The sequence below is a fragment of the Legionella gratiana genome, from assembly GCF_001467695.1.
Taxonomy (GTDB): Bacteria; Pseudomonadota; Gammaproteobacteria; order Legionellales; family Legionellaceae; genus Legionella; species Legionella gratiana.
The window spans coordinates 1-57,671 of record NZ_LNYE01000009.1; the positions used below are offsets into that span (position 1 = coordinate 1).

Here is a 57,671-nt window from a genome sequence, read left to right on the forward strand (position 1 = left end):
GTTTTATTTGCGATAGACAAGATGTGTAGACGATTCAGCTCAAACGTCACCTTCCGCAAAAGCGGAAGGTCTAAAAGTAACAAAGCTTTGCTCTAAACTTCACTTTGCAATCATACGCTTACGAGACTCCCTGCTTACGCAGAGGGTGACGATGCTCTCAATACCGTCTCCTTCTGCAAAAGGAATAATTGGATCCTGTTTTATTTGCGATAGACAAGATGTGTAGAAGATTCAGGTAAGCGGGAGGGTTTCAATCAAAGTCTTGGTATAAAGCACACAACATTCTACAGATTCAAAGAACTTGAAACAAAGCGCTTACTGTTTGGCACGTTATTTAGACCCTCCGCTTTCGCGAAGGGTGATGTTCTTTCGAAAACTTAGAGTTGATCCGAACCTCATCCTTTCCATTCAAGTTGTGCTTAGTAATCAGCATGTCCTGGGGTGCGTGGGAAAGCAATGACATCACGTACGTTTGCTAATCCTGTAACATAGCTTACTAAACGCTCAAGGCCTAAGCCAAAACCTGCGTGTGGCACGGTACCATAGCGACGCAAATCTCTGTACCATTGATAACTTTCTTTATTTAGATTACATTCCTCGATGCGTCTGTCTAAAATGTCTAAACGTTCCTCACGTTGACTTCCACCAATGATTTCACCAATTCCGGGTGCTAGGACATCCAAGGCAGCAACTGTTTTTCCATCGTCATTAAGACGCATATAGAAACCTTTGATTTCTTGTGGATAATTAGTCAATATGACTGGTTTTTTGCAATGTGTCTCTGACAGATAACGCTCATGTTCCGATTGTAAATCGAGCCCCCAGCTGACTGGAAAATCAAAAGGTTGTTCGCTTTTTTCCAAAATTTTAATGGCATCAGTATAAGTCATAATTTCAAAATCAGATTCAACAAGATGCTCCATACGCTCAATACATCCAGGCGCAACAAATTGATTGAAAAAGTCCATATCATCCGCACGCTCTTCGAGAACCGCTTTGCATAAATAACGCAACATGGATTGACTTAATTCGCAAATATCGGGTAATGCCGCAAACGCAATCTCAGGTTCCACCATCCAAAATTCGGCTAAATGACGACTGGTGTTTGAATTTTCTGCGCGGAAAGTTGGGCCAAAGGTGTAAACCTTGGACATGGCCAGACAATAGGCTTCTACATTTAATTGCCCAGAAACGGTAAGGAATGTTTCTTTACCAAAGAAATCCTTGCTAAAGTCAATTTGACCGTGTTCGGTTTTAGGCACATTAAGCAGGTCTAAAGTAGATACCCGAAACATCTCTCCGGCACCTTCGCAATCGCTTGAGGTAATAATGGGTGTATGTATCCAAAAAAAGCCTTGTTCGTGGAAAAAACGATGTATGGCTTGGGATAAACAATGGCGAATTCGTGTAACCGCGCTAATTGTATTAGTGCGCGGGCGTAAATGGGCTACTTCACGTAGAAATTCAAGTGTATGGCGTTTTGCTTGGATAGGGTAAGTATCAGGATTTTCTACCCAGCCAACAACCGTGATATGTGCTGCTTGAATTTCAAAAGTTTGCCCTTTTCCTTGGGAGGCGACTAACTTACCTGAGACAATTAATGAGCATCCGGCAGTAAGTTTAGTCACTTCATTTTGATAGTTCGTTAAACTATCGGTGGCTACGACTTGAATGGGAGAAAAACAGGAGCCATCATGTACACTGATAAAAGATAGGCCTGCTTTTGAATCACGCCGGGTTTTTACCCAGCCTCTAACTGTAACGTGTTCATCAACGCTGATTTCACCATCCAAACATTGTCTTATGGTAAAAACTTCGGTCATTTTTTAACTCCTAATTATAGATATACTTCGCTCACTCATAAACTACGACTTTAGCCTGTATGTTTTGATTTAGAAAAAGCACAAGTGTATTTGCATTACTTAATAGAAAAATTTGCAAGCACAGCGTGGTTAGATGGTGCCAAAATCGCGATTTATGACCCTGCGAAGTATAGATACCTTTTACTAAAAATGAGATGATACACTGGGCCTATTGGCATTTCTACTATCTTGATAAAAACGAATGTATTTTCTGGTTTTTATGAGCTATAAAAGCAAGGGTTAAGCGTAAATATCAAGGTTTATTTTACAATTCGTTAAGTCAAAATGCTTTTTCTAAGTTAAATAGTAAAAGTATTAACAGAAGACCCTATTGAGGACGTATTATGTTGCAAAAGATATTATACCTATTTTTGTTTTTTTATTCTTTTGGGGTTGCCGCGAATGATACGATTTTAAAATTATACAGACCTTATGGTGATGCGGAGAATCAAGCTGTTCCGAAAATAAAAAGTTCGCTTAGAGGAGAATGTTATTCTCAATCGCAATTAATTGTACGTGAAGACGCATGGCGTTGCATGGCTGAGGGTAAAACTTATGATCCATGCTTTGTTAAAGCAGGTCCCAATAGAACTACAGCTTTATGCCCTCAATCTCCTTGGGTAGGAGACAGTGTGCAAATCATGGTAAAGCTACCTTTGAATAATGAGCAGAATAAGACCTTGGATATGTCGCATACTTATCCTTGGGCAATAGAATTAACGAATGGCGAATATTGTCAAGCAATCAATCCAGGTAAAATTTATGACAAGATGCCGGTGCGTTATAAGTGCGGTAAAAAGAATTACTTAGTCGGGCATTTACAACGATGTAGAGCTACTTGGAGCATTCTTGAAAAAACTCCTTCAGGGGTTGTTACTGTAGAACTAAGTAAAGCTTGGTTCTAAATATTGATAGTATTTTATGAAGTCTCAGGGCTCGCTTTTTGAAATGCTTCGAGTGTTAAGCAATGCGTGTTAATTTCATTTATAAGAGGATAATCATCCATTGCGAAGTGAAACCGATGTGCATTATATACTTGAGGGATAAGACAAAGATCTGCTAGAGAAACTGTACTGCCAAAGCAAAAGGGCTCTTGGCGAGGGAGACTTTGTAATGTAGTTTCGAAGGCATCGAATCCAACTTTAAGCCAATGGTGGTACCATTCTGTTATTTGAGTGTCACTAGGTTTAAACTGATGCTTTAATTGATTTAATACTCTTAAATTATTTAGAGGATGCATATCACAGGCAACAATTAAAGCTAAAGATCGAATCATAGCTCTATCTCTAGCGTTCTGGGGTAATAAAGGGGGGGTAGGATAAGCTTCATTGAGATAATCGATAATCGCTAATGATTGGCTTAGAACATGCCCATCGATTTCTAAACTGGGAACCAAACCTTGAGGGTTTATTTTTCGATATTCAAGACTATGTTGCTCTCCTCCATTATTGACTAAATGAACATTCATTTTTTCGTAGTCAATATTTTTCACATTGAGTGCAATTCGTACACGATAGCACGCAGTTGAACGATAATAGTCATAAAGTTTCATGGTTTATATTTTTCCACAATTTGATCTATTGCACCAAAAAGATTATTTCTTTGTTGGTTCAACATTTCAATTCGAATCCTATCTCCAAAGCTCATAAAAGGAGTTTTTGCTTTCCCTTGCTCTATGATTTCCAGCATCCTTCGTTCTGCAATGCATGAGGATCCTTTACTGCGATCTAAATTTGATACAGTACCTGAACCAATTATGGTGCCCGCACTTAACTTCCTCGTTTTTGCAGCGTGTTGAATCAACTCTGGAAAGGAAAACGTCATATCCACACCGGCATTGGGTTGACCAAATAGCTGTCCATTTAAATGACTTAGTAAAGGGAGATGCACGCGCTGCCCATCCCAATCAGAACCTAATTCATCAGGAGTAATCGCAACGGGAGAAAAACTACTGGAAGGTTTAGATTGAAAAAAGCCAAAGCCTTTCGCAAGCTCATTGGGGATTAAATTGCGTAATGATACGTCATTGACTAACATCAATAATTTAATATGCTGTCCTGCTTCTTTATGGTTGATACCCATCGGTACGTCATCAGTAATAACTGCAACTTCCGCTTCGAAATCAATACCAAATGCTTCGTCTGCTACCAAAATAGGATCTCTTGGACCTAGAAAGGAATCAGCACCACCCTGATACATGAGTGGATCAGTCCAAAAATCAGCGGGAAGCTCCGCACCGCGGGCTTTGCGAACCAGTTCGACATGATTAACATAAGCACTGCCATCTGCCCACTGATAGGCACGAGGCAGGGGGGATGTACATTCTTGCGGATTAAAATCAAAAGTATTTTCTATTTGCCCTTCATTAAGTTGCTGATATAGTTCTCGCAACTTTGCTTCTACTGTGTGCCAATGATCGAGTGCATATTGTAAGTTAGGTGCAATTTGCGGAACAGTGATTGCTGCAGTTAATGACTGATTGACTACACATAGTTGCCCATCTCGAGATGATGTCGATTTTAAACTCGCAAGTTTCATAAGATCCTCATTATCAGCCTAGTGACTACGGTCATTAGGAATAGCTAGTGCTCGTTATAGTCCATTTTACAGGCATCAAATGCCTAGATTTGGTAGGCCCCCACCCAGGCTACATTTGATATTTCTAAGTAGATGTTTCTTTCAATGTACCGCGTTTGATTTGGTCTCTTTCAATCGCTTCAAATAACGCTTGGAAGTTACCTTCTCCAAAACCTTGATTTCCTTTACGTTGGATAATTTCAAAAAATACAGGGCCAAAGATATTTTCAGTGAAGATTTGCAGTAGTAAACCATGTTTCGGATCATGCTCTCCATCAATCAGTATTTTTTCTTCATTCAGCTGATCGACGGACTCTTGATGCCAAGGAAGACGATCATGCAACATTTCATAATAAGTATCAGGGACATCGAGGAATTTCACGCCTTGTTTTCTTAAAGTATGAACAGTATGATAAATATTGTTGGTAGTTAACGCGATATGTTGGATACCTTCACCTTTATATTCATGCAAAAACTCTTCAATTTGTGACAAATCATCTTTGGATTCATTTAATGGAATTTTAATTTTTCCACAAGGACTGCCTAAAGCGCGGCTCAACAATCCAGTCATCTTGCCTTTAATGTTAAAATAGCGAATTTCTTGGAAGTTGAAAATCGATTCGTAGAAATGAGCCCATTTATCCATATTGCCACGAAATACATTATGGGTTAGATGATCGATCTTCACTAAACCATTACCTGCTACTTTTTGATTGGATTGATGCTCCCATTGAGTAGAGAAGGGCTGATGTTGTTCATCAACAAAATAAATTACACTTCCACCGATCGCTTGAATGGCTGGTAAGCCATGATGAGCATGCTCACAATCCTCAAATGCTGCAGCTCCATTTTTGAGGGCGTGCTCCAATGCTGCTTTGGCATTTTTAACTCTAAATCCCATTGCACAAGCTCCAGGGCCATGAGTCTTAGCATGGGTTTCTGCTTGGCAATTAGATGCTGCATTGACTATGAATTGAATTTCACCCTGTTGAAACAAAGTAATATCTTGGCTTTTGTGGTTGGCAGTAGCTTTAAAACCCATGTCAATAAATTGTTGGTGTAGACGTGTTTTATCAGGGCCTGAAAATTCTAAGAAAGCAAAACCATCTAATCCGCAAGGGTTATTGTTTATTTGCATTATCTATTACTCCTTTAAAATTATTCGTAAGCGCTCACCTAATGGCGTCAACTTAAGGACAATCTTCGCCTTTAGGCAAATCGTCACCCTCCGCGAAAGCGGGGGCTCAATCAAAAGCCTTACTATAAAAGCACCATTGTTCTAGAAACAAAGCGCTTACTGTTTAGCAAGTTATTTAGACCCTCCGCTTTCGCGGAGGGCGACGCTCTTTCGAAACCGTGAGTTCCTCGAAACCTCATCTTTCCCTTAAGTTGACGTCATTAAGTATTCACCTAATGCCGTCAACTTAAGGACGAATCTTCGCCTCTAGGCAATCGCCACCCTCCGCTTTCGCGGAGGGCGACGCTCTTTCGAAACTGAGAGTCCGTCGAAATCTCATCTTTTCCTTAAGTCATTACCTGAACAGATGCAATTCTATTCTACTGCATCAAACGTAGTGCTTACGTATGGTTTGGTTGTATTAATAATAATCCGTCAGCTATAGGCAACAGACTAATAAACACTCGTTGATCATTTTTAATTAATTCATTGAGTTTTCTTATTTCTCTAGTTTGCCCACCAGTTTCGTTTTCATCAATTACTTTACCATCCCAGAATATATTATCTATAGCGATTAATCCCTGTGGTTGAATCAGTTTTAATGCCATCTCATAGTAATTTACGTAATTGGTTTTATCAGCATCAATAAAAATAAAATCAAATTTTTGCTGCCAGCCTTCGTGAATTAATTCATGCAAAGTATCAAGAGCACGACCAAGTCGTAATTCAATTTTATGGTCCTGTTGTGCTTCTTTCCAGAAAGGATGTGCTTTGCTCGTCCATGTAGTATTGATGTCGCAGGTAATGAGTTTTCCATCGTCAGGTAACATCAATGACATGGCTAAGGCACTATAGCCTGTAAATGTCCCTAATTCTAAGATATTTTTTGCATGAATTAAACGTAAAAGCAATTGAAAAAATTGAGCTTGCTCTGGGGGAATTTGCATATTAGCCAACTCCATTGTGGATGTTTCTTTGCGTAATGCCGTTAAAGACGGATGCTCACGCAAAGATTTATCCAGCATGTAAGTGTATAATTCGGGAGTCAGGCTAATATGCTTCATGTGATCCTTTTACTTTTAAGAGAGTTTCTCTTGAGCCAAATGATCTGCTATTTCGTTAGTGGGTAAATTTTCTTTGGCAGATCGAGCAAAAATTTCCATTAAATGATTATATATTGCATCAATTTGTTCATTAATTTTTTCTTCTGGGTTATGAAGATATTTAGATGCAGCAAAAATTAATCCTCCTGCATTGATTACATAGTCTACCGCAAATAAAATGTTTTTATCATGTAACTTTTTACCATGGTAAGTATGTGCTAATTGATTATTTGCTGCACCTGCAATAATTGTAGTTTGCAGTTGAGGAATTGTAAGGTCATTAATAACTGCACCCAATGCACAAGGGGCAAAAACGTCACAGGGAACTTTGTGAATTTGATCAGTGCTTACAGGTTTTGCTCCAAATTGAGTCACTGCACGTTCAACTGCAGCCGGGGAAACATCTGCAACAGTTAGTTTGGCACCTAGCTCATGTAAATGTTTACACAGCAAAAATCCAACATGGCCTAAACCTTGAACAGTTACATGAATTCCGTTTAGATTGTCTTTCCCTAATTTAAAAGCAACAGCTGCTTGAATACCACGTAGAATTCCTCGGGCAGTGGACGGAGACGGATCACCATCGTATTTGGATAAACTAGCAACATAAGGAGTATGTTCTGCAATGATGTCCATGTCTTTTAATTCAGTTCCACTATCGAGGGCGGTAATGTAACGACCGTTTAATTCTTGAACGAATTTACCGAATTGATGCATGTATTGGATACGATCGAAGGGCTCTCTGGGTTTTATGATAACCGACTTACCACCTCCTAAAGGCAGATTCACAGATGCGGCTTTGAAACTCATTCCACGAGCAAGACGCATGGCATCTTTAAGGGCTGCCTGTGTATTGGGATACTCAATAAAGCGACATCCTCCCAACGCAGGACCTAATTTGGTGTTGTGTATGGCTATTATGGCTTTCATCCCAGTTTCAGGATCTACTTTAAAATGTAAATCGCCAAATCCATGAGAGAGCGCATAATCAAGAAAATCATCATCGGCTATTGTTTGGTTACTATTAGATATATTGTCCACAGACATCATGTTTCGCTCCGATTGAAATACTTGCAGAAGTTATATTCCTATTTTTTAATTAAATCAATGGTACCGTTTAATAATTTGGTATCTTAGGGTTTGCTGATATACACTTATTCGATTATTTATCAATTTGGAGCGTGTCATGCGTCAGATAATTCGAGTGCTGGCTTTTATGGTAGTTACGCCGTTTGCTGTTGCGGGAAATGTTTTGCCACCGCCACCGCCACAACCACAATTAGTTCTTGATAAAATTGATTTCCAACTTTCCGCAAAACAATGGGTGACAACGCAAACTGCATTGCTTGGAGTAACTATTAATGTAACGTTATCCAGTGCGGATCTAGTAAAAGCTCGTGCTGATATTATGGAGCGATTAAATAAAATTGCTAAAGGAGATTGGCATCTCATTCAATTTGATCGTTCACAGGACAGTTCTGGGCTTGAAAAGCTTTATGTACAAGCACAAGCACGAGTAAGCCAAGAAGTGTTGACAGATATTTATCAAAACGCCAAAACGGTAAGCTCGCCTGGTGCTCAGTATGAAATCTCCAGTGTTGATTTCAAACCAAGTTTTGATGAAACACAGGTTGTTTTAACTCAAATTAGGCAGCGCTTGTATCAACAAGTAAATGATGAGCTTGATCGCATTAATAAGGCCTATCCAAACCAAAATTATAGCGTAAGTAATTTGGTTTTTGTTGATGGAAATAATCCTCCTCCTCAGCCAAGACCTTACCAAGCTAAAGAGATGAATACGATGATAGCTGCAGCTGTACCTGCTGCACCAGCGTTGACGGTAAGCAATGAATTAATTTTAACCGTCATTGTTGAAGTTGCATCAAATCGGAAATAATGAGGGAGAATTAATTTGTTTGCTGTAGAAAAAATTATTGGGCATAGGGGCGCTTCTGCTTATGCCCCTGAAAATACCATCGCAGCATTTGATAAAGCATTAGCTTTAGGATGTCATTTCATTGAATTTGATGTGATGTGCAGTTCTGATGGTGAACCTTTTGTCATTCACGACGACAATTTAAAAAGAACGACAAATGGACGAGGGGATGTAGGTATCGTTGATTCAAATTATTTACGCTCCTTGGATGCTGGCTCTTGGTTTTCACGGCGATTTAAAGGAGAACGTATTCCTCATTTTAAAGAGGTTTTAGATTGGTTATCTGTTGCAAATGTGCAAGCCAATATTGAGATTAAACCCTATCCTGGTGCAGAAGAGCAAACAGCAGTAGCGGTAATGAGTCATATTAATCGCTACTGGCCACATGAAAAAAATTTACCTTTAGTTTCCAGTTTTTCTTGGGATGCTTTGGTATTATGTCGAAGTATTGCACCAGAGATGCCCTTAGGTTTACTTCTCCATGTTTGGGATGAACAATGGTCACAAAAAGCAAAACAATTAGCATGTTTTTCCATTCATTTTAATCGCAGAGTTTTAACTAAAGAGCGAGTTAAGGAAATTAAAGCAGAAGGTTATGTGCTTTGTGCCTATACAGTAAATCGCAAACGTTTAGCGCATAAATTATTTGATTGGGGGGTGGATGCGGTTTTTAGTGATTATCCTGACTTATTAGTATGAAAAAAATAATTCATCATTACTGTAGATACCTCATTATTTTTAATTGCTTAGTCGCTTTACTGTGCACTTTTCCAGCGCAAGCAGAACGAGTCGAGCTGGTATTTTGGCATGGAATGGCAGGACATTTAGGCGAAGAAGTCCAAGCACTTGCTCAAGAGTTTAATCAAAGTCAAAGCAAATACTTGATTAAAACCGTATATAAAGGAAATTATGTTGAAACTTTAACCAGTTTTGCCGCAGCATTCAGAGCACATCATCCTCCTGCAATAGTACAAATATTTGAAGTGGGCACTGAACTTATGCTTTCACCTAAGGGTGTCATTAAGCCCGTGGATGAACTCATGCGAGAACAAGGAGTCCGTTTACCTAAAGAAGATTTTATACCCTCTGTTCGTGAGTTTTATAGCAAAAATGGACAGTTGATGGCTTTGCCTTTTAATCTTTCCGTTGCGACTTTGTATTACAACTTGGATATTCTTGCTAAGGTAGGTTATACGCAAGCGAATTTTCCACGTACTTGGCATGAAATGGAGGTATTGGCTAAAAAGTTAAAAAAAGCGGGTTATGAGTGTACCTATACAACGGCTTATCCGGGCTGGGTACTTTTTGAGTCTTTCTTAGCGATTCATGGATTACCCTTAACTCAAAATAACCCTGTTCGTGCTGTTTTTGCTACACCACAATTAGTACGTCATTTTGAACGCTTAAAACGTTGGCATTCTCGTCACTATTTTCGCTACGCAGGGAGAGTCGATGATGCTACTATTTTATTCACCAGTGGAGTTTGTCCTTTGTTTAGTCAGTCTTCCGGTGCTTACAATAGCTTATCTGCTTTAGTTCCTTTCCATCTTGGTATTGCAAGTATGCCTTTGGATACTCAAGTGAGTAAAACAAGGTATGCAAATGTTGCAGGAGGAGCTGCACTATGGGCGGTATCAGGGCAAACAAAGGAACAATATCAAGGAATTGCGCAATTCTTTGCTTTTATAGTAAAACCAGAAACACAAAGACGATGGCATGAGCATACAGGATATCTTCCTATTGGTTTGCAAGGTCTCTATGCGAGTATTCTACAAAGCAGTCATCATCCTACTTTGCTTATGGCAAAGACTGATTTAGAAGGAGAAATACACAACAAATCACTATGCCGCTTCGGTCCACAAAACCAAATTCGTAGTATTAACGATGAACTACTCGAGGCAATGTTTGCTGGATTTATAAGTCCGAGTGATGCATTGCGGGAGTCTTCTATACGCACAAATCATGTGTTATTGCGTTTCATGCAAAATACTGAGCGATAACAAAAGTAAGTAATTTTTTATCGAACTGTTTTTATTTAGAGCGTTATTTAGATAGGGTAATTTATAAAAGGATCGCTCCTATGAAACATTATTTTACAAGTTTGCTGATTTCAGCATACTTGCTTCTATCTTGCCATAGTGACAATATCCCCAATAGAGGTGTGGTAGAGGCGCAGAACTTTATTGACAGCTACACCAAGCAGTATGTACTGCGTTATACGAATGCTCAAAAGGCACGATGGAAAGCGAATATTGAGATAAAACCGGATGATGTTACAAATGCTATGATCGCGCGGAAAGCTGATGAAGCTCTAGCTGTATATATCGGTAGTAAAGATAATATTAAAAGCGCCCGTAAATACCTCGCCCCTCCATATAAGCTAACAAAGATACAAGTAAAGCAATTGGAGCTTATCCTCTATTCTGCTGCTAATAGCTCTCAAGAGGTAGCTGATCTTGTGAAAAAAAGAATAAAAGCTGAGGTTGAACAAATATATAAGTTATATGGATATCAATATATACTGGATGGCAAGAAGATAGGCATTCATGACATAGATTATATTCTTAAAAAAGAAATCATCCTTAATAAGCGTTTGTCCGCATGGGATGCAAGCAAACAAGTTGGACCTACTCTTAAAGCAGGACTTATCAATTTACGCAATTTAAGAAATCAAATAGTACAATCGTTAGGCTACCCTGATTTTTTCACTTATCAGGTAAACAGCTACCATATGAGCACTGATGAAATGATGCAAACTATGGAGCGTTTCATGAAGGAACTTTATCCTCTATACCGTGAGCTGCATACCTGGGTGCGTTATGAACTAGCTAAGCGATATGGTGTAAGCAGCGTTCCTGAGTATCTGCCCGCACATTGGTTGCCAAACCGCTGGGGGCAGGACTGGAGTTCTATATTGAAGGTAAAAGGCATTAATCTTGATGATATCCTTAAAAACAAATCCCCAGCTTGGATTATGAAGTCAGCAGAGAGCCTGTATGTAAGCCTTGGATATCCTAAACTACCGGAAACGTTTTGGAAAAAGTCAAATCCTTATCCCTATCCTTCCAATTCATCGATTAAGAAGAATAATCACGCATCTGCTTGGCACATGGATCTTGATCAAGATATACGTGTCTTGATGAGCTTAGAGTCTAATGTTAAATCGTTCAGGACAGCTCACCATGAATTAGGTCATATCTATTACTACCTTACCTATACTAACAAAAATGTTCCGCCACTGTTACGAAAAGGAGCAAATCGTGCCTATCATGAAGCTATTGGTACCATGATGGGACATGCTGCTCTGCAGAGGCCTTATTTAGTAGAGCGCGGATTGATCGATGCTTCTGTAGGAATAGATAATATGCATACGCTTCTTAAAGAAGCGCTCAATTCTGTCGTGTTTATTTTTTTCTCTGCGGGCACGATGAGCCATTTTGAAAAAGCCATGTATGTTGATAACTTAGCTCCTGATCAGTTCAATGCGAAGTGGTGGGAGCTTGCTAAGAAATACCAAGGAATTGAACCGCCATTTACCAGAGGTGAAGAATATTGCGATGCAGCTACTAAAACACATATCAACAATGATCCCGCCCAATACTATGATTATGCATTGTCTTATGCTCTCTTATATCAGCTGCATAACCATATAGCTAAGAATATCCTGCACCAAGACATTCATGCGACCAATTATTTTGGCCAGAAAGCTATAGGAGACTTTCTAATACATATTATGCGCCATGGTGCTTCTAAAGACTGGAGACAAGTGCTTAAAGAATCAACCAGTGATGAGCTGAGTGCCAAAGCTATGTCAGAGTACTTTCAACCGCTAGTCCACTGGCTGCATGAACAGAATAAAGGAAGGAAATATAGTCTGCCGGAAATTATGGAATAAGTTTATAAATATTACTTATGAATAATAACAACTGATTTGTAAGTGTCTATATCAGTAGGGACGTCTGGATACAAAACTTGAGGCGGATTATATCCCGGGGCATAAGTGTAATGAATGGGAACATATGATGTGCCGACTACAGTAGCTGTAGACACGCAGCTTGTTAGAGGCGGTATTATCACAAATAGGCTACAAGAGATAATCATCTTTATCATAAAATTTTCCTTAAGGCATACAAAAATCAGTATTCCTTTAAGTTCTATTGTATAATTATAGAACATTTTGAGCCGTAAAACTTTAGAGACGTTGCTAAAATATATATGAACTCCCTCGCGCTCAAGGAATTTGAATTCACCTAAGGAGCTAGTGCTGCATCATCAGATGCCTGTTATTTTGGGTGAAGAAGCTCAATACTTTTGGCTGGATAACCCTCAATAACCTAAAGAACATATTCCTAAAATGAATATAGCCTCACACTAATACTCATTTTTGCTTAAGTATTTGTTAAGGTTTGATATTTAATCTAACTCTTGGTAATCATTTGTAAAAAAAAATTACTGGGCGGACAGGGACGTCTTTTTAAGCCAATGGGGATGGAGCTTAATTTACAAAAAATAAGGTATTTATTATGGAAATATCTATAGCAATAAAAAATAATTTAATTGCTGTTTTCAAAACATTAAAACGGGGAGAATTAAACGAGGATGAAAAAAAATATTATCTAGAAAACTTGGGTGAACTGAAAGAGTTTCTGCCTATTTTTGCTGCCGCATTTAAGCGAACAAAAACGCTGGCATCACTTAAAATAGAGCATGGATTGTCATTGCATAAATTTGAGCAATGGATGCAAGGTGAAAAAATTGAGCATGAAGATACGGTTAAAAACGTGATTACTAAAGAGGGGATTGTTGAAAAATACACTCCAGTTATTCCCACGTTCGATGATTTGATTTGCAATGCAAGAAATGATGTAGAGTATTTGTCTTGTCTGTCCCAATGTACAAAAAAATCTCGTGACCTTGTCATAGATAAGCTAGCTAACTTAGTGAATCTAAATGATTTAACTCAAAAGTATTTTCCTGAAATTAGTCAACTCAAAATTAAAAAATTTGACCAAATACACGGTCGTGATGCGTATGCTTTGATAGAGGCAATTAAGTCAAATAATGTGTCATTTGTCCAACAGTATAGTAGTCAATGTTCTTTGGCTTTAAAAGAGTATGGTTTGATTTTGGCGGCCAGTCTTCAGCATACGGATATAATGCAGGTACTGATTGATCGGCTACACACTCCAACCGAGAAATTATCTCTTTGGATGTTCGGAAAAAAAACTTCGATGTTGCAAGATCCCCTGCTTCCCGATGTGGCTAATATAAAATCGATCTTGACTAAAGATGGATTGAAATTAAATGAGCCTTATATAGCTTACCTGGAACGATTTTTAGTAGCCGAGGGTAAGAGTAAATTATCTACAGAGCAACAATTAGACTTAGTGCATGCAGCTGTTCAAAAAGACAATCTTGAGTTACTAGCAATGCTAGTAGAACGATTGAAATGTATCTGGGAACCTAAAAATTATAATTGGGAGTCGGAGCATAATTATATAACAACTTATGAAAAAGAAGTGGACGACTATAATTCAAATATGGAAATTGTAGGAACTACTACAGAGTATAAAAATGTAACGATCTTTCATCCAGCTAAAGAGCACTTAGAGTATAAAAGTGCCTTATTCATGGCAGCAGACCGTGAAAAAGAAAGAACATTGACCTGGCTCTTGGCGCATACCGCTGATTGGAAAGTAAAATCAATAGAACGACTTGAAGATATGGCTCGTACTCGTCCTATACTTCGAAGCTGTCTTGATGACGTCACTAAGCAGAGTGAATACCTTACAGTAATGAAGTGTGCATCTAGTTTGGGAAATAGTAAGGATGTGCTAGCAGGTGCAATCGAGGTCTTGAAGCATGTAGATAGAGTCCCTGATGCCATTGATTATTTGAAAAAAGCATTACAAAATCATTTTTATGGATATTATCATCATCAATGGGATTGGACGAAGCTAAGAGAATTGTCTGCGTTATATTCAGAAAAAAGAGCTTACATCAACCATGCAAGTAAAAAAGATTTTGTAACGTTTATGGATGAGCTTAACCTTATTGCACATGCAGCTGATAATTCACTAAATGAGGAGCAAAAAAAACAACTGAAACAGCTTGCAACAAACTCATCGGAGTGTATTAATGCTTTATTAAATATCATCCTGAAACGCGATGATCTTGAAATGTTTAAGTATTTTTCGTCTTGTTATGACCGCAAAGTGAAATATATGGCGCCCGAAGCAGCTGAAGCCGATGCGGGAAGTATTGTAGAATATATTTTTTCACAATGCGAGAAGAAGCCATGGGACGATGTGATCAAAATAAACAAGGATGGTAAGCATCCCAAACTAAGGGCGTTTTTGTTGAAGGAGATTGATCCTCCTAATCTAACGAGTTCTAATCAATTTGGTTTTTTTGCACCATCTATGTCAGAGGTATCTAGGACACTTAGTGCAAAAAGTAACAATGACCAGGGATATGTTGCGGATGAAAAAGCCCAAAGATCTTTAACTTAACGTGAGTTCGATATAAAAGGCATAGAAATGCCTTTTATGTCGCTAAACGAACGTTATCCCGTAAAATGCGTAGCATTTATACGGGCTCCAGTTCTAAATAAAACCAGTTCGATATAAATAAAGTGATTTTTTATTTCAAACCGTTTTATAAAGATTCTAGAAAATGATTTAAGCTAGGTTTTTCCCCTAAACGATATTGATAAACTACATAAAAAGCCATAATGTTTTTTAAATAATTGCGTGTTTCTTGCCAGGGTAACGTTTCTATCCATACATCGATTTCTTTAGGGGGATGTGTTTTTAACCAATAAACTACTTGTTTTGGGCCAGCATTATAAGCTGCGGCAATAAGGATAGGATGATTACCGAATCGTTTCGCAAGTTGTTTTAAATAGGCAACCCCTATATTGATATTTTTCTGGGGTAAAAATAACTGCCTTTGATCATTATAAGGAATCTTATCTGCCTTTGAGACTACTCGTGCAGTGTAGGGCATGACTTGCATTAAACCACGAGCGCCAGCTGAAGAAGTTGCATCATCTCTAAATCCGCTTTCTTGGCGGATAATGGCATAAATAAATTCGGGTTCAACCGTATATTTTTTAGAATAAAGAGAGATACTGTCTTTGTAGGCAAGGGGAAATCTTAATGAAAGCTGGTTATTGAGGGTTTCGTTATTACTGAGATAAACTGATTTGCCATGCCATTGCAGTTTACTATCAATCCAATAAACCAAAGCGCTTGCCTCATCTTTAGGTAACTCACTAATAAAATCATTGAGTAACCGAGATGCTTGCAGATTTTGTTTGGTTAAGTAGAGTGTTTGGATTTGATCGATAAAGGATTGATAAGGCTTTAAAACCTCTAAGTTTGTTGTTGGTGCTTCATTGCTAAAGCTTGGTGTTTTATCAAGACGTAAACTGGCTAGAAATCCATAATATTGTCTGTTCTTAGCTAAAGGCTCATAAACGGCGCGTGCTTCCGCTATCTTACCTTGCTCTTCTAAGGAGCGAGCAAGCCAATATTGCCAACAAGGTTCCTCTTTATTTTTTGAATCATTAATTAAGAGTGTGACTTGAGCCCAATTTTTATGTTTTAATGCGTAGCGTATTTGCCAATCCAGCAAGGTATCATTGTAATATTGCGGCTTTACTTTAGCAAACCATTGTAATGTGTCTTCATGATTTCGCATTGCTTTATAAAGTGCTACATGGGCTAAAAACGCTTGCTGCTGCTCTTGGTTAAGCATCTTTTGGGTTTTATTTTGTTGCCATAATTTAAGTGCTTGATCCATATTTGTTGAAACCATGTGCTTCAGACCATAAAGATAAATGGTACTGTTTAATCCTCCTGGATTAAGTTTACTCACGTTAGCTGGATTCTGGATCACAGCATTTAAGGCTTGAATTTCTGTCCCATGAGCTATTTTGTACTGTTTTAACAAATAGCGAGCTAACTGTATGTTACGTTGGTCTAATGCTAGGTCAAAACGCTTTGTAATTAAGTTTTGATCTAAGTTGTTGTTTTTCAACAATAAGTTAAATAAGCTATCGCATGATGGTGGCCTTGAGCTTCCAGTTAGCCACAAAGGAATCGACTCTTTTAAAACCTCATCGTGCATTCCTAAATTATATTTTGCAATCTGGTCATAACATACAAGATTAAGATCCTGAGATGGCCGGTAATATTGATTGAAATTAGTCCAGTCTTTATTCTTTGCCAATTCATAAAGCCATTTGTCCCGTAATTTGCTTGAAAGAGCCCCATCTCCACTAATAAACTCGAGGAATGTACTGTTAGGTGTAGCAGGAATATTTTGACTAAAGGAGAGATAGGTATTAAATCGATCCATGTAGGCTTGACCTGAAAGAGCATGGCATAGCTGTGATCCCATAAGTCCACATAATAATAGAATGATGTTTTTCATAACTCTCTTACATTAAAGTTTTTTTATATCGGCTAATTGTTCGCGCATAGCACTAATGGTGTTTTTGTAATTAGTACTCTTAAATACTGCAGCGCCAGCAACAAATTGATTCGCACCTGCACGCGCTAAGGTAGCTATATTTTCTATTGTAACGCCTCCATCAACACAAAGATCGAGCTGAGGATAACGTTCACGGATCTGGGGTATTTTGTTAATGATTTCAGGAATAAGTTTTTGGCCACCAAAACCTGGATTCACAGTCATTATAAGTACGAAATCAAGTTTATGAGCACACCAGGTTAATACCTCAATGGGGGTTGCTGGGTTTAATACTAAACCTGCTTCGCATCCTAAATCCTTAATAAGATTGAGACTACGATCCACGTGTATTGTTGCATCTGGATGGATACTAATACGCTTTGCTCCAGCTTTTGCAAAAGATTCAATGAGTGCATCTACAGGTTGAATCATGAGATGTACATCGATGGGAAGTTGGGGAAAGCGTTTGATTAAAGCGTCACAAAATGCAGGACCAAATGTTAAATTAGGTACATAGTGGTTGTCCATGACATCAAAATGAATAAAATCAGCCCCAGCGTTCATCACAGAATCGACTTCAGTACCAAGGCAAGTCAGATCGGCAGATAAGATTGAAGGTAATATTTGGTAAGTCATGGTTTATTTAGTTAAATTCAGTGCATAGGCATATGATATGCTGTCTTGAAAAAACATGCTATTGCTATCGTGTTGAAAGCGATAAATTGTTTTCATAGAGCTCGATTAGGGGCGAAGGAAGCTGTGGGATGTAGTGATAATAAATTTTTTAGGGAATGGACTCTATGCAATATTTGTACTCAACATTGAGCATTTGAGCAAAATATGAGATAATAACAAACTATTTCTGATTTTTTTATTGCGTTAAGTTGCAGCAACCTAATCATGCTTTTAGGGAGAATGATATGAGTCAAAATTGGCCTACCAGAGACAAAGATTTACAAACTGCCCGTATGATTATGGAAGAATATGCAAGTGAGCGTGAAAGTGATACTTTAGGTCTTTTTGAAATTGTTGTAGATCAAGCTGAAAAGAAGATGGATTTTCGTTTATCCGGATGGGTTATTATTTTAGCGAAACATTTTAATTCAATATATGGAGTGGATCAGGGGGATTTTGTAATCCGACAAGTGATTACACGTTGTTTTACTCAGGGACAAACATTGCATTAAATTTTTTCTAAAATGATAGGAGGCGGCATAAAAAACTATGGAACTGCATTTTATGCTGCGCGAAAATAATATTGAGGAAACGAAGCATACATCAGCGTGTGAGGCTTTCGAAGGCAGGAATGCTAAGTATTAATTCGGCATTCCATTCTAATAAAAGCAGTTCGATACAAAAAATTGATGCAAATGGAAAACTCTTTGTTGCTGCAATCAAAATCCTGGTTTATCGAAAAATATCTGTCAGATTTACATCATCCTTTGGATGATAGTGTCAAGAAACTGATTCTTATTAGCGATTATGCGTGCAGACATATTCAATTACTAAAAAAACTACTGATGGTGGATGAATGTCATTCTTCTTTATCTCGAGAGGATTATTTTCATGCGCTAAAAAGCACATCATTAAGTGTCCCGATTGCAACTTACCTACGCATGGTGCGCCAATTTAGAAACACCCAGCTTTTGCGGCTACTCCTACTTGAGATAGCCGGTATTATTAATGTTGAAGAAGCAATGAGATCTTGGTCTGATTGTGCTGATGCTTTGATATTAAACGTTTTAAGTTATTGCAAACAATCACTTTTTTTACGTCATGGTACACCACGTGATAGAGATGCAAATGAGGTTCATTTATATACTCTTGCTATGGGAAAGTTAGGGGGAAGAGAACTCAATTACTCTTCTGATGTTGATCTGATTTTTGCTTATACACATGTAGGTGAAACTGATGGTGAAGAGCGTATTGATAATCAACTTTATTTCAGTAAGTTAGTGCAACAATTAGTTCAGATTTTGCAAAATATAACGGCAGATGGCTTCGTATTTCGTGTTGATTTGAGGTTACGTCCCAATGGAGATAGTGGTCCTTTGGTTTCGAGTTTAGCGTCTATAGAAACTTATTATCAAGAACAAGGTCGCGATTGGGAACGTTATGCTATGGTTAAAGCTCGTGTAATTACTGAGTCACTAGATGAGGTACATCCTTGGTTTGAACGATTAATTGTCCCTTTTGTGTATAGGCGTTATGTTGATTTTAGTGTGATTGAATCGTTGCGTAGTATGAAAGCAATGATTGAGAGAGAAGTTGAGTTAAATCCCCGATTAGATGATATAAAACGAGGCAAAGGTGGAATACGAGAGGTCGAATTTATTATTCAAAATTTTCAATTAATTCGTGGTGGCCGTTTTCCTCAATTACAAGAACAAAATGCCTTATCAGCACTGACTGTTTTGAAACGGGAGAAATTATTACCCCATACCGAGGCTTTAAAACAAGCTTATCTGTTTTTGCGCCAATTAGAAAATGTTCTACAAAGTTTGAATGATCAACAGACTCATTCTTTACCCGAAGATCCAATAAAGCAAGAGCAAGTTATTTTGGCTATGGGGTTTTCCTCTTGGGGTGATTTAGTCTGCAAATTAAACAAATATCAACGTATTATTAGCTATGCATTTCATTCAGTACTGGGTAAGGTCAAAGATTATGAAGACGATAGGCGATTATTGGCTAATCAGTTATCGAGCCTTTGGCAAGGACATGTCGAAACCAGTATGGCGATTAATTTATTAACTAGCTTAGGTTTTACAAACGCCTCTTATTGTTATCAGATGATTCATTCCTTCCGTCATAGTCCTCGATGTAGACGTTTAACACAAAGTGCACGTATGCGTTTGGATCGATTAATGGTTATGTTGCTTGCTGAACTCACGCATGTTGAAAAAACGGATGAGGTGTTATTGCAAGTGATGAACTTGCTTGAAAATATAGTAGGTCGTAGTGCTTATCTGGCGTTAATGACTGAAAATCCTCAAGTACTTACTGAATTATTATTTTGGTTTGCTCATAGTCCCTTTATTACATCATTATTGGTGAATCAACCGTTTTTGCTGGAAGTCTTGCTGGATCAAGGACAGGAATGGCGACCATTATCTTTACATCAATTACAACAGCAATTGATTGAAAAATTAGTTCATCATGATGATATTGAGTTGCAAGAAGAAATCCTGCGTCAGTTTAAATTAGCTAATTGGCTGATGGCTGCTCGTGCAGAATGTTATGGCTTCAGCAGTGCTGTGAGAATTGGACAATTTTTGTCCGATGTTGCCCAAGTGATTGTGAATCAGGTTTTACTACTCGCAAGCGAACAATTATGTTTACGTTATCCTGAAATGGAGCAAACCAAATCACACTTTGCAATCATTGCTTATGGAAAATTAGGTAGTCGTGAAATGAACTACGCGTCTGATTTGGATTTGGTATTTTTATACAGTGAAAAATCCTCAGAAGAAGCTTTAGTGACGCGGTTGACCCAAAAAATTTTGCATATGTTGACAACTCGTTCCCAATCCGGGGTTCTTTACAGTGTGGATACACGTCTTAGACCTTCGGGTTCTGCTGGATTATTGGTGAGTCATGTTGATGCATTTGTTGAATACCAAAAAAAACAGGCATGGACATGGGAGCACCAGGCTTTATTAAAAGCACGGATCTTAAGTGGAAATGCAAAAATTAGACATCATTTTATGCAATTGAAAAAATCAGTAGTCCAAATAGAACGAAATAAAATGACCCTGCAGCATGATGTACTTTCTATGAGATCCAAGATGGAACACTATCAAGATAGGGATCCTATTTCTCGAGGGTTGTTAGATTTAGAGTTTTTAGTACAGTATTTGATACTTAATTTAGGGAACCCTTCTTTGGTTCGCTATACACACACATTAAGCCAACTGCATCATTTATTTTTAATTGGTGTTTTAAACAAAGAACAATATACTCTTTTGAAAAAAGCTTATAAAAAACACCATCAGCTATTACATCTGAATTTATTACGCCCAAGCACGGTAAGTAGTGATGGCATGCAGAATGAGATTATGACCATTTTCCGTGAGTTTCTTGGTTAATCGTTGAATTCTGCATATAAATCATAATCATCACTATCTGTAATCATGACATCCGCAAAAGAGCCACTTTTAATTCCTGGGGTAGGGGGCAGAATAACAAGGCCATCAATCTCTGGCGCATCACCTTTGCTACGCGCAATAATTTGATCGTCATGGACTTCATCAATTAATACAGTTTGAGTTGTACCGATTTTACTTTCTAATTTAGTACGACTCATTTCTGCTTGTAATTGCATGAAGCGATGGTAACGTTCTTCTTTTATTTCTTCTGGAACTGGGTTACTTAACTCATTGGCTTTAGCCCCCTCCACAGGGGAGTATTTAAAGCAACCTACGCGATCTAATTGTGCTTCTTCTAAGAAATCGAGCAATTCCTCAAACTCCTCTTCGGTTTCTCCTGGAAAGCCGACAATAAACGTGGAGCGAAGTGTAATTTCAGGGCAAATCTCACGCCAAGAAGCAATGCGTAAGAGCGTATTTTCACTACTTGCTGGGCGTTTCATTGCTTTAAGTACTCTTGAGTTTGCATGTTGCAAGGGAATATCTAAATAAGGAAGGATAAGCCCATCGCGCATTAAAGGAAGAATTTCATCAACATGGGGGTAAGGGTAGACGTAATGCAAACGAATCCAAATGCCTAGTTCGCCTAATTGTTCGCATAACTCAAAAAAGCGTGTATTAATGGCCTTTCCTTGCCAAGTCACAGGTTGGTAGCGTGTATCTATACCATAAGCACTCGTATCCTGAGAAATAACTAAAATTTCATTAACTCCTGCGTCCTTTAATTTCTTGGCTTCGGTTAATACTTGCGCCATTGGATAACTTTGTAATTTTCCACGCATGGTTGGGATGATGCAAAAAGTACATTTTTGATTGCATCCTTCAGATATCTTTAAATAAGCATAATGACGTGGGGTTAATTTAATTCCTTGTGGAGGAACAAGTTGCATAAAAGGATCGGTTGGAGGAGGAAGATGTTGATGAACTGCATTGACGACTTCTTCGTAGGCATGTGCACCACTAATATGAAGAACATCCGGACATGCTTCTTTAATGATGTCAGCTTTAGCTCCTAAACAGCCGGTAACAATTACACGTCCATTTTCTGCCATTGCTTCTTTAATGGTATCTAGTGATTCTTTAACTGCACTATCAATAAAACCGCAAGTATTAATAACGACAACACCGGCATTTTGATAACTGGAGACTAATTCATATCCTTGGGCGCGCAATTGGGTAATAATTCGCTCTGAATCAACCAGAGCTTTAGGACAACCGAGGCTAACAAAACCAACTTTATGATTCATATAATTTTAACTGTAAAAAAAATGAACTAATTATACCTCTTATTCGCTACTATTCCAATAATTCTTACTTAATTCTTACTTAATTTTCTCATGTTTGGTGTGGATGGTGTGGGCTGAGATGATGGTTTTGTTAATGGCAGTGAGCGTTAGGCCAAGGCCCGGCCTATGCTCTTATGTAAAACAAATTTTATTTGGAACTGGATCCCGTATAAATGCATTTTACGGGATAACTCACGTTAATTTAGAGACATACTCTTCCGAGCTTCTTCCAAATTTTCATGAAGTTTAGTACCACGGGATTTCCAAAGATTCATAGGATTGCTTGCTATATTCTCATTGGGAATGAAAGGAGCCAAAAATCCTAAATGTACCAAAAGAGTTGAGATAAGCAGTTGGGCCGCTGTCAACACCTTGGTAATGTATCTTGAAAAAGAATCACGATGTACTTTTAAAGTTTCTGCCCCATTATTAAGGGTAATAAAAAACTGATTAACGCGATCGGATGGTCTCAAATAAGAGTCAGTATCATTCAACTCCTGTATTAGTTGTTCCATTAATGCAATTTTATGTTGTGTTCTTTTTATTTTGGTTTCATCCATAGTTGTTAAATCTTGAGACTTAAGATAAGCGTAGTATTCTTGGGTCATCGGCAACAGTTTATTTTGAATTAGAGCAAAATATTTATGTTCAGTTTCATTATTTACAAGAGACTTCAAGATTGCATTTTCGAATTTTAAGCTTGTATTAGCGAAATTTGTGAATTCTAAGACATGCCTCATACCATTTATTAATAGCTTGTTCATGTTATCTATTGACCAGTTAGCTTCAGCCAATGCTTTTTCTAATTTTTTAATTTCCTTGTTTTTTTCATCGATTAATACATTAGCAGCCTTTAATGCCTTTCTATTTTCTTCAATAGAATTATGCTGTTTTAAAGTTTCATCTAGAGTCCTGCTCGTTTCATTTGTCAAACGGTTGGCTCTATCTAATGCCTTTTCCTTATTCATCAGCTCTTTGGAGAATAAATCTATCAATGAGGCGATACTTATTACTTTGGTTTCTGGTTTAAAATCTGGAGGTCCATTTTGTTTAAAGAGTTCAAATTGTTGCTCATTTCTCAAATATCGTACAATATTCCAGCCTTTATCCGTATCAGATAGCTTAACAGGCGTTCCAATGAGCGATTGAAGGTTTTTTTTCACTAGGGTACCATCTTGATTTTTTAAAGGAACCATAGTGGTGCGCCGATTGTGATCTTCACTTTGATCAATTTGATCTATTTGTAGATGGTTTAGACCGTTCCTTTTTTGAATGGTTGTTGCAATAGCTGCTTCATGCTTACGATAATTACACGTATCTGCACCAATGCGATGGAGCACTATCTCTTTATCATCGATGTGATAGACGGTTTTTCCAATACGCGGACGTTCTGCTGGCATATGACCATGATATAGTTCATGCACACCACAAGATGACAACTTACGAAAAGTTTCTTCTTTTAAACTATTTCCGAAGGCACCATTGTCATCAGTAAACTTTATATTGATTAAAGATGCTCCATTATTGCGAGCTGCTGGGAGCCCCATATTAATGAGTTCAGCAAGACCTTTATTAAGACGTAAAGTTGATTGTTTATCTAAGGTATTGGCTTTACTATACAAATCAAATAACGCAGCATACCAAGTATTTTCAGCATCCAACAATTCATTGAGATCTCGTGCAATTAACATTCCATTTCCATTCTCTTGAGGTATATTGCCTTTGAAAATTTGAGATAATGTCTCCTGATCAACTAATTCTTTTAAAGTTTTAGGCAATATAAAGGAATTGTCTTCAATACCCCCATGAGTAAATAAAGTACTACCAATTTGTGCACCTAATTGACAATGACTAAGATATTTGACATAAGGACTGTTAGGATTTGTAAAGTATTCTTTTACAAATCTTAAAGTTTCTTCTTCTTTATCAACCACTATTTTATCTTCTTCCCAATGAGCAAAACCTAGCTCAAGAGCCAGATCTTCCCATAATGCAGGGGCTCCCGTGCTGTTTGCCAACATCCATTTCGTATATAAAATAGTTTTTTGTATCTCGGTTAGTTGATTAAATAAACCAGTTAACTCATCAGAATTTAATCCTTCGGGCCACTTTAGCTCTGTTCTAAGATAAGTTAAAAATGGTTTAGCTGGACCATCTACCCATACCAAAGATGAATCACGGGCTGCGCCTGTTTTTTTGAGTTCTTCTGGAGATAATAGAACATCATTTTGAAATGTCGTATTGATATGTTCAATATTTAGTTCATTCAGGATGCGAAATTTGGTTGTTTCGCGATTACCAAGAATGGAAACCATCTGTTCCCCGTATACTTCATGGGTATTGTTGATAATTTCAACGAGACGTATATTCCGAGGTTTTTTTTGACCTGTATTACTGCGTGATTTATCAGTAAGGTCACCTATATTCACGCAAAAAACATTATCTGGTAACTTGATGTAGGTTTTGCCGTTTTGGGTTACTAGGGTTAAATCTTCTTCAGTAATTAGATGATCCGGAAAATTTTCTCTATATATTTGTTTATAAAGAGCAAGGCTTCTCTCTAAAAAATTTAAATCGCCTTCAAGATCTGCAAAGGTAATTATCATTTGTCCCTCATTTAACTCATGATGGCTCTTCTTTGTCATTATTAAATGCTCCTAAAAAGTTAAGTTTTGCAAATATTTGCACATAGAGTCGTATTTTTGCCAATAAATATTATTTATATATGATATGAAATTTACAAATAATTTATTTTTTACAATGAGTTATAAGAAGTTGTGGCATAATAGCTTCTGAGTAAATGGGTTGCAATTGAAATTCAAGATGAACAACTTAACATATAGGATATGCCGTGGTTTGTTTCTGAGAGTTTCATACGAAATTAAAATGTAAGTTAACGTGAACTATTAACGCTTATTGAATTTGCTCTAAAGTTTTTAAAAATTTATCGGTTGAAATTTCGCCCACTAATTTAAAATGAGCTAATTCTTTACCTTTTGTATTCATAAAGATAAAAGTGGGGGGGGCTACAACATGAAAATAATTGAGTATGGCTTTATTTTCTGCATTCTGTGCTGTTACATCGATTTTGATTACGGAAAATCGGGTTAAAGCATCTTGCACACGAGGATCTTTGAATGTTGTTGCTTCCATCACTGTGCAGGAGTGACACCAATCCGCATAAAAATCCAACATAATTGGTTTGCCTTGCGATTCTAAAATGGCTTGTTTTATGTCACTTAAGGTCTGTACTTGTTGTGATTTCATGAGGAGGGGCTCTGTTGCGTGTGCCGTAGTTAAGGGTTGCAAAGGACTTGTTGCCCCCATGCTTGCACCCACTAAAATTAAGAAACCATATACGAGCAAAATCAGTCCCACTCCTTGACTGAATTTTTCACGATTTGTTGTTGAATAGGTTAGTGCGCCACTGTAAATACCCGAGAATATCAGTAAACAGGCCCATAATCCCATACTTATTAAAGATGGTGCTATACGAGAAATTAAATCAATAGCAACCGCAATGAAGAGAATGCCAAATAGTACTTTAATCGTATTCATCCAACTGCCCGTTTCAGGTAACCATTTGCCTGCAGACGTACCGATAAGCAGTAATGGTGTGCCCATTCCCAAACTCAAGATGAATAGAGTCAAACAACCCAGCAGGACATTTCCAGTCTGGGCAATATAGGTGAGTACCCCAATTAAAGGAGCGGTAACACAAGGAGACAGAATCAAAGTAGACAAGCACCCCATGATTGCGGCTCCTAGATAGTGGCCGCCTCTTCGATTACTTGTACCGTGTATTTTTGTTTGCCAAGAATGCGGCAATTTAAATTCATAAAATCCAAACATAGATAAGGCTAAAAGAATGAAAATTAAGCTGAATATTCCTATAGCCCAAGGTGATTGCATACTGATTTGCAAATTGGCACCAAGTAGGGCGACTACAGCTCCAATTATTGCATAGGTTATTGACATACTTAAGACATAACTTAACGATAGGAAAAAAGCTTTTTGAGTGGAAATTTCTTTCCCATGACCCACGATGATCCCAGATAAAACTGGAACCATAGGCAAGATGCACGGAGTAAATGATAAGAGTAAACCAAAACCATAAAAAGTAATAAGAATAAAAAGCCAATTATGATTCAAAAAGACTTTTGAAATCCTATCATTTTGAGTTTCTTCTACAACTTCAGGTACATTACGTAGTTGTTCCAGGTTTGCTTGAGTCAAAGCTAAATTGTTATCTATAGATAACCGTATTGCTTTTGTTTCTGGAGCATAACAAAAACCGTCGTCGGAGCATCCTTGGTAGTGCAAATCCACATAAGTTTCTCCTGGTTGGTCTGCTAAAATACTCACTGGAATAGAGACTTGATTGCGATACACAGTATAAACATGTCCTTGCTTGTCTGTTTTGTTTACTGCAGGAGGCAAACGAAGAGGCCCTAAATTAATGGTACTGTCTGTTTTAGATGTTAACTTAATACGTTTGCTGTATAGGAAATAGTCTGGCTTTATTTGAAAATTGACGGCAAAAGTATTGGGATCAACTTTTGTTACATTCACGTGAAATACTTCTGAAGCAGGAAGTGGGTTTGCATGAAGAGCAAATGTAATAATAGAACAAAGTAGCAATAAAAACCATTTTCTCATTCTGAAAACCTTTTGTAATAAAAAATTGTAACTAGGACAGCAATGCAAGTATAAAATAACTATATCAGAACATAGTGTAGTGTGAATAAAGTTAAAACTAAAATTTTTTTTGTTTTTACCCTTGAAAGTTTTTTGCTTGTCCCCATATGCGAGTCAGTAATATTGTAAATGAGTTTAAAGTTTAATTAATCAGGAGATAGAAGCATGAAAATTCGTCCTTTACACGATCGAGTTGTTGTTCGTCGTATGGAAGAAGAACGTACCACAGCTGGTGGTATTGTGATTCCAGATAGCGCTACCGAAAAGCCAATGCGTGGTGAAATCATTGCTGTTGGCGCAGGTAAAATATTAGACAACGGTGATGTTCGCGCTTTAGCAGTGAAAGTAGGTGATATTGTTTTATTTGGTAAGTACTCAGGTACCGAAGTAAAAATCGACGGTAAAGAACTGGTTGTGATGCGTGAAGACGACATCATGGGTGTTATTGAGAAATAATTTGTTTCATTAGGAGAAATAGATAATGGCAAAAGAATTACGTTTTGGTGACGATGCTCGCCTACAAATGCTGGCTGGTGTTAATGCATTAGCTGATGCAGTTCAAGTGACCATGGGTCCTCGTGGTCGTAATGTTGTTTTAGAAAAAGCTTATGGTGCGCCCACTGTAACTAAAGACGGTGTGTCTGTTGCGAAAGAAATTGAATTTGATCAACGCTTCATGAATATGGGCGCTCAAATGGTTAAAGAAGTCGCTTCTAAAACTTCTGATACCGCTGGAGATGGTACAACTACTGCTACTGTACTGGCTCGTGCTATTGTAGTTGAAGGCTATAAAGCAATTGCTGCTGGTATGAATCCTATGGATCTGAAACGCGGTATTGATAAAGCAGTTACTGCAATCACCAAAAAACTACAAGCTATGTCTAAGCCTTGCAAAGACAACAAAGCAATTGCACAAGTAGGTACTATTTCTGCCAATTCTGATGAAGCAATTGGTTCAATTATTGCTAGTGCAATGGATAAAGTAGGTAAAGAAGGCGTTATCACTGTTGAAGATGGCAATGGATTAGAAAATGAATTATCTGTTGTTGAAGGTATGCAGTTTGATCGTGGTTATATTTCTCCATACTTCATCAACAATCAACAAAGCATGACTTGTGAGCTTGAGCATCCATTCATTCTCTTAGTTGATAAGAAAATTTCTAGTATTCGTGACATGTTGTCTGTATTAGAAGGTGTTGCAAAATCAGGCCGTCCATTATTGATTATTGCTGAAGATGTTGAAGGTGAAGCTTTAGCAACTTTAGTGGTTAACAACATGCGTGGTATCGTTAAAGTATGTGCTGTTAAAGCCCCAGGATTTGGTGATCGTCGTAAAGCAATGTTACAAGACATCGCAATTCTGACTCATGGCCAAGTAATTTCTGAAGAAATTGGCAAGAGTTTAGAAGCAGCTACTTTAGAAGATTTAGGTACTGCTAAGCGCATCGTCGTTACTAAAGAAAACACAACAATCATTGATGGTGAAGGTAAGGCTGCTGAAATCAATGCGCGCATTAATCAGATTCGTGCTCAAATTGAAGAAACTACTTCTGACTACGATCGTGAGAAATTACAAGAGCGTGTTGCTAAATTATCTGGTGGTGTTGCCGTGATTAAAGTTGGCGCTGCTACTGAAGTAGAAATGAAAGAGAAGAAAGCTCGTGTTGAAGATGCATTACATGCTACCCGTGCTGCTGTTGAAGAAGGTATTGTAGCTGGTGGTGGTGTTGCTCTAATCCGTGCACAAAAAGCTCTGGATTCTTTGAAAGGCGATAACGACGATCAAAATATGGGCATTAACATTTTACGTCGCGCTATTGAAGCACCTATGCGTCAGATCGTATCTAATGCTGGTTATGAAGCTTCTGTCGTTGTGAATAAAGTAGCTGAAAACAAAGATAACTACGGTTTCAATGCTTCTACTGGTGAATTCGGTGATATGGTTGAAATGGGTATTTTAGATCCAACTAAAGTAACTCGTATGGCATTACAAAACGCTGCTTCTGTAGCAAGCTTAATGCTGACTACCGAGTGCATGGTTGCTGACTTACCAAAGAAAGATGAAGCTGGTGCTGGTGACATGGGCGGCATGGGCGGAATGGGTGGTATGGGAGGCATGGGCGGCATGATGTAAGCCTCCTCTCAAAAGCCTGTTCTTTTAAAACCCGTCTTATGACGGGTTTTTTTTAGGGTTATTTTTGTGAGCGATCATTAATTAATGAAAGAAATAAATTATGTGGAATATGTAATCGAGTCCTTCAAAATAACAGTATTTTGTTTATTGGTCTAAATTATTAGGTGCTTCAAGGCAATCATTACTTATTCTTTTTAATAGGGCAGTGATGTTTTGTGCAGCTACCTTTTCTGTTGAAAAAAAGCATTTAAATCATGTCATTTTAGGTGGAAGTATTATTATGCTATCTGTTGTGATTGGTGGTGTAATTGGTTATTACGTTCCATCCGTGGGTGGATTTTTTGCAATACAATTAGGTAATTTTCTTGAAAACCGTGAGCCTGCAGTCTGCAATGGTTTTATAGAGCATTAGCTTTTAAAAGTTACATGATAGACATCATCTATTAACTTAGATAATAATAGCCATGAAATATTATAATACTTGTGACATTAGAGAGCTATTGATCATTTGAACGTCTAAAGCTAGGAGTAACGATGGGAACAATAATTAAAAAGTTGGAAGTAGTATTAGCCGATACATATGCTTTGTATCTTAAAACACAAAATTACCACTGGCATGTTAAGGGTGTGCAATTTAAAAGTTTGCACGAATTATTTGAAATGCAATATAAACAATTAGCAGATGCTGTAGATGAAATTGCAGAACGAATTTTAATTATAGGTCATAAAGCTCCAGCTACTTTTTCTGAGTTTAATGCATTAAAAACAATTAAAGACGGTGATTCTAGTGCTGATGCAAATCGGATGGTGAGCGAGTTAGCTGAAGATCATGAGGCTTTAGTTACGGACCTTAATAAAGCAGTTCGTTTAGCTCAAGAAAATGGTGATGAAGGTACTGTAGCATTATTAAGTGAGCGTATTGCAGCGCATGAAAAAGCGCATTGGATGTTAAGCGCTTCTCGCTAATTCTAAATTTTTCAAAGAAATCATTCTTGTAAAAGCAGGGATTCATTGAAATCAGGAAATTGTATCCGTTCAGTAGGCTTTCCTCTTGGTGAAAGGATGGATTTTAGCGCATGATGCGCCAAATGTAGCCTCGATGAATGAGAGTGAATGCGCACTTTATGATCCTAGACCCTCTGCAACAGCAGGGGGCCATTACATGAGCGAGTAATCTTTACTTAAGATAATCGTGAACAATTTTACCGTAGGGTAAAGTGAGATCGGATAATATATGTACTGCATTAACTATGCGACGAACAGGAAGGCTCGCTACTGGAGCTAATGCATGGTGTGCTAACTCTAATTGAGCAGGTCCTTGCCAGGCTCCTTTGATAACAACATCTTCTAAGTGATACTCGACAAGCTCACAAATGCGGATACTGCCATCCACATGAGGAATGATTTTGAGCAAATAATTAGGAGCATTCATTGACTCAGCTACTTTTTTTACATCTAGTGTTTGGTATTTGTAGCCCATTGTTGCAGTTGCGACACGAAAAGGCCCATATTCGAGGGTACCGAGCAGTGTTTCATGAGCGACTTCGAGCTTTGGTTGGGCTAATTTCTTAGGAAACCCCCAGATCTCTCGGCCTCCTGCTATGGGAGGAAGATCATCTAAAAACATCGCATGAGTATACCCTCCCATTTTGCCCTTATAACGGACAGGGATTACTTGTCCTGATTCAGTATAATCACCAAATCCTGTTGAATCAGGCATGCGAATGAATTCAAATTTGACTAAAGGATCTACTACTTCTAAAGGTTCAGGGACTATTTTGCGCAATAAATCCATATCCGTTTCATAAGTAATGATTAAATATTCTCTATTGATAAAGCGATAAGGGCCCCGTGGATAAGCGGGACTTGTTAGTGGCATCGCAAAAGCCTGTTCTATTACCTCTGCTTCATTCATTTCCAAACTCCTTGTTGATGTGTGTATGGAGACAGACTTTGTCTATGTCCTATTACTCCATGAACCATCCATGAGTGACTATAAGTGATTGACCGGTAAGTGCATTGGATTCAAAAGAAGCAAAAAATAAAGCAGTTTGTGCTACATCATCCGTTGTGGTAAATTCTCCATCAACGGTTTCTTTAAGCATGACATTTTTAATGACTTCTTCTTCAGTAATTCCTAAGGCCTTAGCTTGTTCAGGAATTTGTTTGTCGACAAGTGGTGTGCGTACAAAGCCCGGGCAAATGACATTTGCTCTTACATTATGAGCTGCGCCTTCTTTGGCTACTACTCTACATAAACCGAGTAAACCATGTTTTGCAGTTACATAAGCTGCTTTCAGCTTAGAGGCTTCTTTTGAATGTATGGATCCCATATAAATAATACTTCCTCCTTTACCAGAGGCATACATGTGTTTTAGCGCAGCACGGGTTGTTAAAAAAGCACCATCTAAATGAATAGAAAGCAATTTTTTCCAATCAGAAAAAGCGAATTGATCTACGGGACTAATAATTTGAATTCCGGCATTGCTGACCATAACATCTACGCCGCCAAAATGCTCGGCTACAGCATCTACTCCCTGATTAACTTCATTCTCATTAGTGACATCCATGGCAACTGCCATTGCTTTTCCACCTTTAGAGTTTATTTCTTCAGCAGTGATGTTGGCTTGAGATAAATTCATATCAGCAATTGCAACTTTTGCTCCTTCTTTTGCATAAACCAAAGCAATTTCTTTACCAATCCCACTGGCAGCCCCAGTAATTATAGCTACTTTGTTTTGTAAACGCATGATTACAATCCTTGTATTATTTTTGAGTTAACGGGCAATCACGTAGATTGACCTAAATTTTTAAATAGTATAGCAATGGAAGTTAAATATTGCTTAATCTTCACAAAGAATTTTTGATGCTAAATAATTTCTCATAGATACGTTACACAGAATAACACTTCAAAGGCTAAAAATAATAACTTTAACCTCTTTTAAATAGAGGTTAAAGTTATTTTCTTGCATTAGTAATAATAATATCTGTAACCAGGGCGATAATAAGTATTACGGTAATAATAGCGTCGGTCTTGTTGTTGACCAATAGCATTTCCTATAAGTGCCCCTGCTCCTGCACCTATTATTGTACCAACCGCACTTCCTCCTGTGGCAGCATATCCTATACCCGCTCCAGCTGCACCACCAACACCGGTTCCTACTTGCGTACTAGTGCAACCACCGAGTATAAAAGCGGACAAACTGATAAAAAATAATGGAGCAATAATTTTTTTCATAATGAACTCCCTTTTGTTTTTAAGAGTTTTTGCATTTACCCATTGACTCTTGTTGCAAAAAATCCTAATTTCTATATTTCCACTATGATCTTAGTACAAAAAATATTTATTTTGAATAAAAATAAACCATTATTTGTTTTTATTGAACCATTTATAAGACAAATTTTACTCTGACACTCATTTTCCAGTAGTATTAGAACTATCAACAATAAAAAAATAGAGGAAGATATGTTTAAAGGAAGCATAGTTGCTTTATTAACCCCCATGCTCAATGATCAAGTAGATGTGTCTCGTCTACGTGAACTCGTGGAATATCATATTGAAATGGGCAGCCATGGTCTTGTTGCGGCAGGCTCTACGGGTGAATCAGGAACTTTATCCCACGAAGAGAAGATTCTTGTGATTAAAACAGTGGTCGATCAAGCTAAAGAACGTATACCTGTAATTGCTGGGACGGGCATGAATGCAACTCGTGATTGCATTCAATTAACTCAAGAAGCAATGGAATGTGGTGCACATGCTGCATTAATTATGACTCCTGCTTATATTAAACCGACTCAAGAAGGTTTATATCAACATTATTGCCAAATAGCTCAGACAGTAGCTATGCCTATTATTCTTTATAATGTCCCAAGTAGAACAGCTTGTGATATGTTGCCTGAAACTGTAGCTCGACTTGCGAAAATTTCTAATATTGTGGGGATAAAGGATGCAACGGGGCAGATGACTCGGTTACAACAAATTTTACGTCTTTCTGAAGGGAGTATTGATGTTTTTAGTGGCGACGATTTTACTGCCGCATCTTGGATGTTAGCTGGAGCGAAGGGAAATATTTCTGCGGCAGCTAACATAGTTGCTAAATTAATGGCAAAATTATGTGATTTAGCTTTAGATGGAGACCATGCAGCATGTTTGCGTCTCAATGAGCAATTAATACCTTTATATGAATTATTGTTTATTGAAACAAATCCTATTGCTATAAAATGGGCAGCAAACAAGATAGGGTTAATGGAAAATGAATTAAGAATGCCATTGACGTGTTTATCAAAAGAACACCATGAACCTTTAGAAAAAGTACTGATGAGTTTGGAGTTGATCTAAGTGAAAAAATTGAGTTTTATTCTTGTTTGTATTGCACTGGTATTTTCTGGATGCAGTCGTTATGCAAGTAATGGAGAGCGTCTTTACTTAAATAGTCGCAATGGTCCAACATTGGAAGTTCCTCCTCCGTTATCGAGGGCAAACATTAGTAATTTTTATGATTTGCCGCAACAAAACCAGGATGCACGTGTGAGTATTGTTCCACCTGTATCATAGAGGGTTTATTATATGTCAGAATCAGCTGAATTACGTATTGTTCAGGATTTATCGCAGCGTATTGTAGAGGCGCAACGCAAGATCAGGATTCTTGATAGTATCAAATGGGATGATTCCATAAAAAAAGAGTTTTTTAAACATAAAGATAAGAAGTTGCCGCTGGTTGATAAAGAATATTATGAGAAAAAGCCTTTACCCTTTAATGTTTTTGAAAAGCAAGAAGAGTTCCGTAATATTTTGCGTGATGCTCAGAATCAATTAGGGCAATATTCTACTTTAACTCGTTTAATTCGACGCCAATGTGAAGAATACATTAGGGCAATACAAATGCTCGCTGCACGAGGTACACCCGCATTTTCCGAAATAGCGACAGAGCTGTATGGCAGCCCCAATGATGTGTTTTATGCGGGGGGGCCGCGTATGTCAGAGATGGGTACATTACTCTTTGATGTATTAACTGGCCTGAGCGTTCAATTGCAATCAGAAGCAGATATAAAACATTATACGCCGCAACAAGCACAAGAAATTTTACAAGCTCGATTAGGACAGTTTTTTGATAAGCATCCAGGTAAAGTCACTGTTATGGTCAGCGATGATATGATTGCAGATGCTTCAGCAGGTGCTGACAGTATTAAACTGAGCCAACAAGCTATGTTTAGTGATCGAGATCTTCGTTATTTGGAAGTGCATGAAGGATGGGTTCATGTGGGTACAACTTTGAATGGTTCGATGCAACCTAATTGTTTTTTTCTTTCCAAAGGCTCGCCATCCAGTAGTGTCATCCAGGAAGGTTTAGCAGTGATCACAGAGGTCGTCACCTTTTCTTCATATCCTAGTCGGATGTTAAAAATTACTAACAGAGTAATTGCTTTAGATATGGTGACCCAAGGAGCAGATTTTCTTGATATTTATAATTATTTTTTGGGATGTGGTTTGAGTGAAGAAGACAGCTATAATCAAACAGTGCGCGTTTTTAGAGGCAGTATACCAACCGGAGGCCCTTTTACAAAAGATCTTTCTTATGCCAAAGGTTTTGTGTTGATTTACAATTACATTCGTTTTGCCATAAGCAAAAAGCATGTTGAATCGATTCCATTATTATTTACAGGTAAATTAGTTTTGGACGATTTGCCTTTACTGACTGAATTAAAAGAGAGTGGGATATTAGCTAATCCTGTTTATCTTCCACCTCCATTCCAAGATTTGGCTGCATTAAGTGCCTGGATGAGCTTTTCTTTATACTTAAATCAGTTTGATTTGAATGAGATCCAAAAGAACTTTCGATTTTTGTTGGTTTAAATTTTAAAATATGTCGTTAAATTTATTTTTGTAAAGGCCAGAAAGGGCGCTGCTTTTAAGGTAAGCGCCCTGGTTATAATTTTATTATTATAAAACTATTTTTCTAGCGTTGACCAAACCTTGATCCAGCTGTATGATTTTCATCATCTTTATTATCATCAGTTGATTCTCTTTCTTTCAATAATTCTTCTTGCAACTGTTTTTCAATGTAATCATCGTCAAACAAGGGTTCGTTTTTCTCGTATTCCTTAATTTTTTCCTTTTTATCAAAAGATTTTTGTTTCTTTAATTTCTCTGACTCATTTGGTTTAAACGGCATTTGATTTTCCTCTGGTTCAGGGTAAGTAGTTAACAATCCAGCTTTTGATCGTTGTTCTCGTTCACATCATATCCTGATTTAAATAATATTTCATTGGAGCTGATGGATAAATTTCTCTTTCTCTGGTGAGAAAAAAATTGATCTCTATTAAGAATTGGTTCTATATGTCTTTTACCACGAAATTCTGCTAATTTTTCCGAATCGTAAATTTCTGCTTTTTTATCTTTCATATCTATCCATGCAACATAAACAGGAGTAGTACCCTGTGGCACGTTAGTATCATAAATAGAGACTTGAATATCTTTAGTTCCAACTAATTCTTGATTGGAAAGCATGTCATAAGTTGCTACAGTAACATTGCGATGGGAGTTGATTAAATAGGAAGTTTGTACATAACGACCGGTACTCTCTCCACGGTGTTGGGCTCTTTTTACTGAACTTTCAGGATCAACAGTAACAATTGAAATTTCAAGTTTGCCATTATTTTGTGTTCCTAGTTGAATTCTATCATTAGCTGGAGCTACTCCATCAATTAACATATGGGGAGCGCAATTTTGGCTAATTTTTTGGCGCATCTTTTCGTAACCCATGAGTGTAATATAAGATGCTTCGTCATTGTTTAACGATACATGCAGCTCTTTATCCGTTCCTAGTTGTTCCTGATATCCTTGACATACTAATATGCGATGTGTGTCTGTGTTAATTTTAACCATATCTCGCTCATCGATACCTCTTGTTGTTTTTGCTTCATGAAGTACTCGAGCGAGAATGGTTCCTTTTCCTGATGCAGGTGCTCCAGCCAACATAAATGTTACCCTCTCTTCTCCTTGGTGTACTGATAATTTTTGCAAGGGGGCTTCTCCGATGACATTTCCCTTTGAATCATGGATAGGGAAAGGAGTTTCTGTAGCAACAACCTGGTCAATAATTTCTTTTATTTTAGGAGTAATATTCATCTGGATGCATTTTTTCATTTCTTCATTATAAACCATATCTTCCATGGTCATTTTTACTAATAAAGGGAACGCTTCCTCTGGATTAATATGGTGCTTCATTAGAAACTTTGTGGATACTTGATATTGCTCATTTTCGAAGGCAGCTTTTATTCTATCGTATACTTCTTTGTATTTAGCCAACGAAGGATCGAGTTCTTCTTTTGTATGGATCGTGTCAAAGGCTTTTAGAGCAGTAATTTTTGCTGTTTCTTTAATTGCTTGCTCAAATTCTTTAAAGTTGATTTTAGAAACTTTGTCATAAATGTAGTCGATGTATTTATATAAATCCAGTTCTTCACCACATTGAACTTCAGTTTCAAGGGTTGCAATGGTATCGAAGTATACGAGACGTTCAATTGGATAAGTAATAAGACTTTGGACCGAGGGGTATTTGGGTTTTTCTGTCTTAGTGTATGCTGCGTTACATGCCATTATTTCAGCGATGTCTAGCTTGGGACGTTGACAACTTTGCAAATTGGTATGTGTATATATTGGTTCTATACCCGATTTGATCAATTCTAAAACTTGAGTTGCTGGAACATTTTCAATATATTTAATTGTTTCATCAATTTTATTTTGCATAGCTTACTACCTGGTAGTCAAATAATTTTTTATTAAAATAATAATCCAATCCATATACTCCTACTAAATGAGCCAATAGATTGTTTGTATTAAAATAGGAGGTTTCTCTTGTACTCATTGCCATTAAGTTAATAGAGTAGTCATCCTTGCGCAGGCGAGACCCTTATGAATGGAAACCGCTAGAACAGGAATGCTACTTTTTTACTGGTATGAGCCTGTACTGAAGTATTCAGACGATGCAGCTGCATTAAACTTTACACGCTACAGCTGCTTCTACATATTCGTTGTTTACCTCTTTTTCTGGCTGACGGGTAAAGAACCGATGAATATTGCTAGGGCGGCACGACTTAGGTTTCGCATATTCGTTCATTGTTCTTGCTAGTTGAGGATACTCCGAAACTAATTTTTGGGCCTGCTCTTTGATGTATGAATCATTAGACTTATGAATCATTCCTAAGTAATAAGCTGCTCTTCCCACATCATCTGTTTTTGCCAATATTTGGCACATTACCAGCATTGCATTAGTACATCCTAAGTTAGCAGATTCACGCATGGTTTTTTTGTACTGAGCAGAATTGGGTGGATAGATATGTGCTAAATGATATAATGCCATCGGATTATCTTGAGCTAAGGCCAACATTTTAGGTAAATGTTGTATCACAGCTGTTTTTATGGCTGGATCATTAGGTGATTCATGTAATTTGTTTACTAATGCAGCAAATTCATTACTTAATGTGGTCATTTCCTTACCCCCAACGTTAACTACTCTTGAGTGTAGAATAAAAGATGAAGGTTAAGGTAAGATTAAGCCCAATTGTCTTTACGTTTTTTTTACATTTTCAAATATTGCCCACCCCAAATGGAACAACATATGCGCTAATATTGCTGTAATAAGTCCATATTGCCAAAATAAGTACCCAAAAAGTAAGGATTGATAAAGGCTAAGCAGCATAAAGGAATAGAGAAAGCGTCGACTTGAGGTACAACCAGCAGCAATATAGGCTGGCAGTTGCCCTAGTGCAAATATTAACCCACTAATAAAAATCGAAATCCAAATAGCAAGGTTGAGATACTGCTTCGCAAAAAGTAAACCAAAAAAGGCCGTTAAATTCATGAGCCCCCAGCGGGCGATTACTTCTTCAACTACGCCTCCATAAAGAATACAACCATCAACACCAAGAGTACTACGAATCTTTTCCATGATTTCCAGACTTTTTTCGTCAATAATTCGTTTTATTACTCCATAATACAGAACGCAAAAAATAAGAAGTCCAAAAAATGCATACAAGACTGTAGGTAATACAATAGGTAAAAGTGTACTTATTCCAGTGGTCCCTTGTAAAAGTGCTTCGAGTTTAGGGGCTCTTAAACCCGTTGTTGGAGACAAGACTGCGCCTGCGATACTCAAAATAAAAACCATAAACAGGGTTTGCAGAATGGCAAAACGACTTATTCGCTTTTTTAATTCTTCAGAATTATCGGGTAATAAAAAATAAATTAAACGCTTTATCGCTATTATTACTCCTGGGATGGATAAGCAAAATAAAACAATGATTAAAGGCCAATTGAGAGTCATTTTTCATCCTTAGATAATACAGCATAAAAAAAGCCATCCATACCTTGTTCCCCAGGTAGAATTTGTTGACCGTATTTTGTTGTATGTCCCCAGGGCCAAGATTTTGAGATTATTTTACAGTCAGGATTGTTTTTTATAAAATTAGCTATTTGTTGCTCATTTTCAGCAATCATTACCGAGCATGTGGCATAAACAAGTATCCCTCCTTTTGCCAATAGAGGCCATAAAGCCTGAAGCATAGCATGCTGGATTTTTGTAATAGCGACAATTTCTTCATCGTTTCGGAGTAATTTGATATCGGAATGGCGTCGAATTACTCCAGTTGCAGAGCAAGGGGCATCTAATAGAATACGATCAAAGAACTGCCCATCCCACCATTGGGAAGGGACTAATGCATCGCCTTGAACCAAAGTAGCATGCAGATTGAGGCGATTTAAGTTTTCTCGAACTCGGTCTAATCTTTTAGAATCAATCTCCACAGCAACACATGCTGCAAGATGAGGTTCTTTTTCTAAAATATGACAGGTTTTCCCTCCTGGAGCACAACAGGCATCAAGCACACGGAGGCCTGGTTTTAAAGATAATAATGAAGCTGCTAATTGAGCTGCGCTATCTTGTACTGAAACTAAACCTTCAGTAAATCCGGGAAGTTGATGTACGTCACAAGGTGTTTTTAGAACGATTGCTTCTGGCGCTATAGGATGAGAATCTGCCGCAATATCTGCTCGTTTTAAAATATTTAAGTACTCAGACACGGATATTTTTTGCAGATTGACTCTTAAAGACATAGGGGGATGAGTATCGTTTGCTTTAGCTATAGTTTGCCAGTCGTTAGGCCAATCCTTTTGTAATCGTTTCAATAACCATTCGGGGTGTCCATAAAGAAATAAGGGATCATTATTGAGTCGATTGAGAATTTCATTCTGTTGGCGACAAAAATTACGTAATACTGCGTTCAGAAGGCCTTTGGCCCATCCTTTTTTTATTTTTTCAAGTAATGCAACGGTTTCTTGAACAACAGCATAGTCAGGCAACTTCATATAGTGTAATTGATAGATGCCTATTAATAGGGCAATCCAAACTTCTACTTCTTTAGGTTTTTTTTGAATGAGGGAATTTGCTAGAGCCTGCAAACGAAAATAATGTCGACAAAAACCAAAGCAAATTTCTTTAGTCATTGGCGAAATTTCTGCAGAAGATGACATAAGCTGCGATAAGGGCTTTTTTTCAACCAGTAAGTGGGTGATAATTTTTAGGGCATGTAGTCGTTCATTAGCTTTCTTTCGCGGTTCTACTGCAGAGGAGCATGATGTCGTTGATATAGAGTCCTTATGTTTTTGCGTCGTCACTGCAGTATTGCGTTTCGAGTCGTTTCGCACTTTTCTCTCTGCGGCGAATTTTGAAGGGGGGCTATTCTTGTTCATCAAAACAGAAACCTGCATGCACATGTGATTTAGATGAATTTAACCAATCTGATATAGAGATGATTTTAGCACCAGGAAGCTGAATTTTTTCTACTAGCAAACCTTGACTCCCAGTTGCAATCAGTAACCCTTTTTTATCGATGCTGACTACTGTTCCGGGCGTTTCTGCAAAGGGCTTTGCAATAACTTTGGCTTGATGAATACGTAAAATTTCTTCGCCAAAGAACGTGTACGCTATAGGCCAAGGATTGAAGGCGCGAATTTTTCGATCAATTTCTATTGCAGTTTGTTGCCAATTAATACATGCATCTTCTTTATTAATTTTATTCGCATAAGTCGCTAATTCATTTTTTTGGATTTCTGGTTTTATCGTTTGGTTGGCTAATTCATTAAGTGTATCTAATAAGGGTTGAGCGGCAATTTGAGCTAACTTGTCATGCAAACTGCTTGCCGTTTCTGTAGGTATGATAGGACAAGTTACTTTATGCAGCATCGCTCCAGTATCCAACCCTACATCCATTTGCATGATGGTGACTCCAGTTTCTTGATCACCGTGCAGGATAGCTGATTGTATTGGAGAAGCTCCACGCCAGCGCGGTAATAAAGAAGCATGTACATTAATACAGCCTAATCTAGGAATTTCAAGAACTGCTTTAGGAAGTATTAATCCATACGCGATAACAATCATAACATCTGGCTTTAAAGCAACTAACTCAGCAATTGCCTCAGGGGTTTTAAAGTTAACAGGCTGATAGACTGGGATTTGATGAATTATAGCCCATTCTTTTACAGCAGAAGCCTGTAGCTTTCGGCCTCGACCTGCAGGTCGATCAGGTTGAGTATAAATCGCTTTGAGATGATGATTTGAATACGATAATGCATCAAGACAAGGAATGCCGAATGATGGTGTACCCGCAAAAACTATAGTTAATTGATTCATGATTTGCGTGCGTGTTGACGTTTGAATTTTTCTAATTTTTTTCGTGCCATGGCTTTTTTTAATGGAGAGAGCAAATCGACGAATAGCTTACCATTCATATGATCAATTTCATGTTGCAAACATTCAGCGAGCAAGCCATCAGCTTGGATTTCAAAAGGATTACCTGTTCTATCTAACGCTTTTACAGTAACTTTTTCTGCACGAACCACTGTATCATAAGCGCCAGGAACAGAGAGACAGCCTTCTTCAAATTTCTTTTTGCCTTCAGAAGCTATGATTTCAGGATTAATAATCACGAGTTGATTTTTTTTATCACCTACAACATCGATGACGGATAATCTCAGACTAACGCCAATTTGGGGGGCTGCAAGTCCTACACCACGAGCGGCATACATAGTCTCAAACATGTCCTCAATTAGAGTTTGTAATTTGTCATCAAAATGAACAATAGGTTTTGCAACCTCTCTTAATCGAGCATCAGGTAAGTAAAGAATTGTATGAATAGCCATCGTTTATCTGGTTCTCTGCATAAAAATCATGATATTATCCTTGATATATTGTAAGGCTGCAAGATATTCCAACAAAGGATTGACTCAATGAGGCTCGTTCTCTCGTTATTGTTTTTTTTCTTTTCTACTTTGAATTATGCCTTAAGTTTAAAGTCAGATGCTCCTCGACGTTATGTAGTCCAGCATGGAGATACTTTATGGACTATTGCTAATCGTTATTTGCATAATCCTTGGGAGTGGAAAGAGCTTTGGCATGCTAATCCTAAGATAAGAAATCCTAATCGTTTATATCCAGGAGCAGTTCTGATTTTAGCCGATGAGGGCAACAAACAATACATCAACGTGTTATCCAATGGCACGGTAAAATTATCACCTAATGTACGTCCTATGCCTCTTGATGAGGCTGTTCCTGCGATTCCATTAAGCGATATAAAGCCTTTCTTGAATGAATCTTTGATTTTGGATCAGGATGTTCTTAATTGGGCGCCTTATATTGTAGCTTTCGTTGGAGAACATATGATGGGGGGGCAAGGAGATGAAGCTTATGTACAAGGCTTGCATCCATCTCGAGAGCTACCAGTAAGAGGTAATCCTGCTTATTCTGTTTTTAGGAGCGGTAAAAATTATGAGCATCCCAGGACTAAAGAGTTTTTAGGATATAGAGCAGATTTAGTGGGTTATTCTGAACTGGTTGCAGGTGGTGAACCTGCTACTATTGTATTAACCAGTATCAATGAAGGAGTTAAAGTCCATGACAGTGTATTGATTAATAATAGCCCCGAATTTAATTTGTATTTTGAACCTAAAGCCCCAAGTTTTCTTGTGAAGGGTTATATCATTGATATGCCAAATGGAATGCCTAATGGAAATGCTCAAGAAGCTGTAGGAGGTGTTGTGGTGATTAGCTTAGGTGCTCGTGATGGACTGGGAGCTGGGGATGTGCTTGGTATTTACAGAGATTCGGGCATAGTTCCTGATCCTAAGTATAAATTAGCACCCATACAATTGCCGCCTGAGCGTATTGGAGAGGTTATGGTTTTTCGGGTATTCACCAAGGCAAGTTTTGCTGTGATTGTTCGTTCAACGCGAGCTGTTTATTTGTTAAACTCGGTGACTAATCCATGAGTAATTTACCCTTTTATCTTGCTTTAAACCGAATGGAAAAAGTCGGACCACGTACCGTAGTAAAGTTGCATCAGCGCTGGCCTGATTTACAACAAATGTTTCGGCTCTCAACCGTTGAATTAGAGCAAGTAGGTGTGCCTAGTGCTTTAGCGCAAACCATAGTTAATTTTGAGTTCAATTCAATTCAAACAGATTTGGACTGGTTTAACGCAGCAGACGATCATCATCTTCTGACTTGGGATTCGCCAGAGTATCCCGCTTTATTAAAAGAAATTACTGATCCTCCTATAGTTTTATATGCGAAAGGTCAACTCTCTTGTTTGCAGCAACCAAAGCTTGCTATAGTGGGAAGTCGTAATCCGACAGTAACTGGAAGCGAGAATGCAAGGAAGTTTGCAAAATCAATTGCAGCTTATGGAGTTACAATTGTAAGTGGTTTAGCTTTAGGTATTGATGCGCAGGCTCATAGAGGATGTTTAGAGGCGGGAGGCCAAACAATCGCTGTTTTAGGTACCGGTGTTGATTGTATTTATCCGTATCGACATGTAAAACTTTCGCAACATATTAGCCAAAATGGTTTACTATTAAGCGAATTTCCTTTAAAAAGTCCGCCAATTGCTGGACATTTCCCAAGAAGAAATCGTATAATAAGTGGTCTATCATTGTGCACATTGGTTGTTGAGTCAGCAATAAAGAGTGGTTCATTAATCACAGCACGAATGGCTTTAGAACAAAATCGCGATGTGCTAGCGATTCCAGGTTCTATTCATAATCCTTTGGCTCGAGGGTGTCATTACCTGTTACAGCAAGGAGCTAAATTAGTTACTTCGGTTGCTGATGTTCTCGAAGAGTTAATGATTGATTCAAAAGAACAAACAACGAGTAAAGCAATTTTACCTCTTGCCAGCGGGAATAAAAACCTAGTAAAGTTCATTGGTTTTGAAATGACTACTGTTGATCAGATCATTTTACGTAGTGGATGCACCGTTGAGCAAGTGATTCGTGAGCTTGCAGAATTAGAATTAAATGGGGCAGTTGTATCTGTGCCCGGTGGCTATATGAGGTGTTAGTATATGAAAGATAACTTATTTGAAATGTTATTGAGTTTATTTGAAACAAGTCTTACTCAGCTACAAAAAAGCCATAAAATCTCTGATCAGGATGCAGTTGAATCTAACGATGAAGAGAGTTTGGCTTCCGAAGAGCAGATGGTGCATTTGAAATCGCAACAGCATACATCAACTCGGGTATTTACCTATGATGAGCAAATAAAACTAACTAAGGCCAGCTATCAATTTCTTGTACGCATGAAATTATGGAAAATTCTTAATGCGGAAACTTTCGAAATCATTATGAATCAAATACAATTTTCTGAATCTCGCATTGTGACCCTTCAAGAGACTAAATGGACAATAAGGAATGCACTCGCTAATAGTTTAGATGAAGAACAATTGGCTTTTCTCGATTTAGTTCTTTATCAATCAGAAGATGAGTTGACATTACATTAATATCATCTATTACCTATATTACGAGAATTTTTTAATAATTCATTCTTTAGCGCCAATATTCGCCTTCACTTCGCGGATTTTTGGCATTCTTGTATTGAAATGGGGCAGAAGGATAAGGTTAACATTAAGATGAGCAAACATTTGGTAGTTGTTGAATCACCCGCTAAAGCAAAAACAATTCAAAAATATCTAGGTAGTGATTACGAGGTCATCGCCTCTTATGGGCATGTGCGTGATTTACCTGCACGTAAAGGATCAGTCAAGCCCGATAAAGATTTTGCTATGACATATGTTCCTATTGAAAAGAATGCTCGTCATATTGAAACAATCGCAAAAATACTCAAAAAATCGGATTCCTTATTGCTCGCAACGGATCCTGATAGAGAAGGGGAAGCTATTTCTTGGCATATTTATGAATTAATGAAAGAAAAAAATCTGACAAAAGATAAGCCTATTCATCGGATTTTTTTTAATGAAATTACTAAATCAGCCATTCAAGATGCTCTAAATCATCCGCGTTCTATTTCAATGGATTTGGTTAATGCCCAACAAGCAAGACGGGCATTAGATTATCTAGTAGGCTTTAATCTTTCTCCTTTACTGTGGAAGAAAGTTAGAAGAGGTCTGTCTGCTGGTCGAGTACAAAGTCCTGCTTTGCGTCTTATTGTGGAACGTGAAGAAGAAATCGAACGTTTTGTTGCCCAAGAGTATTGGAAGATTCTAGCTCAATGCTTCCATGCAAATAGTGCGTTTGAAGCACGCTTAACTCATTATAAACATGAAAAACTACATCAATTTTCGGTAGTGAAGCAAGAGCAAGCAGAGCAAATCAAAGAATTTTTGATTAACGAAGCCAAAGGTTCTTTACTGGTTACACATATTGAGAAAAAACAACGTAAACGAAAACCTTCCCCACCTTTTATTACGTCTACTTTGCAACAAGAAGCTGCACGAAAATTAGGTTTTACCGCCAGAAAGACAATGATGGTTGCTCAGCAGTTATATGAAGGAATAGATATAGGAACAGGAACTGTTGGTCTTATCAGTTATATGCGTACTGACTCAGTAAGTTTGTCGATAGAAGCCGTAGATGAAATTCGCCAGTTTATTACAGGGCGTTTTGGTGCAGACAACTGTCCAACGAGTCCAAGGATTTATAAAACTAAATCTAAAAATGCTCAAGAAGCTCATGAAGCTATTAGACCTACATCAATTAAACGTACACCAGAAATGGTGCAATCATGTCTGACTGCAGATCAATATAAGCTTTATAATTTGATTTGGAAACGTACAATAGCATGCCAAATGGCCGATGCTGTATTAGATACAGTTGCTGTAGATTTAAGTTGTGGTGAAGGTACTCTTTTTCGTGCTAATGGTTCTACAGTCATATTTTCTGGATTCCTTTCAGTGTATGAAGAAGGTCGTGATGATACTAAAGAAGATGAGAATGACGGTTCTTTGTTACCAGCGCTAGCCGTGGGGGAAAAAGTAAAAGTACAGGATATATTAGCCAATCAACATTTTACTGAACCACCACCACGATATTCTGAAGCAACTTTGGTTAAAGCATTGGAGGAGTATGATATAGGTCGTCCTTCAACTTACGCGACTATTATCCATACCTTACAACAACGAGAATATGTCGTTGTTGATAAAAAGCGCTTCTTTCCAACTGATGTAGGTCGCATAGTCAATCGTTTCTTGACTGGCTATTTTACACGTTATGTTGACTATAAGTTTACTGCAGAGCTCGAAGATACGCTTGATGCAGTGTCTCGTGGCGAAAAAGAATGGATACCTGTTTTAGAGGAGTTCTGGCGGCCATTTGTACAACAAATCCAAACTACAGATGAGCAGGTACAACGTAAAGATGTGACCTCAGAGGTTTTGGATGAAAAATGCCCCAAATGCGATAAGCCCCTATCCATTAGATTAGGCAAACGTGGACGATTTATTGGATGTACTGGATATCCTGAATGCGATTATACTCAAGATATTTCAGGTCAGGAAAATGAAAAAAAAGAACCTGAAGTAATTGAGGGAAGAGTGTGTCCTGAATGTTCTAGTCCTTTGCATATAAAAGCCGGACGTTATGGTCGTTTTATTGGCTGCAGTAATTATCCTCAATGTAAGCACATGGAGCCCATAGAAAAACCAGCTGATACTGGTGTTGATTGTCCTAAATGCCACCAAGCAAAAATACTACAACGCAAATCAAGAAAAGGAAAAATTTTTTACTCATGCGGTAATTATCCAAAGTGTGATTATGCTTTATGGAATGAGCCGATTAATCAACCCTGTCCAAAATGCAGTTGGCCTATTTTGACGGTTAAGGAAAGCAAGAAATTTGGTCGTCAAATTTTATGTCCACAAGAAGGATGTGGTTACTCTGCAAAGGAAGAGTAAATCTAAAATGAGTGCTCATGTAATGGCACGCTACAGAGTTGTTAGACCTGAATTTGAAGCTATTTTCCCAGCCTGCTTGCTTGAGGCTGGGTTTGGATAATAATTTAATACCAATCAATAGTAGTTGCTGTTACATCTACACCGGGATAAGTATAAACCGCTACAGGTTGAACGGAAGGCATAACTTGCCGGTATTCGACAACATCGGTTGAGTTATAGCATCCAGACATCAAGACAGCACTAATTATTAGGATAATCCATTTCATTATAACTCTCCTTTATTGGATACCTATAAGAATTGTATATTATTTGACCATTAATGGCCAGTTTATGGTACTCGTATCAATATTCAGAGAGCTTTGAGTCAACAAATTAGATAATGTGTTCCATTTACAAAACTCATTCTTCCTGTTCATTTTGAATCGGTATATACTCATCATCTTCTTAGAAAATAACTCAAACAGGATGTAGCGATGTTAGACAGGGCTATTGTGGTTGATGAGCAGTTTTGTAATCGGGTACGGCAAGCAGATTTTCCAAAATTAAACAGTACGATGACTCCGGAAATGGCGGAATTGGACAAGAAAACTGCTATCGATCTCTTTGATTCGCAAATCAAATCACGTCTTCTTGATTTGATTGCTAGGCAGCTAAAGGAAAAAGGCTTGTCCTTTTATACTATCGGTAGTAGTGGGCATGAAGGCAATGCAGTATGGGGACAGGTTTTTCGCCCCGATGATATGGCCTTTTTGCATTACCGAAGTGGTGCATTTTATTTACAGCGCGCTAAGAAATTACAAGGAGTAGACGGTGTTAGAGACATTTTGATGTCCTTAGTTGCTGCAGCGACTGATCCTATTTCGGGTGGACGTCATAAAGTTTTTGGTAGCGTTCCTTTAAATATTCCACCACAAACATCGACTATTGCTTCTCATCTGCCAAAAGCTTTGGGCGCTGCTTTATCTATTGCTCGAGCAAAAGAATTAAAAATTCATGGTACATTAAATCCTGACTCGGTTATCCTTTGTTCCTTTGGAGATGCATCAACCAATCATGCTTCGGCACAAACTACCTTGAATGCTTGCTCTTGGATTGCACAGCAAAATTATCCTTTACCCATAGTTTTTATTTGCGAAGATAATGGAATAGGAATTTCTGTTCCTACTCCTCGTGAGTGGATAGAGCATTCTATTAGTGCGCGTCCTGGATTGCATTATCTGGCTTGTGATGGATTAAATATCGCTGATGCTTATGCTGTAGCTCAAGAGGCTGAGTATTTAGCACGAGTAAAAAAGCAACCTGTTTTCTTGCATATGCGTTGTGTGCGTTTATTAGGACATGCAGGTTCTGACATTGAATCGCAATATTGTACTCAAGAAGAAATTGAAGCCAGAGAAGCCCAGGATCCTTTACTTCATACTGCAGGGCTTCTTTATCATGAAGGTTGGATGAGTATTCAAGATATACTCAGCCTTTATCAAAATAATAAAGATCTCATCGAAGCCAAAGCTGTAGAAGCGATTAGGCAACCTAAACTTTCCAGTGCAGATGAAATAATGTCTTCATTGATTCCTACTGTACCCAAAAAGCAGTCTTTTCCCCTCCCAAACGAAGCACAGCGTACGGTTGTTTTTGCCAACGCATTGTCGCAATTAACTCAAAAACGTAATTTATGCCAACAGATTAATTTTGCTTTAACTGATTTAATGCTGCAATATCCTAATATGTTGGTATTTGGCGAAGATGTGGGTAAGAAAGGTGGAGTTTATCGAGTGACTGCAGATTTGCAAGCACGATTTGGGCAACGTAGAGTGTTTGATACACTTTTGGATGAGACAACTATTTTAGGCACTGCCATTGGTTTAGCTCATAATGGATTTATTCCTGTTCCAGAAATCCAATTTTTAGCTTATTTACATAATGCAGAAGATCAGTTGCGTGGTGAAGCATCTACTTTATCCTTTTTTTCCGGTGGCCAATATCAAAATCCTATGGTTGTGCGCATTGCTTCATTGGCTTATCAAAAAGGCTTTGGCGGCCATTTTCATAACGATAATTCTATTGCGGTATTACGTGATTTACCAGGCGTAATTGTAGCTTGTCCATCCAATGGTCCAGATGCTGCAAAAATGTTGCGTACTTGCATGCGTTTGGCTTATGAGCAAGGACGAGTGATCGTGTTTTTAGAACCAATTGCTTTGTATATGACTAAAGATTTACATGCGCCTGGCGATAATGGTTGGTTATTCCACTATCCTGCTCCTGATGTTGAGATTCCATTGGGGGAAGTGGGTATTTATGGTGAAGGAGCAACAGTCATTTTGACTTATGCTAATGGTTATTATTTGTCACGACAAGCAGCGCAAGTATTGCAGGAAGAACATAAAATTTCTGTGAAAATTGTGGATTTACGTTGGCTTAGTCCCTTACCCACTGATGCAATTCTAAAAGAAATAGCCAAAGCAAAACAAGTGTTAATTGTAGATGAAGGTAGAAGAAGTGGTTCTGTGAGCGAAGGATTGATGTCTTTGCTCTTGGAAGAAGCTTCATCCAGCTTAAAAATCAAACGAATTACTGGTAAAGATTGCTTTATTCCTCTGGGTAATGCATGGCAGTATTTATTACCTAGTAAAGAAAGTATTATTGAAGCCGTAATTGCGTTAGAGTCAGATAAAAGGGAGAAAGAGAGTGGACGACTTGTTGTTTCTTGATGAACAATTGAATGACGATGAACGCATGATACGAGATAGTGTAGCGCGTTTTGTCAGCAATGATGTAATGCCTTTAATGGTTGAATCCTTTGAGCATGCTCAATTTCCACGTGAGCTGATTCGAAAGTCTGCCGAATTGGGTTTATTAGGTTTGACTTTACCTGCAGAGTATGGCGGGGCAGAAGCATCTTATGTTGCTTATGGTTTAGTGTGCCAAGAATTAGAAAAAGGGGATAGTGGCTTACGCAGTTTTGTTTCGGTACAAAGTTCTTTATGTATGTTTCCTATTTTTCGTTACGGTAGTGAAGAGCAAAAAGTACGTTTTTTACCAGGAATGGCTACCGGCGAGATTATTGGATGCTTTGGTTTGACTGAACCTGATTTTGGTTCTGATCCATCAGGCATGAGAACAACGGCGAAAAAAGTCGATGGAGGTTGGTGTTTGAATGGTGCCAAAATGTGGATAACCAATGCACCGATTGCTGATATTGCTATTGTTTGGGCAAAAACGGATGAAGGCATACGTGGTTTTATCGTGGATACTAAATCTCAAGGTTTGAGTCGTCCTGAAATTAAATTAAAGATGTCGTTACGCGCTTCTATAACTGGAGAGTTAGTATTCGACGATGTTTTTGTGCCTGATGAAAATTATCTTCCCGGTAGTGATAAAGGTTTAGGTGCCCCCTTAAGTTGCTTAAGTCAGGCACGATATGGGATTGCTTGGGGAGCCATGGGAGCGGCTATAGCTTGTTTTGATATTACTCGAGATTATCTACTGGAGCGCAAACAATTTAATAAACCGTTAGCTTCCTTTCAGCTTATTCAAAAAGATTTGGCTGATATGTATACTGAAATTATTAAAGCACAGTGTCTTAATATACAAGTGGGGCGAATAAAAGATCATCACCGTGAAAATCCTGTAATGATTTCCCTTGCTAAAGGCAATGCTTGTCGTGAGGCATTAAACATTGCACGAAAATGCAGGAATCTATTAGGAGCAAATGGAATTAGCCTTGAATATCATGTAATTCGCCATATGCTTAATTTGGAATCAGTCTTTACATATGAGGGGACAGACAACGTTCATACCCTGGTATTAGGAAAACATATTACAGGAATTAATGCTTTTGCTTAGCTCAAGCAGAAATACAGTTAAGCATTATCAATAGTACTTGCTCATGAGGAAGGCTTAAGTCTACTCTACACTAATTAACGTGAGTTCGACATAAAAGGCATAAAAATGCTGTTTATGTCGAACTCACGTTAATTAAGTTAGAGAGGTTGTCATATCTTCGCAGACAGGAATCTGTTTACAAAGATGGCATGATGCTGCAAAAAAATGGACTCCTACTGCATAGGAATAGCTACTGTTCTCTTAACTAGTGAGCTACACTCAAGGTGAATGATTTGCGAGTGTTTAGTAATTTAGTAGACTTACTTCATTAGGGATTGTATGAAGTAATGACAGATTTGTCAGACAACTTACAGGAGTATCTATGTTTAAAATGATTTTAAAAAGAGCTTTAATTTGCAGTTTAATCCTATTTAGCATGAATGCCCAGTCTGGGCAAAGTAAAGAGTTTTTAGCCAATCAATGTCAGGAATTATCCCGTGTTATTATTTCGACGTCGCAAAAACAAGATAAAAAGCAATGCATTGATAAACTTTATATGGCATCAATACAAGTAGATACAGCAGCAGTTTTAATTATCGAAGATGAACCTAATGCAGCAAAAGAAATATTGAATAATGCGGTTGCTGATTTACAGTATGCTGAGTTACTCAGCTGTAAGCAATACATACAAATTGCACATTCAAAGTATGAAGCACAGAAAATTAAGACTTTATTATAGCGACGAAAAACTTATTTTATCTGGAAGTATTTTATTTCCTAATGCGACTATTCCTATAGATTTCGATCCAGATCGAGTCAGTGATGCCTATTTAACTTACAGAGTAGATAAAGTAGATGCCAAAGCGGGAAGGAAATCTAGTGATACTTCGGGAGTATTCACAATGCATCCTTCTTTAGGGGTAAGATATGCGCAAATAAAGCATAATTTATCTTTTGCCGCTCCGGGAGAATTGAGCAGTAAATTTAGTGGATCTGGACCACTTATTAGTTTGGATGGTCACTATAATTTATGAATATCAAATTAATGAATATTTTAGTTCAATGGATACAATTAGAGGATTTGCTGGAATAGGTGGTTTAGGACCTCAAAGAATTGCCGGAAATGAAATAAATAATTTCTCTTTTCAGGGGCTTTTCTTAAGTCTAACCTTACATGCTTAAAGTATTTAGCTTGAGTGAAATATATTTTTACTTAGGAGCTGATTAGTCTTAGCTGGAGAGCAAAATCAAGATCTTTCTATGGTTCGAATAAATATTAGTGACCTATGGAAAGAATGCATTCCTTGATTGCAGCTCAAAAAGAAGATTAAAGGGCTGGATACCCATATATCCAACTTGATTTTTATATTTGCTTTTGAAGAAGTTCGTTCAATGCCAAAATGAATCAATCGCAGATTTCTAGAATAAATATTCTTACACTTGTTATTTCGTTCAGACTTCGCTATCATTTGCCAGCAGTCGGGGCGTAGCGCAGCCTGGTAGCGTACTAGCATGGGGTGCTAGTGGTCGAAGGTTCAAATCCTTCCGTCCCGACCAAAAAATCCCCTTTAAAATCAATCAGTTACATATCCAATTTTAAATCAATTTTTATATAGAAATATTTTACTGGGTACCTCAGATTTTCCGGCCGGTCCTTAGCATGTGAGTAATCGAAGGGGCCTCATTGTCGGCCCATTCACCCCGCAGGATATTTTTAGAGGATATTTATGTTAATAACGTATCTGTTCGGTAACATGAATTATGAGGCAACGAAAAAACTCTTCGGTAACATTTTTTTATGAAGCATCAGGATACCTAAGCTTGAGCACCATATTTCTTAGTAATTTTAAACTACTTCAATTTCAACAGGAGCAATGCCTTTTATACCGAGTTTTTTAGCGGCAGCAAAGGATAAATCAATTAGCCTGTTCGATAAAAAAGGACCTCGATCATTAATCCGAACCACAATCGACCGGCCATTATTCAGGTTTTTGACCCGTACTCGTGTAGCAAGTGGAAGGGTTGGATGAGCAGCTGTCATCGCATACATGTTGTAGCGCTCTCCGGTCGAGGTTTTTTGATTCCGAGCATGTGACCCATACCAGGAAGCAACTCCTTTTGCTTTGTAGTTTTTGGCTGATTTCATCACATGATATGTTTTCCCTCTGATCACATAGTGATCCGGACCATTAGATTGCTGATGCGTACAAGCAACCAGTAGCATCGGGAGTAAGCCTGTAATGAGTCGGTTAATGGTCAACAAAATCGCATAATAATTCATAAATTTATCTTCTACTTCCGCAATAGATATTTTACATATAAAGTTTAAATGTTATCGAGATGACCTTTATAAAATAAAAAAATTAATAGATCACGAGAAACAAAAATACTTTTTTACAAAGAAATCGTCAATGGGCAACACAATTTTTATCATTGCCTTCATCATTCAAGTTAATTCCAATATCTCAAGAACTTGCTAATATTTGTCAAGCCTATGCAACGAGCTTGTAATAGAAAAAAGCTGCGATTATTTCCACTTTAGAATCAGAGGCGGCTTATGAGAGGGAGGTAAGGTAGGTCCTGATGGCCAGCCCAGAATAATTGGAGCCACAGCAGTCATTTTTTTAGGTATTCCCAACTCTTCTTTCCACTCTGGTAAATTTAATGCTGGAACTGCGAAACCAACAACACACGAAGCAAGACCATAAGTTAGTGCAGCAAGCATTAAATTTTCAGCAGCTAACCAGCAGTCAGCACTGACAAATGTTCCTTTAAAAGTGCTGTATATGACAATTAAAGTACGAGCATTATAAAATACATTGAATTCCTTTTGTTGCACTATTTTCAAAACGTGCTCTTCTTGTAAGTCCAGACTTTTCTTTTTATTAGACGTTGTTAACAGCTTAGCACTTTCTGAAATACGATCTAATAATGATTTATTCTGAATTACTACAAATCCTCTAGATTCTTCATGAAGCGCTGAAGGAGCATGTATTGCAGCATCTAAAAGCTTATGAATAATTTCTGAGTCAACTTTTTTGGGTAAAAAACTACGGACAGCTCTTCGATTATATATTGCATCTATTACATCAATTTTGTAACGATTGATTAATTCTGGGTTTTCCATGGCCAGCTCCTGCTTTTTTTAGTTCGAAGTGCCTATCCATAGCTTATTATAGCAGAATCTAGAAGTTCATGATTGATATATTAAACTTGAATTGCTTAATTCTTTTTTTAATTGAGCAGCAAGTTTTTCAACGGCACTTTGGACGTATGGAGAAAGAGTAGAGTCTAAAACAATAACATCTATTTCAATTCCATAAAATATAATATTGTTGGGTAAGGCATTAAGAGCATTGGCCAATTGGAGTGCTTGCAAAACCCCTATACCATGAGTTGAGAATTGATTCTCTGGGGCAATGATCTCCTCTTTATTAAATTGATGTATCGTTCCTATCTCTTTATTTGATTTTATTGCATCAATGAGAAACACTGTATTCGCATTATTTATTAGTTCAATCAGACGAGCCCCCGGTCGATCGTGACTTTCTATTATCACGTATGAAGCGATCTCAGAGGGTAGGGCGATTTGCTGCTTTAAGATTTCTATTACTTTCCATCCAGCCTGATCATCTCCAAAAGGAGATCCAATACCTAAAACCTTTATCAGCTTCACTCGCGACTCACTTTGATGTTTAAAAAATGTGTTGAACAAGAAATGCAGGGATCGTAATTGCGTATGATCATTTCACTGTAGGAACGTAATGAATTTTCATCTTTATTCAAGCCAAATTGAGACAAGGAAATAGCGAGATCTTCCTCAATGCGCGCTTGGTTTTGGCTGGTTGGAGGGATGATGCGTGCTGTTTTGACTTGCCCTTTTTCATCGAATCGATAATGCTGCCATAAAATACCTCGTGGTGCTTCTGTGCACCCAATGCCTATCCCAGAACGTGGTTTGATTTCTTGAGGGAAAGAAGCTTGGGGCATTTCATAACGTTCTAAAATACGAATGGATTCTAAAACACAGTAATAAATTTCAACAGCTCTAGCAATGATACTTTGGTACATGTTATTCGAAGGGAAGTTAATATTTAAATTTTGTAAAAGTAGATGTATGGGTATTGGTAAGTGACCAAAACAATTATTGACTCGTGCAAGTGGTCCCACTAAATAAGGTTTATTTTGCAATAAACAATGTAAGGCAGTGGAGTAGGGAACTTGGATTTCTGTGAAATAAGTATCAAATTCATCAATGCTAATATTTAATCCATGGTTTGATACTAATCTGCCTTCGTTAAAAGGATATTCCGTAGGATGATACAATGAAACATAAATAAAATCGTGCGAATTATTTGGCAAGCTAAGTTCAGCGAGCCAACGAATTAATGCTTCACAGTCTTCGATTCTTGCCTTTGCAGTTTCTAATAGTAAATTAATTTCAGAAGGGGGCGGAGCTCTATAAAATCCACCTATACAAGCCCCAACCGGATGCACAGAACGGCCGCCAAATAATTTGATTAAATCATTACCCAATGCTTGGAGACGCATGCCTCGACGTACTTCTTCGGGGTGGACTTTTGCCATTTCAGGTGCTGATTTAAAACCTAAGAAATCAGGCAGTGCTAAAAAATGAATATGCATACTGTGGCTTTCCAGCCACTCACCGCAATAAAATAAGCGACGCATACTGCGTACCCAAGGGGTTGGTTGAATGCCAAAACAATTTTCTATTGCTTGAGTAGCACTCATTTGGTAGGCAACAGGACAAATACCACAAATACGGGCCACAAAATCGAGCACATCGGTATAACTTCGTTCTTCCAGAAATTTTTCAAATAACCTGGGCGGTTCATAAATTTTCAATTTTAATGTTTTAATTTTATGGTCACGAATTTGCAGTTCTAGTGCTCCCTCACCCTCCACTCGGGCTAAAATGGGAACATTAATTGAGATATTTTTACTCATTGATGATTTTAATTCCCTTAAAATAGGTTCCAGCAGCATTAAACGCAGCAGCCTGATTATTAATATGGAAAAATTTTTGTGCAATGGCTTTTTTACTCATGCCAAGATGTTCAAACCAATTTCCCAGCGCCAAAGTATTGGGATTATCTTTTGGTCCATAACATGCATAGCATCCTCGTCCAATGGATGGACAAAGAGAGCCGCAACCTGCTTGGGTTACTGGGCCCATACACGGTTTTTTTTGAGTCACCAGCACACATACATTTCCCTTACGTTTGCATTCCATACACTCAGAGTCTCGCTTGATACGTGGAGATGCATTTGATAATAAAAAACGAATGGCCTCTAATACTTGTGTTCCATTAACTGGACAGCCCCATAATTCCCAATCTACTTTGACATGATGGGAAATGGCAGTTGAAGTGCTTAAGTGTTTCACATAATCAGGAGATGAGTAAATACTATTCACCCATTCTTTGGAGTTATTCACTTGCCGTAAGGCTTGAATACCCCCGGCAGTAGCACATGCGCCAATCGTAATAAGGTATTTGCTGTTTGCTCGGATTTTTTTAATACGCACTTCTTCTTCTGGCGTTGAAATACTGCCTTCTACAAAGGCTATGTCTATTGCGGCATTAAGATCTACGGCCCCTGCTTCAGCAAAATGCTCGATATCAACCAGCTCAGATAAAGTAAGCAACGCCTCTCCAGCATTTAAGAATGCCAGCTGGCACCCATCACATGATGTAAATTTATGCACCGCCACGCGTGGTTTCATGATCATTAAAATCCTGGCATATTAAATAATTCCTTAATTTCTGAATAGGCAAAAATAGGGCCATCTTTGCATATAAAAAAGCCACCATATTGACAATGGCCACATTGTCCAATTCCGCACTCCATATTGCGTTCCATACTCATATAGAGGTCATTTTCAGAAATTCCTTTCTTTTTAAGCAGATTAATCGCTGTGTGCATCATGATTTCGGGCCCACACATCATTACTACAGTATTTTCTGGATTCAGACTGATTTTATCAATCATATCCGTTACATAACCCACGTTCCATGGCCATTTTGGACCTGCTTGATCTGCTGCTATATGAATTACAGTATTAGGGGATTTTTCCCATACTGCATATTTTTTTCTAAAAATAAAATCATCACTGTGTTTCACACCTTGTAAGATGCTTAAATGACCGTATTGTTTTCTTCTTGCTAAAATATAATCAATAATAGACACGGAAGGTGCGCATCCAAGTCCTCCGGTGATCACAATAATATCTTTATTCTGTGTTTGCTCAAGAGGCCAACCGCGACCATAAGGGCCACGAACCCCGATTTTATCTCCTGTTTCTAGTTTCTGTAATGCTCGGGTCACTCGCCCTACAGCCCTGATGGTGTGAGTCAGAATATCTTTTTTTTCGGGATCAGAGACAATGGAAATAGCAACTTCGCCAACCCCATAAAGGTAGAGCATATTAAATTGGCCTGGATAAAAATTAAATGTGTCGTGAAGTGACGTATCAAAAAAACGCAAATGCAGGGTAAAAATAGTAGGTGATTCCTGGATACGTTCTATAATTTCAGCTTCAAAGGGCACATAAGGATCATTTGGTTGAATCACTTTGTTGACTCCTTACATTGGATTCACCTGAAATCGCTGCTAACTCTTCTGTAATGTCAATTCCAACAGGACACCATGTCATACAACGACCACAACCCACACAGCCACTTGTATCAAATTGATCAAACCAGCTGCCTACTTTATGAGTCAACCATTGTCTGTATTGTTTTCGAGTATCCTCACGGATTATTTTTCCATTCAAATTACTATGGCCTGTTGTAAAACAAGAGTCCCATTCTCGTTGATGTTCACTTTGCGTACCATCTAAGCTCGGTTTTTCTACTTCAGTATGGCAAAAACAAGTAGGGCATACCAAAGTGCAATTCCCGCAAGATAGGCATCTTTCTGCTACCTCATCCCAACGTGGGTGATTTAAATTGGAAAACAATAAATCACGTAACTCACGTTTGTTATTTAAGGGGATTCTTTTGGTTTGCATTGCACCGGCTTGAGCTACATTTTTTATTGCCTCGTTACATTGGGTAGTTTTAGCTTCTAATAAATCTAAATTGCTAACAATTTTCTCACCGCGCTCACTCCCTGAGATGACTACAAAACCGTCAACAACTTCAGTCAAAAGGATGTCGAAAGGTTCCCTAATTTCAGGTCCGG

Annotated in this window: 52 protein-coding genes and 1 tRNA gene (1 of these 53 running past the window's edge); 24 read left to right on the forward strand and 29 right to left on the reverse strand. The window is 37.9% G+C overall.

Annotated elements, in window-relative coordinates; all coding sequences use genetic code 11:
- Positions 1–419 precede the first annotated feature (419 nt).
- Positions 420–1,823 carry an asparagine--tRNA ligase gene (gene asnS / locus Lgra_RS03880; protein ID WP_058497978.1) on the reverse strand — a complete coding sequence of 468 codons (1,404 nt, stop codon included), beginning with the start codon at positions 1,821–1,823 and terminating at the stop codon, positions 420–422.
- 383 nt (positions 1,824–2,206) lie between these two features.
- Here asnS and Lgra_RS03885 point away from each other — a divergent pair, with 383 nt between their 5' ends.
- Positions 2,207–2,767 (forward strand): hypothetical protein, encoded by a 561-nt coding sequence (locus Lgra_RS03885; protein ID WP_058497979.1) that lies wholly within the window; start codon positions 2,207–2,209, stop codon positions 2,765–2,767.
- 14 nt (positions 2,768–2,781) lie between these two features.
- Here the strand turns inward: Lgra_RS03885 and maiA are convergent, their stop codons facing one another.
- The 5 genes from maiA to Lgra_RS03910 all read right to left on the reverse strand — a co-directional run bounded on the left by maiA (position 2,782) and on the right by Lgra_RS03910 (position 7,769).
- Positions 2,782–3,414 carry a maleylacetoacetate isomerase gene (gene maiA / locus Lgra_RS03890; protein WP_058497980.1) on the reverse strand — a complete coding sequence of 211 codons (633 nt, stop codon included), beginning with the start codon at positions 3,412–3,414 and terminating at the stop codon, positions 2,782–2,784.
- Positions 3,411–4,400 (reverse strand): fumarylacetoacetate hydrolase family protein, encoded by a 990-nt coding sequence (locus tag Lgra_RS03895; RefSeq protein WP_058497981.1) that lies wholly within the window; start codon positions 4,398–4,400, stop codon positions 3,411–3,413. The genes maiA and Lgra_RS03895 overlap by 4 nt, the downstream gene beginning before the upstream one ends.
- Before the next feature lie 124 nt (positions 4,401–4,524).
- Positions 4,525–5,577 (reverse strand): 4-hydroxyphenylpyruvate dioxygenase, encoded by a 1,053-nt coding sequence (gene hppD / locus Lgra_RS03900; protein WP_058497982.1) that lies wholly within the window; start codon positions 5,575–5,577, stop codon positions 4,525–4,527.
- Positions 5,578–6,017: 440 nt separating this feature from the next.
- On the reverse strand, positions 6,018–6,680 hold the full coding sequence (locus Lgra_RS03905) for a class I SAM-dependent methyltransferase (protein ID WP_058497983.1): 663 nt from the start codon (positions 6,678–6,680) through the stop codon (positions 6,018–6,020).
- 15 nt (positions 6,681–6,695) lie between these two features.
- Positions 6,696–7,769, reverse strand: a complete 1,074-nt coding sequence (locus Lgra_RS03910) for a Leu/Phe/Val dehydrogenase (protein WP_058497984.1) — start codon at positions 7,767–7,769, stop codon at positions 6,696–6,698.
- A 136-nt stretch (positions 7,770–7,905) separates the two neighbouring features.
- Between Lgra_RS03910 and Lgra_RS03915 the strand changes: the two genes are divergently transcribed.
- The 5 genes from Lgra_RS03915 (at position 7,906) to Lgra_RS03935 (ending at position 15,167) form a co-directional block, all read left to right on the forward strand.
- Positions 7,906–8,616 (forward strand): hypothetical protein, encoded by a 711-nt coding sequence (locus Lgra_RS03915; RefSeq protein WP_058497985.1) that lies wholly within the window; start codon positions 7,906–7,908, stop codon positions 8,614–8,616.
- Positions 8,617–8,631: 15 nt separating this feature from the next.
- Positions 8,632–9,354: a glycerophosphodiester phosphodiesterase gene (gene ugpQ, locus Lgra_RS03920; RefSeq protein ID WP_058497986.1), complete on the forward strand. Its 723-nt coding sequence runs from the start codon at positions 8,632–8,634 to the stop codon at positions 9,352–9,354.
- The gene (locus tag Lgra_RS03925; RefSeq protein ID WP_058497987.1) at positions 9,351–10,655 is read left to right on the forward strand and encodes an extracellular solute-binding protein; all 1,305 of its coding nucleotides are present in this window, start codon (positions 9,351–9,353) and stop codon (positions 10,653–10,655) included. Before ugpQ ends, Lgra_RS03925 begins: the two co-directional genes overlap by 4 nt.
- Positions 10,656–10,735: 80 nt before the next feature.
- Positions 10,736–12,550 carry a M2 family metallopeptidase gene (locus Lgra_RS03930; protein ID WP_058497988.1) on the forward strand — a complete coding sequence of 605 codons (1,815 nt, stop codon included), beginning with the start codon at positions 10,736–10,738 and terminating at the stop codon, positions 12,548–12,550.
- A gap of 628 nt (positions 12,551–13,178) precedes the next feature.
- A complete protein-coding gene (locus Lgra_RS03935; protein ID WP_058497989.1) occupies positions 13,179–15,167 on the forward strand; it encodes a hypothetical protein in 1,989 nt (662 codons plus the stop codon).
- Positions 15,168–15,312: 145 nt separating this feature from the next.
- On the opposite strand, the gene Lgra_RS03940 is transcribed toward Lgra_RS03935, so the two are convergent.
- Positions 15,313–17,094 carry a lytic transglycosylase domain-containing protein gene (locus Lgra_RS03940; RefSeq protein ID WP_058497990.1) on the reverse strand — a complete coding sequence of 594 codons (1,782 nt, stop codon included), beginning with the start codon at positions 17,092–17,094 and terminating at the stop codon, positions 15,313–15,315.
- A 12-nt stretch (positions 17,095–17,106) separates the two neighbouring features.
- A complete protein-coding gene (rpe, locus tag Lgra_RS03945; protein ID WP_058497991.1) occupies positions 17,107–17,769 on the reverse strand; it encodes a ribulose-phosphate 3-epimerase in 663 nt (220 codons plus the stop codon).
- Positions 17,770–18,053: 284 nt separating this feature from the next.
- Here rpe and Lgra_RS03950 point away from each other — a divergent pair, with 284 nt between their 5' ends.
- The gene (locus Lgra_RS03950) at positions 18,054–18,320 is read left to right on the forward strand and encodes a hypothetical protein (protein WP_058497992.1); all 267 of its coding nucleotides are present in this window, start codon (positions 18,054–18,056) and stop codon (positions 18,318–18,320) included.
- 177 nt (positions 18,321–18,497) lie between these two features.
- On the forward strand, positions 18,498–21,221 hold the full coding sequence (glnE, locus tag Lgra_RS03955) for a bifunctional [glutamate--ammonia ligase]-adenylyl-L-tyrosine phosphorylase/[glutamate--ammonia-ligase] adenylyltransferase (protein WP_058497993.1): 2,724 nt from the start codon (positions 18,498–18,500) through the stop codon (positions 21,219–21,221).
- Here glnE and rimO read toward each other — a convergent pair.
- From rimO to dsbD, 3 genes are all read right to left on the reverse strand, one after another.
- On the reverse strand, positions 21,218–22,528 hold the full coding sequence (gene rimO / locus Lgra_RS03960; protein ID WP_058497994.1) for a 30S ribosomal protein S12 methylthiotransferase RimO: 1,311 nt from the start codon (positions 22,526–22,528) through the stop codon (positions 21,218–21,220). The genes glnE and rimO overlap by 4 nt on opposite strands.
- Positions 22,529–22,764: 236 nt before the next feature.
- Positions 22,765–25,212: a hypothetical protein gene (locus tag Lgra_RS03965; protein WP_058497995.1), complete on the reverse strand. Its 2,448-nt coding sequence runs from the start codon at positions 25,210–25,212 to the stop codon at positions 22,765–22,767.
- 268 nt (positions 25,213–25,480) lie between these two features.
- Entirely contained in the window at positions 25,481–27,226 is a 1,746-nt protein-coding gene (gene dsbD, locus Lgra_RS03970; protein WP_058497996.1) for a protein-disulfide reductase DsbD, read from the reverse strand.
- A 204-nt stretch (positions 27,227–27,430) separates the two neighbouring features.
- Here dsbD and groES point away from each other — a divergent pair, with 204 nt between their 5' ends.
- The 4 genes from groES to Lgra_RS03990 all read left to right on the forward strand — a co-directional run bounded on the left by groES (position 27,431) and on the right by Lgra_RS03990 (position 30,365).
- Positions 27,431–27,721: a co-chaperone GroES gene (gene groES, locus Lgra_RS03975; RefSeq protein ID WP_058459691.1), complete on the forward strand. Its 291-nt coding sequence runs from the start codon at positions 27,431–27,433 to the stop codon at positions 27,719–27,721.
- Between the two features lie 25 nt (positions 27,722–27,746).
- The gene (groL, locus tag Lgra_RS03980) at positions 27,747–29,399 is read left to right on the forward strand and encodes a chaperonin GroEL (protein WP_058497997.1); all 1,653 of its coding nucleotides are present in this window, start codon (positions 27,747–27,749) and stop codon (positions 29,397–29,399) included.
- Between the two features lie 208 nt (positions 29,400–29,607).
- A complete protein-coding gene (locus Lgra_RS03985; protein WP_058497998.1) occupies positions 29,608–29,811 on the forward strand; it encodes an ATP synthase subunit B family protein in 204 nt (67 codons plus the stop codon).
- A 122-nt stretch (positions 29,812–29,933) separates the two neighbouring features.
- Positions 29,934–30,365, forward strand: a complete 432-nt coding sequence (locus tag Lgra_RS03990; RefSeq protein WP_058497999.1) for a Dps family protein — start codon at positions 29,934–29,936, stop codon at positions 30,363–30,365.
- A 211-nt stretch (positions 30,366–30,576) separates the two neighbouring features.
- Here the strand turns inward: Lgra_RS03990 and Lgra_RS03995 are convergent, their stop codons facing one another.
- The 3 genes from Lgra_RS03995 to Lgra_RS04005 all read right to left on the reverse strand — a co-directional run bounded on the left by Lgra_RS03995 (position 30,577) and on the right by Lgra_RS04005 (position 32,637).
- On the reverse strand, positions 30,577–31,314 hold the full coding sequence (locus Lgra_RS03995; protein WP_058498000.1) for an acetoacetate decarboxylase: 738 nt from the start codon (positions 31,312–31,314) through the stop codon (positions 30,577–30,579).
- 52 nt (positions 31,315–31,366) lie between these two features.
- Positions 31,367–32,149: a 3-hydroxybutyrate dehydrogenase gene (locus Lgra_RS04000; protein ID WP_058498001.1), complete on the reverse strand. Its 783-nt coding sequence runs from the start codon at positions 32,147–32,149 to the stop codon at positions 31,367–31,369.
- 221 nt (positions 32,150–32,370) lie between these two features.
- A complete protein-coding gene (locus Lgra_RS04005; protein WP_058498002.1) occupies positions 32,371–32,637 on the reverse strand; it encodes a glycine zipper domain-containing protein in 267 nt (88 codons plus the stop codon).
- A gap of 228 nt (positions 32,638–32,865) precedes the next feature.
- Between Lgra_RS04005 and dapA the strand changes: the two genes are divergently transcribed.
- Genes dapA through Lgra_RS04020 form a run of 3 tightly spaced genes read left to right on the forward strand, consistent with a single transcriptional unit; the run spans position 32,866 to position 35,253 of the window.
- Complete coding sequence (gene dapA, locus Lgra_RS04010) at positions 32,866–33,738, forward strand: 4-hydroxy-tetrahydrodipicolinate synthase (protein ID WP_058498003.1); 873 nt, start codon at positions 32,866–32,868, stop codon at positions 33,736–33,738.
- A complete protein-coding gene (locus Lgra_RS04015) occupies positions 33,739–33,954 on the forward strand; it encodes a hypothetical protein (RefSeq protein WP_058498004.1) in 216 nt (71 codons plus the stop codon).
- 12 nt (positions 33,955–33,966) lie between these two features.
- The gene (locus Lgra_RS04020) at positions 33,967–35,253 is read left to right on the forward strand and encodes a flavohemoglobin expression-modulating QEGLA motif protein (RefSeq protein ID WP_058498005.1); all 1,287 of its coding nucleotides are present in this window, start codon (positions 33,967–33,969) and stop codon (positions 35,251–35,253) included.
- A 103-nt stretch (positions 35,254–35,356) separates the two neighbouring features.
- Here the strand turns inward: Lgra_RS04020 and Lgra_RS04025 are convergent, their stop codons facing one another.
- From Lgra_RS04025 to def, 7 genes are all read right to left on the reverse strand, one after another.
- Positions 35,357–35,572, reverse strand: a complete 216-nt coding sequence (locus tag Lgra_RS04025) for a hypothetical protein (protein WP_058498060.1) — start codon at positions 35,570–35,572, stop codon at positions 35,357–35,359.
- Positions 35,573–35,601: 29 nt separating this feature from the next.
- Entirely contained in the window at positions 35,602–37,149 is a 1,548-nt protein-coding gene (locus Lgra_RS04030) for a zeta toxin family protein (protein ID WP_058498006.1), read from the reverse strand.
- A gap of 247 nt (positions 37,150–37,396) precedes the next feature.
- Positions 37,397–37,891, reverse strand: a complete 495-nt coding sequence (locus Lgra_RS04035; RefSeq protein WP_058498007.1) for a hypothetical protein — start codon at positions 37,889–37,891, stop codon at positions 37,397–37,399.
- Between the two features lie 78 nt (positions 37,892–37,969).
- A complete protein-coding gene (locus Lgra_RS04040; RefSeq protein ID WP_058498008.1) occupies positions 37,970–38,725 on the reverse strand; it encodes a CPBP family glutamic-type intramembrane protease in 756 nt (251 codons plus the stop codon).
- Complete coding sequence (gene rsmB, locus Lgra_RS04045) at positions 38,722–40,149, reverse strand: 16S rRNA (cytosine(967)-C(5))-methyltransferase RsmB (protein ID WP_058498009.1); 1,428 nt, start codon at positions 40,147–40,149, stop codon at positions 38,722–38,724. The genes Lgra_RS04040 and rsmB overlap by 4 nt, the downstream gene beginning before the upstream one ends.
- Positions 40,136–41,089, reverse strand: coding sequence for a methionyl-tRNA formyltransferase (gene fmt, locus Lgra_RS04050; protein WP_058498010.1), 954 nt, complete (start codon positions 41,087–41,089; stop codon positions 40,136–40,138). The genes rsmB and fmt overlap by 14 nt, the downstream gene beginning before the upstream one ends.
- On the reverse strand, positions 41,086–41,598 hold the full coding sequence (gene def / locus Lgra_RS04055) for a peptide deformylase (RefSeq protein ID WP_058498011.1): 513 nt from the start codon (positions 41,596–41,598) through the stop codon (positions 41,086–41,088). Before def ends, fmt begins: the two co-directional genes overlap by 4 nt.
- Before the next feature lie 87 nt (positions 41,599–41,685).
- Between def and Lgra_RS04060 the strand changes: the two genes are divergently transcribed.
- The 4 genes from Lgra_RS04060 to topA all read left to right on the forward strand — a co-directional run bounded on the left by Lgra_RS04060 (position 41,686) and on the right by topA (position 46,640).
- Positions 41,686–42,723, forward strand: a complete 1,038-nt coding sequence (locus Lgra_RS04060; RefSeq protein ID WP_058498012.1) for a LysM peptidoglycan-binding domain-containing protein — start codon at positions 41,686–41,688, stop codon at positions 42,721–42,723.
- Positions 42,720–43,793 (forward strand): DNA-processing protein DprA, encoded by a 1,074-nt coding sequence (gene dprA / locus Lgra_RS04065; protein ID WP_058498013.1) that lies wholly within the window; start codon positions 42,720–42,722, stop codon positions 43,791–43,793. Before Lgra_RS04060 ends, dprA begins: the two co-directional genes overlap by 4 nt.
- 3 nt (positions 43,794–43,796) lie before the next feature.
- Entirely contained in the window at positions 43,797–44,231 is a 435-nt protein-coding gene (locus Lgra_RS04070) for a DUF494 family protein (protein ID WP_058498014.1), read from the forward strand.
- 129 nt (positions 44,232–44,360) lie between these two features.
- Positions 44,361–46,640 carry a type I DNA topoisomerase gene (topA, locus tag Lgra_RS04075; RefSeq protein ID WP_058498015.1) on the forward strand — a complete coding sequence of 760 codons (2,280 nt, stop codon included), beginning with the start codon at positions 44,361–44,363 and terminating at the stop codon, positions 46,638–46,640.
- 104 nt (positions 46,641–46,744) lie between these two features.
- Here topA and Lgra_RS17970 read toward each other — a convergent pair whose 3' ends face one another.
- Positions 46,745–46,906, reverse strand: coding sequence for a hypothetical protein (locus Lgra_RS17970; protein ID WP_165482869.1), 162 nt, complete (start codon positions 46,904–46,906; stop codon positions 46,745–46,747).
- Between the two features lie 207 nt (positions 46,907–47,113).
- Between Lgra_RS17970 and Lgra_RS04080 the strand changes: the two genes are divergently transcribed.
- The 5 genes from Lgra_RS04080 to Lgra_RS04100 all read left to right on the forward strand — a co-directional run bounded on the left by Lgra_RS04080 (position 47,114) and on the right by Lgra_RS04100 (position 52,022).
- A complete protein-coding gene (locus Lgra_RS04080; RefSeq protein WP_058498016.1) occupies positions 47,114–49,351 on the forward strand; it encodes a dehydrogenase E1 component subunit alpha/beta in 2,238 nt (745 codons plus the stop codon).
- On the forward strand, positions 49,329–50,486 hold the full coding sequence (locus tag Lgra_RS04085) for an acyl-CoA dehydrogenase family protein (protein ID WP_058498017.1): 1,158 nt from the start codon (positions 49,329–49,331) through the stop codon (positions 50,484–50,486). The genes Lgra_RS04080 and Lgra_RS04085 overlap by 23 nt, the downstream gene beginning before the upstream one ends.
- Positions 50,487–50,847: 361 nt before the next feature.
- Entirely contained in the window at positions 50,848–51,204 is a 357-nt protein-coding gene (locus Lgra_RS04090; RefSeq protein WP_058498018.1) for a hypothetical protein, read from the forward strand.
- Complete coding sequence (locus Lgra_RS18195) at positions 51,173–51,499, forward strand: hypothetical protein (protein ID WP_058498019.1); 327 nt, start codon at positions 51,173–51,175, stop codon at positions 51,497–51,499. The genes Lgra_RS04090 and Lgra_RS18195 overlap by 32 nt, the downstream gene beginning before the upstream one ends.
- A 446-nt stretch (positions 51,500–51,945) precedes the next feature.
- Positions 51,946–52,022, forward strand: a tRNA-Pro gene (locus Lgra_RS04100).
- Positions 52,023–52,311: 289 nt separating this feature from the next.
- Here the strand turns inward: Lgra_RS04100 and Lgra_RS04105 are convergent.
- The 7 genes from Lgra_RS04105 to Lgra_RS04135 form a co-directional block, all read right to left on the reverse strand.
- Positions 52,312–52,746, reverse strand: coding sequence for a septal ring lytic transglycosylase RlpA family protein (locus Lgra_RS04105; RefSeq protein WP_058498020.1), 435 nt, complete (start codon positions 52,744–52,746; stop codon positions 52,312–52,314).
- 246 nt (positions 52,747–52,992) lie between these two features.
- Positions 52,993–53,592, reverse strand: coding sequence for a nitroreductase family protein (locus Lgra_RS04110; protein ID WP_058498021.1), 600 nt, complete (start codon positions 53,590–53,592; stop codon positions 52,993–52,995).
- Between the two features lie 66 nt (positions 53,593–53,658).
- Positions 53,659–54,141: a hydrogenase maturation protease gene (locus Lgra_RS04115; protein ID WP_058498022.1), complete on the reverse strand. Its 483-nt coding sequence runs from the start codon at positions 54,139–54,141 to the stop codon at positions 53,659–53,661.
- Positions 54,138–55,433 carry a Ni/Fe hydrogenase subunit alpha gene (locus tag Lgra_RS04120; RefSeq protein ID WP_058498023.1) on the reverse strand — a complete coding sequence of 432 codons (1,296 nt, stop codon included), beginning with the start codon at positions 55,431–55,433 and terminating at the stop codon, positions 54,138–54,140. Before Lgra_RS04120 ends, Lgra_RS04115 begins: the two co-directional genes overlap by 4 nt.
- Positions 55,426–56,211 (reverse strand): NADH-quinone oxidoreductase subunit B family protein, encoded by a 786-nt coding sequence (locus Lgra_RS04125; protein WP_058498061.1) that lies wholly within the window; start codon positions 56,209–56,211, stop codon positions 55,426–55,428. The genes Lgra_RS04120 and Lgra_RS04125 overlap by 8 nt, the downstream gene beginning before the upstream one ends.
- Before the next feature lie 5 nt (positions 56,212–56,216).
- Positions 56,217–57,059, reverse strand: coding sequence for an FAD/NAD(P)-binding protein (locus Lgra_RS04130; protein WP_058498024.1), 843 nt, complete (start codon positions 57,057–57,059; stop codon positions 56,217–56,219).
- A protein-coding gene (locus tag Lgra_RS04135; protein WP_058498025.1) for a 4Fe-4S dicluster domain-containing protein crosses the window boundary here: on the reverse strand, positions 57,043–57,671 show its 3' portion. The gene runs 511 nt beyond the window's last position; 629 of the gene's 1,140 nt are visible here — the last part of the coding sequence; its start codon lies off the right edge, out of view; it ends in the stop codon at positions 57,043–57,045. The genes Lgra_RS04130 and Lgra_RS04135 overlap by 17 nt, the downstream gene beginning before the upstream one ends.

Coding starts and splice junctions, on each gene's coding strand:
- Lgra_RS04080 (WP_058498016.1), top strand. CDS start 47,114: ATGTTAGACAGGGCTATTGTGGTTGATGAGCAGTTTTGTAATCGGGTA.
- rpe (WP_058497991.1), bottom strand. CDS start 17,769: ATGACTTACCAAATATTACCTTCAATCTTATCTGCCGATCTGACTTGC.
- Lgra_RS04030 (WP_058498006.1), bottom strand. CDS start 37,149: ATGCAAAATAAAATTGATGAAACAATTAAATATATTGAAAATGTTCCA.
- rimO (WP_058497994.1), bottom strand. CDS start 22,528: ATGAATCATAAAGTTGGTTTTGTTAGCCTCGGTTGTCCTAAAGCTCTG.
- dapA (WP_058498003.1), top strand. CDS start 32,866: ATGTTTAAAGGAAGCATAGTTGCTTTATTAACCCCCATGCTCAATGAT.
- Lgra_RS03925 (WP_058497987.1), top strand. CDS start 9,351: ATGAAAAAAATAATTCATCATTACTGTAGATACCTCATTATTTTTAAT.
- Lgra_RS03965 (WP_058497995.1), bottom strand. CDS start 25,212: ATGACAAAGAAGAGCCATCATGAGTTAAATGAGGGACAAATGATAATT.
- Lgra_RS03985 (WP_058497998.1), top strand. CDS start 29,608: ATGTTTTGTGCAGCTACCTTTTCTGTTGAAAAAAAGCATTTAAATCAT.
- Lgra_RS04090 (WP_058498018.1), top strand. CDS start 50,848: ATGTTTAAAATGATTTTAAAAAGAGCTTTAATTTGCAGTTTAATCCTA.
- dsbD (WP_058497996.1), bottom strand. CDS start 27,226: ATGAGAAAATGGTTTTTATTGCTACTTTGTTCTATTATTACATTTGCT.
- Lgra_RS03905 (WP_058497983.1), bottom strand. CDS start 6,680: ATGAAGCATATTAGCCTGACTCCCGAATTATACACTTACATGCTGGAT.
- Lgra_RS04105 (WP_058498020.1), bottom strand. CDS start 52,746: ATGAATTATTATGCGATTTTGTTGACCATTAACCGACTCATTACAGGC.
- groES (WP_058459691.1), top strand. CDS start 27,431: ATGAAAATTCGTCCTTTACACGATCGAGTTGTTGTTCGTCGTATGGAA.
- topA (WP_058498015.1), top strand. CDS start 44,361: ATGAGCAAACATTTGGTAGTTGTTGAATCACCCGCTAAAGCAAAAACA.
- Lgra_RS17970 (WP_165482869.1), bottom strand. CDS start 46,906: ATGAAATGGATTATCCTAATAATTAGTGCTGTCTTGATGTCTGGATGC.
- Lgra_RS18195 (WP_058498019.1), top strand. CDS start 51,173: ATGAAGCACAGAAAATTAAGACTTTATTATAGCGACGAAAAACTTATT.
- Lgra_RS04040 (WP_058498008.1), bottom strand. CDS start 38,725: ATGACTCTCAATTGGCCTTTAATCATTGTTTTATTTTGCTTATCCATC.
- Lgra_RS04120 (WP_058498023.1), bottom strand. CDS start 55,433: ATGAGTAAAAATATCTCAATTAATGTTCCCATTTTAGCCCGAGTGGAG.
- Lgra_RS03885 (WP_058497979.1), top strand. CDS start 2,207: ATGTTGCAAAAGATATTATACCTATTTTTGTTTTTTTATTCTTTTGGG.
- dprA (WP_058498013.1), top strand. CDS start 42,720: ATGAGTAATTTACCCTTTTATCTTGCTTTAAACCGAATGGAAAAAGTC.
- glnE (WP_058497993.1), top strand. CDS start 18,498: ATGCAAATGGAAAACTCTTTGTTGCTGCAATCAAAATCCTGGTTTATC.
- Lgra_RS04110 (WP_058498021.1), bottom strand. CDS start 53,592: ATGGAAAACCCAGAATTAATCAATCGTTACAAAATTGATGTAATAGAT.
- hppD (WP_058497982.1), bottom strand. CDS start 5,577: ATGCAAATAAACAATAACCCTTGCGGATTAGATGGTTTTGCTTTCTTA.
- Lgra_RS03895 (WP_058497981.1), bottom strand. CDS start 4,400: ATGAAACTTGCGAGTTTAAAATCGACATCATCTCGAGATGGGCAACTA.
- Lgra_RS04125 (WP_058498061.1), bottom strand. CDS start 56,211: ATGAAACCACGCGTGGCGGTGCATAAATTTACATCATGTGATGGGTGC.
- Lgra_RS04025 (WP_058498060.1), bottom strand. CDS start 35,572: ATGCCGTTTAAACCAAATGAGTCAGAGAAATTAAAGAAACAAAAATCT.
- def (WP_058498011.1), bottom strand. CDS start 41,598: ATGGCTATTCATACAATTCTTTACTTACCTGATGCTCGATTAAGAGAG.
- fmt (WP_058498010.1), bottom strand. CDS start 41,089: ATGAATCAATTAACTATAGTTTTTGCGGGTACACCATCATTCGGCATT.
- Lgra_RS04070 (WP_058498014.1), top strand. CDS start 43,797: ATGAAAGATAACTTATTTGAAATGTTATTGAGTTTATTTGAAACAAGT.
- Lgra_RS03915 (WP_058497985.1), top strand. CDS start 7,906: ATGCGTCAGATAATTCGAGTGCTGGCTTTTATGGTAGTTACGCCGTTT.
- Lgra_RS03935 (WP_058497989.1), top strand. CDS start 13,179: ATGGAAATATCTATAGCAATAAAAAATAATTTAATTGCTGTTTTCAAA.
- Lgra_RS04020 (WP_058498005.1), top strand. CDS start 33,967: ATGTCAGAATCAGCTGAATTACGTATTGTTCAGGATTTATCGCAGCGT.
- Lgra_RS03990 (WP_058497999.1), top strand. CDS start 29,934: ATGGGAACAATAATTAAAAAGTTGGAAGTAGTATTAGCCGATACATAT.
- Lgra_RS03930 (WP_058497988.1), top strand. CDS start 10,736: ATGAAACATTATTTTACAAGTTTGCTGATTTCAGCATACTTGCTTCTA.
- asnS (WP_058497978.1), bottom strand. CDS start 1,823: ATGACCGAAGTTTTTACCATAAGACAATGTTTGGATGGTGAAATCAGC.
- Lgra_RS03995 (WP_058498000.1), bottom strand. CDS start 31,314: ATGAATGAAGCAGAGGTAATAGAACAGGCTTTTGCGATGCCACTAACA.
- Lgra_RS04035 (WP_058498007.1), bottom strand. CDS start 37,891: ATGACCACATTAAGTAATGAATTTGCTGCATTAGTAAACAAATTACAT.
- groL (WP_058497997.1), top strand. CDS start 27,747: ATGGCAAAAGAATTACGTTTTGGTGACGATGCTCGCCTACAAATGCTG.
- Lgra_RS04000 (WP_058498001.1), bottom strand. CDS start 32,149: ATGCGTTTACAAAACAAAGTAGCTATAATTACTGGGGCTGCCAGTGGG.
- maiA (WP_058497980.1), bottom strand. CDS start 3,414: ATGAAACTTTATGACTATTATCGTTCAACTGCGTGCTATCGTGTACGA.
- Lgra_RS03940 (WP_058497990.1), bottom strand. CDS start 17,094: ATGAAAAACATCATTCTATTATTATGTGGACTTATGGGATCACAGCTA.
- Lgra_RS04060 (WP_058498012.1), top strand. CDS start 41,686: ATGAGGCTCGTTCTCTCGTTATTGTTTTTTTTCTTTTCTACTTTGAAT.
- Lgra_RS04005 (WP_058498002.1), bottom strand. CDS start 32,637: ATGAAAAAAATTATTGCTCCATTATTTTTTATCAGTTTGTCCGCTTTT.
- Lgra_RS03910 (WP_058497984.1), bottom strand. CDS start 7,769: ATGATGTCTGTGGACAATATATCTAATAGTAACCAAACAATAGCCGAT.
- Lgra_RS03950 (WP_058497992.1), top strand. CDS start 18,054: ATGAGTCAAAATTGGCCTACCAGAGACAAAGATTTACAAACTGCCCGT.
- rsmB (WP_058498009.1), bottom strand. CDS start 40,149: ATGAACAAGAATAGCCCCCCTTCAAAATTCGCCGCAGAGAGAAAAGTG.